The organism is Aristaeella lactis, assembly GCF_018118585.1.
GTDB lineage: Bacteria > Bacillota > Clostridia > Christensenellales > Aristaeellaceae > Aristaeella > Aristaeella lactis.
The window spans coordinates 1,955,417-2,012,289 of sequence record NZ_CP069421.1 but is presented as its reverse complement, the minus strand read 5'-3'; the positions used below and the strand labels follow the sequence as shown (position 1 = coordinate 2,012,289).

The window sequence follows — 56,873 nt, the reverse complement described above, 5'->3', positions numbered from 1 at the left end:
ATGTCCGCACCCTGCCCGGAGCGGATGTCGGCCTGGTCAACAACCGGCTGAACGGAAAGATCCGGAAGGCGACCGCCGTCAGGACCACCGGCATGCTCACGGAAGTATCGGACAGCCTGGGCGGCGTGTCCAGGACAGTGGCTGTGCTGATCGCGGCGGTATGGATCCTGGCGCTGGTGATCCTGTTTATCGCTTTTGCCATGATGGTGAACGAGCGGCGACGGGAGCTGGCGGTATACCGCCTGGTGGGCATGAGCCGGAACATGCTGTCCGGCATGATTCTGAAAGAAACAGCCCTGTGCAGCCTGGCAGGGGCAGTCTGCGGCGTGCTGCTGGGGGCGCTGGCGGTTTTCCCTTTCACAACCCTGATTGAAACAAGCCTGAAGCTGCCCTACCTGGCACCGGGCGCGGGAACGGTGGCGGCCTGTGCGGCGCTCGCGATCGCGGTAACGGTGGCTGCCGGATGCGCGGCAAGCCTGCATACAGCTTCAAAGCTGAGCCGGGTGGATCCGGGCAGCACGCTGAGGGAGGGCGCCTGAGATGGAACTGAGAGCGGAAAACATCTCCCGCCGGTATTTCCGGAAACGGGGAGAAGCAAACTTTTTTGAGGCGGTACGCCCGGTGTCCCTGATTCTCCGGGGAGGAGAAATGACCGTGCTGAAGGGCAGGAGCGGATCGGGTAAAACCACGCTGCTGCACATGCTGGCGGGCCTGCTGAATCCCTCAGAGGGAAAGGTGTACCTGGGGGAAACGGACCTGTACGCACTGGAGGACAAAGAACTGTCCCGGCTGCGCAATAAAAAAATCGGCGTGATACCCCAGGGACGCAGCGCTGTGGATACGCTGACGGTTTATGAAAATATCCTGCTGCCGGGTATGCTGTATACCGGTACACCCCGGACGAAAACGGCGGAGTGCTGGATGGAAGCGCTGGGAATTGCCGAACTGCGGGATGCGATGCCGGCAGAGCTTTCCGGGGGCGAACTGCGCCGGATGGCCATCGCGCGGACACTGACCACTGATCCTGACGTGATCCTGGCGGACGAACCTACCGGGGACCTGGACAACGAGAATACGGAGATTGTGCTGAACGCGCTGAAACAGGCGGCAAAAGCAGGGAAAGCGGTGCTGGTCGTCAGCCATGAAGATGACGTGGAGGACTATGCGGATCATGTGATCCGCATGGACGCGGGCTGCTTCATCGGGGACGACTCCAAAATGCAGCAGACAGCGGGAGCGGACGAGTGATTTGTCTGTTTCTGACGCTTCATAAAAAGTTGTTGACAGAAGGAATGTTCTCTGTTATTTTGTATTAGACATGACTAACCTCTTCAAGCTGCTCCCTGGTTTTGGGATGTGCCGGGGAGCAGCTACTTTAATGAATTGAGGTTAGATAAGTCTAACAAAGGAGATGGCGATGTCCGACGAAACCCTGATACGCTACGGTGCCCCGACGCTGGCTGCCATTAAAACAGGCAGTCTTTTCAACTGCCCGTTCAGCAGCAGGGAAGAGATGAACGCGAGCCTGCGGGCGGTGAACAAATGCCTCCTGCAGAAGGGCGTGTGCGTGCTTCCCCTGCGATACAAGGACGGAAAAGCACTGGTTTATCTTTACCGTCCCCTTATGCTGGAACAGGACCTGCGGGATCCGGTGGCCCTGGATATCCTGCGGGAAGCAGGTTATCCGGGAGAAAAGCCCGGGGCCTGCATCGGCTGGCTGATCCGGCGGCTGAAGGAATATGATACTTTTCCGCACGAAATCGGGTTGTTCCTGGGCTATCCCGCTGTAGACGTGCGGGGATTTATCCGGCAGGGAGAATGCAAGTGTACCGGCCTCTGGAAGGTTTATGAAAGCGATGAGGTCCAGGCACAGCGGATTTTCGCCCGGTGCAGGCACTGCACAAAGACATACCTGCAGCGCAAAAAGGAAGGATGGGACCTGTCGAGGCTGGCAATCCAGCCGGGACAGTTTTCATACAGTGAAGCCGAAAGGCTGGAAAGGAAGGAAACTGCATGAGTAAAATCGCGGTGATCTATTGGAGCGGCACCGGCAACACGCAGGCCATGGCTGAAGCGGTTGCGGCTGGCGCAAAGGAAGCCGGCGCGGAAGCGGATCTGCTGACCTGCGCGGATGTGAGCGACATCTCCGCCTACGACGCGGCGGCACTGGGATGCCCGGCTATGGGTGCGGAAGAGCTGGAAGACAGCGAATTCCTGCCGATGCTGGAAAGCATTGAGCCGGCACTGGCCGGAAAGAAAGTCGCACTGTTCGGCTCCTACGGCTGGGGCGACGGTGAATGGATGCGCTCCTGGGAAGCCCGCTGCGCGGACAAAGGCATTACCCTGGCTGTAACCAGCGTAATGGCGAATGAGGCTCCGGATGACGCGGCTGTGACAGCCTGCAAGGAGCTTGGTAAAGCACTGGCATAAATTGAAAGGACAGAAAAACAATGAAAAAAGCAATTTCCCTCGTACTGACACTTTGCCTGCTGATGATGACCGCCGCCTTCGGCGTGGCGGAAACCGCGGACGATTCCGCGGAAGCCCTGGAACTGCTGGAGAACATCAAGGGTACCTACGAACCCCTGTTCCCGGTGATTACTGCCGCTGAATATGATTCCATCTGGCTGGATTCCTGCGTGAAGGCCCTGGGCGAAGAAGCCGGAGCCGAAATGGCCGGGATGATGAAGACCTACTGCGCCGGCACGATCTATGGCCAGGAAGCCGTTGATGCCTTCGGCGATGGTTCCAACGGCGCGCAGTTTGCCTGCGGATTCATCAACGGTGTGGCTACAATCACCTTTGACGGCAAGACCATCAGCGGCGCGGACGAGAGCGGCAAGACTGTGTTCAGCCATGAATACGCCTACGTCAGCAAGCTGTCCCTGTCCGGTGCGATGGAAGGCTATCTGTTCGAGACTGCGGATGAGGACGCGGGCGAATTCAAATACTTCTACATGATGCCCGATACTCCTGCCACCACCTATCATCTTGAGTTCCGCTACGGCAGCAACGTTGATGACCTGGCGAAAATCATGGAAGGCCCCTACGCCTACTGGCTGGCTGCCGGCTTCCCGGTGGATGCGGACGCGGAGCTGATCAACAAAGTGATCACCCTGTATTGCGAAGAAAACCTGGCGGAAGAAGAGAGCGAAAACGCGGCCTGATCCCTGCACAACAAAACACAGGACGCGGTCCGAAAGGATCGCGTCCCTTTTGCTTGACAGGCTGAAATCAACGTGCTATAACAAGTTAGACATAACTAACTAAGGAGGATGTCAAGCAATGAGTGGATGGACTGCTGACGTGATATCCGGTCTGCTGATTCCCTTTGCGGGAACCGCGGCTGGTTCCGCCTGTGTGTTTTTCATGAAGAAAAACTTGAAGCAGAATGTGCAGCGCGCGCTGACCGGATTTGCTGGCGGCGTTATGGTCGCGGCTTCCATATGGAGCCTGCTGATTCCGGCGATGCAGCAGGCTGAAGGAATGGGAAAGTGGGCGTTCCTTCCTGCCGCAGGCGGTTTCTGGATCGGCATTCTGTTTCTCCTTCTGCTGGATAAGGTGATCCCGCACCTGCACATGTTCGCGGAAAAGGCGGAAGGACCGAAAACCCGACTGGCCAGAACCAGCATGATGGTGCTGGCTGTGACGCTGCATAACATTCCGGAAGGAATGGCAGTGGGCGTTGTTTATGCCGGAATGCTTTCCGGTTCCGCGGAAATCACCGCGGGCGGGGCGCTGGCCCTGGCCCTGGGGATCGCAATCCAGAATTTCCCTGAAGGCGCCATCATCTCCATGCCGCTTCGGGCGGAAGGCAAGAGCAAGGGGAAGGCTTTCCTGGACGGGGTGCTGTCCGGCGCTGTGGAACCCATAGGCGCTGTGCTGACGATCCTGGCCGCTTCATTAATCGTGCCGGCTATGCCTTATCTGCTCAGCTTCGCGGCGGGCGCCATGATCTATGTGGTGGTGGAGGAACTGATCCCGGAAATGTCCGCAGGAGAACACTCCAATATCGGTGTACTGATGTTTTCCTTCGGCTTTACGCTGATGATGGCGCTGGACGTGGCGCTCGGATAATGAAAAATGAAAGTGAAAGGAAACCGAAGATGAAACCTGATTATAAGAACTGGATGCCTAAAGGGATGGTCCGGGGATTTAACATTACTTTCCTGGGGCTGTGCGCTGCGCTGGTGATTACGGCACTGCTGGCAGCAGGCACGGTCCGGACCGCGCTGCTGATTGTGTTTGGCGCAGCAACCCTGGCTTTCCTCGGGCTGTCAATCTGGTCGGTGATGATGTACCGGGCTTTTGACTACCACGGAAAGCGCCGGATGTCCCGCCAGATCATTGAGGGAACGGCGGAATACGTCAAGGTGCCAAAGGGCGGAAAATGCCTGGATGTGGGCTGCGGAAGCGGCGCCCTGTCCATTGCCGTGGCCAGGCGGAATCCTGAAGCGTCTGTAATCGGCGTTGACCGCTGGGGAAAGGAATACGCCTCTTTCAGCAAAAAGCTGTGCGAGGACAACGCCCGGGCGGAAGGCGTAAAGAATGTGACCTTCCGGCAGGGTGACGCGACCCGGCTGGAATTCCCGAATGAAACTTTTGACGCTGTCATCAGCAATTATGTTTATCACAACATTCCGGGCGACCGGCAGGCGATCCTGATGGAGACGCTGCGGACGCTGAAGAAGGGCGGAACTTTTGTGATCCATGACATCATGTCCGTTTCCAAATACGGCGACATGAACGCTTTTGTGAAAAAGCTGAAAGACCTTGGATATGAGAAAGCGGAGCTGATTGGCACGACGAACGGCAAATTCATGAAAAAAAGTGAAGCCGGCTGGATGGGCCTGGGCGGATCGGCACTGCTGATCGGGAAAAAGTAAACCATACTCCCGGAAAGGGAAAAGGAGAGGGAATGATGAGCTCAAAACAAGGGAAAAAGCAGAATGATGTGGCGGCACTCCTGAAATACGCGGGCAGCTACCGGAAGCTGACCTGGCTGGGTATGGGGCTTTCCGGTGCGGCCATGGTGCTGGGAATGGTTCCGTATTTCTGTATCTGGCTGGGAATGCGGGACCTGATTGCCGTGGCGCCGGAGTGGACGAGGGCTGCCGGCATTTCCCGGTACGGCTGGCTGGCGTTTGCCGCCATGGTGGGCGGCATTCTGGTGTATTTCGCGGCGCTGATGTGCACCCACCTGGCGGCCTTCCGCACGGCAAGCAATATCCGGAAACAGGGCATGGCGCACCTGATGAAGGCGCCGCTGGGCTTTTTTGATTCCAACGCGTCCGGCCTGCTCCGGAACCGCCTGGACGGGGCGGCTGCGGAGACAGAGACGCTGCTGGCCCACAACCTGGCGGATATCGTCGGCACGATAGCCATGTTTGTTTCCATGCTGGTGCTGATGTTTGTTTTCGACTGGCGCATGGGCGGCGCGTGCCTGCTGGCGGCAGTGATTTCCATCGCGGCCATGTCCCGCATGATGGGCGGAAAGAACGCGAAGATGATCGCGGATTACCAGAAAGCTCAGGATTACATCAGCAAGGCCGGTACGGAGTACGTGCGGGGTATTCCCGTGGTGAAGATTTTCCAGCAGACGGTTTATTCCTTCAGGGCCTTCCGGCAGGCCATCGAGGATTACAGCAAAAAGGCGGAGGATTTTTCCTGCGGCGCGTGCAGCAAGCCCCAGGCCGCGAACCTGACCTTTACGGAGGCGGCGTTCGCCTTCCTGGTTCCCGCGGCACTGCTGATTGCCCCTTCCGCCCTGAAAAGCGGAAACTTCGCGGACTTTGTGACGAACTTTGCCTTTTATGCGGTTTTCTCCGCCATTATCTCCACGGCGCTTGCGCGGATCATGTTCATGGCCAGCGGTATGATGCAGGCCACCAACGCGCTTGCGCGGATCAATGAGGTGATGGGCGCTCCTGTACTGACCGTTCCGGCCAGCCCGAAGAACCCGAAGGATAATACCGTGGAATTCAAAGACGTTTCCTTTACCTATGACGGGGCGGAACTGCCGGCACTGTCCCACGTTTCCTTTCGGGTGGAACCCGGACAGACGGTGGCGCTGGTAGGCCCGTCCGGCGGCGGTAAAACCACAGCCGCCAGCCTTATTCCCCGCTTCTGGGACGTAACCGGCGGCGCGGTGGAGGTCGGCGGCGTGGACGTGCGGAAGATGGATCCCCACGTGCTGATGGACCAGGTGGCATTTGTGTTCCAGAACAACCGGCTGTTCAAGACCTCCATCCTGGAGAACGTCCGGGCTTCCCGGCCGGAGGCTACCCGTGAAGAAGCCATGGCTGCGCTGAAAGCTGCCCAGTGTGATGATATCATTGCCAAACTGCCGCAGGGTGTGGATACGATGATCGGTTCGGAAGGCACCTATCTTTCCGGCGGAGAACAGCAGCGCGTGGCGCTGGCCCGGGCGATCCTCAAGGATGCGCCGATTGTGGTGCTGGATGAGGCGACAGCCTTTGCCGATCCGGAGAATGAGGTGCTGATCCAGAAGGCGTTTGCCACCCTGACCAAAGGACGGACGGTGATTATGATCGCCCACAGGCTTTCCACGGTAGTGAACGCGGACAGGATCATCGTACTGAACGAAGGACAGGCTGTGGAAAGCGGTACCCATGCCGAACTGGTCAAAGCCGGCGGCCTGTATGCCCGGATGTGGGCGGACTACAACCAGGCGGCCGCGTGGCGGATTACGACCGAAGGGGAGGCGAAATGAACATGTTCTGGAAGAATGTACAGCGGAAATACGCACTGACGGACAACGGTATCAGGAATATCAAAAAAGGAACGGCCTGGACGGTGGTTGTGAACCTGATCGTGATCTCCGGCATGAGCATTCTTTACCTGCTGATGACCGGCTTTATGAATACGCTGACAAAAGAAACTCCGCTTCCGAACGCGCTGCTGTTTACCGGCGTTACGGCGGTTTTCCTGCTGATTTCCTACCTGGCGCACCTGCAGCAGTACAAAGCAACCTACGGCCTGGTATACGGCGAGGTGAAAAGCGCGCGGATCGGCCTGGCGGAACGCCTGCGCCGGCTGCCTTTGGGATATTTCGGAAAGAGGGATCTGGCGGACCTGACGGAGACCCTGATGGGGGATGTGAACCGGCTGGAGCACGTGTGGTCCCACTGCCTGAGCTACCTTTACGGCTCCTGGATTTCCACAACGGTGATCGCAGTGGGGATGCTGATCTACAACTGGAAAATGGCGCTTGCCTGCCTGTGGGGTGTGCCGGTCGCCTTCCTCCTGCTCTTCGGCAGCCGGAAGGTACACAAAGCCCAGTCTGCAAACCATAAGAAGGCCGCTGTGCAGGTGGCTGACGGTATCCAGGAAACTCTGGAGAACATCCGGGAAATCCGGGCAACCAACCGGGAAGAGCGTTTTCTGGAGGAACTGAACGGAAAGATCGACCGGAGCGAAAAGGTCCAGATCAAGGGCGAACTGACCATCGGGATCTTTGTTAACCTGGCCGGTGTCATTATGCGTCTGGGCGTGGCGACCACCATCCTGACCGGTACGGGGATGATCCTTTCCGGACAGATTGACTTCATGCAGCTGTTCATGTTCCTGCTGGCCATTACCCGGATTTACGCGCCTTTTGACCAGGCACTGGCGCTGATTGCTGAGATGTTTGTGTCCCAGGTGTCCGCGAACAGGCTGCAGGAGGTGCACGATACCCCGACAGCGGAAGGTACGGAAGTGTTCATGCCCGGGGGTCACGATATCGAATTCCGCAACGTCAGCTTCGCCTATGACAACCAGGAGGTGCTCAGCGGCGTCAGCTTTACCGCCAGGGAGGGAGAGGTTACGGCGCTGGTCGGTCCTTCCGGCTCCGGCAAGAGCACCTGCGCCCGGCTGGCGGCCCGGCTGTGGGATGCTGACAGGGGAGAAATCCTGGTGGGCGGCGTTGACATTGGAGGCATTGATCCGGAAGTGCTGCTGAGCGATTATTCCATGGTGTTCCAGGATGTAGTGCTGTTTGACGACACCGTGATGGAAAACATCCGGCTGGGCAAATACGGCGCCACGGACGAAGAAGTACTGGCAGCGGCGAAGGCGGCCAACTGTGACGAGTTTGTGGACAAACTGCCCAACGGCTATGCCACGCCGATCGGTGAAAACGGCGCCAAGCTTTCCGGCGGTGAACGCCAGCGGATCTCCATTGCCCGGGCACTGCTGAAGAACGCGCCCATCGTCCTGCTGGACGAGGCGACAGCCTCCCTGGACGTGGAGAATGAAACAAAGGTGCAGGGTGCCCTGTCCCGCCTGCTGATGGGAAAGACGGTACTGGTGATCGCCCACCGGATGCGCACGGTAGAAGCTGCGGATAAAATTGTGGTGCTTTCTGACGGCAGGGTGGCCGAGGAAGGCAGCCCCGCAGAACTGCTGAAGAAGGAAGACGGCCTGTTCCGCCGTATGACCCGGCTGCAGACAGCCGGTGCGGAATGGAGCATCTGACCGGACCGGCAAGGAGGGAATAGAGAATGAACTGGCCCCGGATTATCCTGGACGGGCTTACGATGGCCGCGGTTTTCAACGCGGTGGCGCTGCTGGGCTTCCTGGTGGTTCCCCAGGCTTACAGCACCATGTTTCCCAAAGACATTAAAGAAGCAGCCGCGCCCTATGTGGAAAAGAAGGACGTGCGGATTATGAAATGGATCCTGCACCCGCTGTATATCCTGCTGGTGCTCTTCTGGGGGATCAGCGCGCGGATGGCGGGCATGACCGGTTTCTGGCCGCTGTTCTGGGCGGGGTATGTGGAGATGACCCTGGTGAGCGTTACCGACTTCATCATCCTGGACTGCATCCTGCCGCCGAGGATCACCCATATGATCAAAGGCGCGGAGGGCTGCAGGGGCTGGGAACGGAAGGAATGGCTGAAAACGCTGGCCATTCCGGAACACGGACTGATGTGGACCCTGGTGATGTGTCCCCTGGCGGGACTGTTCGTAGCGGGTATCGGCCTTCTGACCGGGCTGCTCTGCTGAAGATATTTAAGCAAAAGGAGAGAATATTCTGATGAAAAAACTGTTGAGTCTGATGACCGCCCTGGCCTTGGCCCTGAGCCTGGCCGCAGGTGGCGCGGCGGAAGCCGCTGAAAAAACGGCAGTCAAAGAGATTGCCACAGCTGAAGACCTGATCGCGGTGAACAACGACCTGGCGGGCAGCTACGTACTGACCGCGGATATCGATCTATCCGGCTATGAAAACTTCCCCATGATCGGCGTTTATATGATGGACGAAAAGAGCGAGGAAGGCGAGGATCCGGTAGCGGAATATGCCTTTACAGGAAGCTTTGACGGAAACGGCCATACAATTTCCAACCTGACGATTGACGCCACCGAAGACGGGGCGCACTTCTTCGGCGTCGGCTTGTTCCCCTGCGTGGGCGAAGGCGGCACGGTGAAGAACCTGACGGTGAAGGATATCCGGGTGAAGGGCAACATGCTGGTCGGCGGCGTGATCGGATACGCATTCCGCTGCACAATTGACAACGTGCACCTGACCGCGGCGGACCGCAACAACGTGGAAAGCACCATGGTGATGGCCGGCGGACTGATCGGCGGCCTGACCTGCTCCGCCTGTGTGAACTGCAGCGTGGAAAACACCGACATCACAGCAGCACCCGGCGGCAACTCCGGCATTTTCGGCGGCGGATTCTCCAAGCCTGCGCTGGAGAACTGCACAGTCCGTAATTCCACGATCACCGCGGTGCTTGGTGAGGTTCCGGCTTTCGATATGACGGAAGGCGCCTGGATCGGCGGCCTGTCCGGCTGCGTCAATCTGGATGATTACAATCCCGATGAATGGTATGTGAAGAACTGCGCTGTGACCGACAGCAAAATCACCGTCAGCGGCAAGGGATCATATGTCGGCGGCCTGACCGGCGCCTGCGGCAACGTGCTGGCCGAACCGGACGCGAAACGGATGCAGATCTGCGGCTGCGCAGTGGAAAATGTGGAAATCAGCATTATGGACGGCATTCCTTTTGTCGGCGGCTTCGTCGGCGGCGGATTCTCCGAGGGAGGTACACCCCAGAGTTTCCTGATTGACGGCTGCAAGGCTGTGAATGTGAAGATTAACACAGACGCGGAAAACCCGGCTGAAAAAGCTACGGGTCTCCTGATCGGCCAGGCAGTCGGCAGCCAGTTCATAGGCGCCGACGGCAAAATCCTGGATATTACGGAATCCGGAATCGCAGCGGACTGCATCAACAGTACCGCGGATGTGAAGATTTACCTGGCAGACGGCTCCGAATACGCCGACGCGAAAACCGTGGCCCAGGTTCCTGAAATGAAGTAAGCAAAATCCTGCATGACCGGGAGGAGTGCCGCCTGTGACGGGCGGCACTCTTTCTTTTTCCTGAAATTCTCCTTTTTCTGTGCGGAAGCCCCTTCCTTTTCCGCGGAAAGAGTGCTATACTCCTATGACGTTAGCAAGAACTAACAAACAAAAGGTAAAGATTGCCAGAAACTGACAATAAAGCAGGAACCGGTTACGAAAGACGGATATAGACTTATATAACAAACAAGACCGGAAAAAGAGCGGAACAGAAAGAGGCGCGGGGAAAATGAGATACGCGGGGATGCCGGCAGGCATGTGGATGCTGTTCAGGAATTCCTTCCGGAAAAACCTGGGCGATGTGCTGGGGTATGACCGGGAGAGTGCCGGAGAAATAACGGAAAAGGCAAAAAAGGATTACCGGATGCTGATCCGGAAACTGCCGGAATTTGAAAAGGGCGACCGGTTCAAAATGAACATTGTGAACTGCGCTGTGTTTTCAGCTTTCTGCCTGCACATCAGGCCCAGGCCTTCGGTGGAACAGATGACGGAGTTTTACAACCGGTCCATGATGATTCCCGCCATGCGCTTTTTCTGCCGGCTTACCGGCAAAAAAAAGTTCAGCACGAAGGATATTGAGGAAATGAAGAAAACGGAAGCACTGCGGGCGGCGGACCGGAATCCCTATTCCTGGAACATGATGTACATTCCGTATAAAGACGGCTCCGGGTACGAGGCCAGGTTCTTCCGGTGCGGGATCTGCCGGCTGATGAAGGAACTGAACCTTTATGAATACGTTCCGGCCATGTGCAGGCTGGACTACACCATGGCAGAAGCGAGCGGAGCAAGCCGGTTTGTGCGGGAATACACCCTGGCGTCCGGAGGGCCGTACTGCGACTGCGGATATAAGAAACTGAACTGAGGACGTGCTGCAATGAAGAAAAAGATTTGGGACCTGTACGCGCCGATTTATAAGCAGGCGATGAAGGCGGACCAGAAGATATACAACTTTATGTACGAGCGCATCCCGCAGAAGATCCGGGATATGGAGGTGCTGGAAATCGCCACCGGCCCCGGGCTGCTGGCCAGGCACGTGGCTCCGGCGGCAAAGCGGATGGTCGCCACGGACTATTCCGACGGCATGATCGCCGAGGCAAAGAAAGGGCCGCGGCCTGCCAACCTGGAATTTGAGGTGGCGGACGCCATGAATCTGCCCTACGCGGACAGCAGCTTTGACGCGGTGCTGATTGCCAATGCCTTGCACATTGTGCCGGATCCGCAGAAGGCGCTGCGGGAGATCAGCCGCGTGCTGCGGCCGGGCGGACTGCTGATTGCTCCGACGTTTGTGGAGCATAATGGGACCCTGGGCAGCCGCATCTGGTCCCGGATCCTGCGGATCGCGGGGATCCGGTTTGAACACCAGTGGTCCGCGCAGGAATACCTGAAGTTCCTGGAGGACAACGGCTGGAAGGTGGAATTCAGCAGGGAGATGGCGGCGCGGATCGCCCTGATGTACACGGAATGCCGGGAGGCGGAGAAGAAATGAAGATCACCGAGACGGGAAACAGGTCAGGAAAGACCCTGGTGCTGCTGCCGGGAACGGGCTGCACCTGGGAAATCAATTTCCGTGAGGTACTGGAGGACCTAAAGGAACAGTACCATCTGATCTGTGTCAACTATGACGGTTTCGACGGGGACAGCAGCAAGCCGTTTACCGATATGCTGACCGTGACGGGGAAGATTGAGGATTACATCCTGGAGAATCACGGCGGCCGGGTGGACGGCGCCTACGGCTCCTCCCTGGGCGGAAGCTTCGCGGGGCTGCTGCTGGAGAGGGGAAGGATCCACATGGACCATGTGTTCATCGGCGGGTCTGACCTGGACCAGGGAAGTCCCCTGACGGGCAGGATCATGACAGGGCTTGTGGGCAGGCTGATCGGAAATGCCGGAAAGAACGAAAAAAAGAAGGAAAAGCTGAAGAAGCTGCTGGTGAAAGCCTTCGGCGTGGACAACGACGCGGAGACGAACGAATTCATGGAACAGTTCGCCCGGAGCATCGCCTCGCTGCACCCGAAGACGGTGGGCCGGGAATATTACTCCGATTATGTGACGCCCCTGGGGAATGACCTTCACGCGGAAGGCACAAGGGTGCACGTGATCTATGCCCTGAAGATGGGACCGAAATACGAAAAGCGGTACCTGCAGCATTTCCGGGATCCGGAGCTGCTGCGGTTCGACATGCAGCATGAGGCCTGGCTGTTCCAGAAACAGTGGCGGCAGCCGGTGCTGGACGCCATTGCGGAATGCATGCGGTAAACCGAAACGGAATTCATAATTCAGAATTCATAATTCAGAATTCAGAGTGCTGGAGGACGCATGAAGACCTATACACCGGAGAACCTGGTGAAGATCAGCCGGTACAGAAAGCTGTTCCCGACGCTGCCGGAGGAAGTGCGGCAGGATGTGTACAGCCGGATGCTGGTGCTGCTGAAGGAAGAGGAAAAGTGGTGCGACAGGGGCAACTACAAGCATATTGCCCAGATCCTGACCACCATCGCCCTGTACGAGGTGCTGCAGATGCACGGGGAAAGCGAGCCGGAGGCCTACCGGATCATTTCCGAAGCCATGTGGGGCGCTTTGACGCCGGAATCCTACCAGAAGATGGCCCGGCGGTCCTTCTTTCTTCCGATGATGAAGAAGATCCTGCCCTTCGGGTTCCGCCACGGCAGCGGCGCCGGCTGGAAATACACCTGGCATCTGAAGGAGGATCCGAAGGACCGGTTTCACTTTGAGTGCCGGGAATGTGTGTACTGGCACATTTTCAGCGAGCAGAACCTGATGAAGCTGGGTGCGATGTTCTGCCATTCGGACGTGATCAACTTCGGAAAGCTGCCCTATACGGATTTCAGGAGGACGAAAACCCTCTGCCAGGGCGGCGATTGCTGCGACTTTGACTTTGTCCGCCACAAAACGGACGCCGGGGACGGCTGGGAGCGGTTTGAAAGCATCTGACCGGACAGGAAAACAAAAGAAAAATACCGGCACGATCGGGAGAGAATCGTGCCGGTATGTCTTTTGATCCGGGATTACCGGGGATCTTTGATTTTGTCGGGAACAACCCAGTAATCGCACATGCTTCCGCCGGAAGCAAGGGTCTGTTCCCTGTGCAGGACCGCGTGGTTGGCTTCGGTGATCAGGTAGTCCAGCTCGCAGCAAACGGGCAGGATCTCCATGAAACCGTATTTCCGTGCGTAATTGTTCAGCGGGCAGTTGGTGAAATAATAGAAAACGCCGTCCCGGTGCTTTGTTTCATCAATATTGTAATCCCAGGTCTTATCCCGGTACTGCGGACGGCTGTCTGCCCATTCTTTCTTTTCGTAAAGCCCTTTCAGGGATTCCCGGATATCCTCGGGCCGGTTCATATCCCTTTTGCCAAGTATTTTGGTGACCATGGGGCTTTTGACCATGTCCCGGATCACGGGGCGGAAGCTGTCGGGAGAGATGGCTCCTTCCGCGCCTTTCCAGACGGCCATGAGGACAAAACACATATAGATATTGCTGGCCATGGGATTGTCCGAACCAATATCATCCACCTGGGTGAGCATTTCCCGGTAAATGCCAGGCGCGTTTTTCAGCGCCCGGCGGGTGACCTCCTTACCATAGGCTTTTTTCAGATGCTTCCGAAGCAGCATGGAAAAGAGCCGCAGGTAGGAGCCTTTGTATTTCATCATGACATGATACCTCTTTCTGCTTGCGGGGGTTAAGCGGCGTCATCCGCGGCTTCTTCCCCGCCCTGATCAGCACTTTCATACATCACGGCGGTTTCACCGGTTTCTGCAGTCAGTGCTTCACCATCCAGCGTTGCGTCTGTTACGCAGCTTTCAATGACGCTGTTGACGGAACGGCCGGCAACGGCTCCGGGAGTTACAGCTCCGGTAATGTCTGCTTTTACGGTACAGTTAACGACCTTGAAAGCAGTTTCTTCACCGTAGAAATACAGGCCGGTGCCGAACAGGCCGCCCACATGGGTGGCTCCGGGAGCGTTGATCACAGCTGTTACGCTGCAGTTGATGATCTCAGAAGGATACTTTGTTGTTACGACTCCTTCCGCTTCCGCGATGATACTGCCGTTGGAGTGAGAACCGCCGAAACCGCACAGGCCGCCGATGGCATGGCCGCCGTTGACGGTGGTAATGGTAACGTCCGCAGTACAGTTGGAAACGGTATCCATCATTTCCAGGCATCCGGCGATACCGCCCAGGGCGATGGGTTCATTGCCTTCAGCGGTGACGGTGCCCTTTGCGGTGCAATTGTCAATGCTGCCTCCGAAGCTGCCGCCGATGACCAGGCCGCCGCACTCCGCGACGTCCGCCTGGACGATACGGCCTTCGGGGAAATCATTGTCTCCCAGTACGTGAATGGCTGTTCCATCCACGGAGCAGTTGTAAACAGCGCCGTTATTACCGCCGGTAATACCGCCGACACAGTTGACACCGGTAACGCTGTTTTCCCCGGACAGGGTTACATCGTGAACCATGCCCATGTTATAGCCCACCACGGCGCCGATAGCATTGGAGAAGCCGTTCGTGCAGGTGACGGTGATGTTCTTCGCGTTCAGGTTTTTCACTTCACCCAGGCTCATGCCGAAGATTCCGCCGCCAACGATGGGATCTCCGGAGGTGAAGGTAACATTGGAAATGGTATGGCCCTGTCCGTCAAAGACACCCATGAACATGAAGTTCACATTGCTCTGGTCGGTCATATCCATCCGTCCGATGGGCTGCCATTCCATGCCGGCCAGGTCGATGTCCTCTGTGAGGGCAAAGAAGGCGCCGTAGTATCCGCCCGCACTGCCGTCATTCACAGCGTTCGCCATGGCCAGCAGCTGGTCCGCTGTGGCGATCTGCCAGGGATCCGTTTCAGTTCCGCTTCCGCCCGCAAAGGGAGTTGTTTCAGCGGAAGCCGCGCAAAGGCCAAGGGCCAGCGCAAGGGCTAAAAGAGTTGAAAGTAACCTTCTCATAAGAGGTACCTCCTTGAAAATTGTTTTGTATGTCATCGCTTTCGCGGGGACACCGGGAATCAGGCAATTTTCCAGGATGCGGCTTCCTGACGGCCTTCCACGAAGGTTTTGTAGATGCCGTTCTTCCGGATCAGCTCGTCATGGGTGCCGTGCTGGGCAATCTTACCGTTGTCGATCACGAAGATCTGGTCCGCGTTCCGGACAGTCTTCAGCCGGTGGGCGATCATGATGATCGTCTTTTCCTTTGTCAGTTCCTCAATAGCCGCGGTCAGCTCGGTCTCGCTTTCCGGGTCAACGTTGGCTGTGGCTTCATCCAGGATGATGACCGGAGCGTTCTTCATGATCGCACGGGCAATGGAAATGCGCTGTTTTTCACCGCCGGAGAGGCTGGCACCGCCTTCGCCGATGACGGTCTGATAACCTTCCGGAAGCGCCATGATGAAGTCATGGCAGCGGGCTTTCTTTGCCGCTTCAATGACCCGGTCCATGGAGGCACCCGGCTCACCGAAACGGATATTATTGGCAATGGTATCCTCAAACAGATAGACGTTCTGGAACACGAAACTGAAGTTTTTCATCAGGGAGTCGAAACTGTAATCCTTCACGTTTCGGCCGCCCAGGAGCACCTGGCCGCCCTGCACGTCCCAGAACCGGGCCATGAGGTGGCACAGGGTGGTTTTGCCGCCGCCGGAGGGACCTACGAAGGCGGTGGTGGTCTTTTCCGGAATGGTCAGGGACACATTGTCGATGATCTTTTTCCGGTCGTAGGAGAAGTCCACGTTCTTCAGCTCAATATCCCGTCTGGCGGGAGTGATGTCCGCTCCGTCAATATCCATGGGCGGCATATCCATGATTTCCTTTGTCTTTGTCACAGCTACATGGACGGTTCGCAGCAGGGCGGAGAAGGAACCCATGGCCTCCAGGCTTTCAAAGACCATGAAGGCGGAGATCATCATCATGATGCAGTAGAGCAGCGGCATGGTGCCGTCAAAATAGAATTTCAGGGCAAGAATACTCATCACCATGCCGGTCAGCTTGGTGGTGATGTTCTGGATGGTGACCCAGGGCATGACGGTGAATTCCACGGCGGTATCCGTATCCCGCTTTTCATTGATGGCGGCGTCCAGCTTCTTCGCCCGGCTGTCGGTCATGGAATAGTTCTTGACTTCGGCAATGCCCTGGACATATTCGATCACCTGGGAAACCAGGTCTTCATCCGCGTTGTGCTTCCGGGAAGCCAGGGGAACGGTGGCTTTCTGCATCCGGGAGTTGAACAGCAGGAAGAGAAGAATGCCGGCCACCAGGACCAGGCCGATGCGCCAGTCAAAGGCCAGCACAAAGACGGCAATGACGGAAGTGGTCAGAATGCCCTGGGTGGTGACCATGACGATGCGGGCAGCTACGTCCGCCAGGGATTCCATGGTGTTGGTGGTCACGTTGGTGATGGCACCCAGGGAATTGCGGTTGAAGAAACCCATGGGCAGGTAACGCAGATGCTCGGCAATCTCAATGCGCTTGTTGCAGCAGGAATGATAGCCGGCTTCACACTGGAGCATGGTGGTTTTCAGGGTGACCATGATCTGGCCCAGAACGGAAACTGCCATAATGCCAAAGGAGAGCCACAGGTGGCGGGAGGTCAGCTGACCCTCAATGAGCCCCTGGACCACGACCGCGACGGCGGTAATGCGCAGGGCGGAGAACATGGCGCGGAACACACCGAGAATGACGGCCAGGTGGAATTTGTGACGGTCTTCCCGGTTGCAGAAATCAAAATATTCCTTCAGAATCTTAAGCAACGTCTTCAGCCTCCTTCGCGGCAATATGCGCCTGCCACATGCTCCGGTACAGGTCACTGCTGTCCAGCAGCTCCTGCTGGGTTCCGGCGGCTTCGACCTGTCCCTTGTTGATCAGGATGATCTGATCGGCGGAGGCAATGGTGGACAGACGGTGGGCGATAACCAGCAGCGTGCGGCCTTTGACCAGTTTTGCGACGCTGTGCTGGACCAGCGCTTCGTTCTCCGGATCGGTATAAGCGGTGGCTTCGTCCAGGATGATGACAGGCGCGTTTTTCAGCATGGCGCGGGCAATGGAAATCCGCTGGCGTTCACCGCCGGACAGATGTCCGCCTGCGCCGCCGCAGACCGTCTGATATCCGTTTTCAAGATTCATGATGAAATCATGGCAGCCGCAGGCTTTGGCCGCTTCAATCACCTGTTCATCCGTCGCCCTGGGATTGCCCAGACGGATGTTTTCCATGACGCTCATATCAAACAGGTAATTATCCTGGGAAACAAAGGCAATCTCTTTCTGATAGTCATCCAGCGGGATCTTCCGGATGTCAGTGCCGCCGAAAGTGATCTCACCGCTGTCCACATCCCAGAAGGAGGCAATCAGCTTGGCGATAGTGCTTTTGCCTGAACCGGATGGACCGACCAGGGCATTCACAGTACCTTCCTCAATGGTCAGGTTTACACCGTGGAGGACTTCTTCTTTTTTATAGGCAAAATGCACATCCTTCAGGCAGATGGTGGTGCCGACGGGGGCCTGGGCCAGCCGTTCCGGACGTTCCAGCTCCGGCTTGGTCAGGATGTTTGTGACTTCCCCGATGATGGTGCCGCACTTGCTCAGGTCATCCATGTAGTTGGAGGCCATGATGAAGGGCGTGATCAGGCCCATGGCAAGGATGATCAGCATCACCAGGTCCGGCGCGGTAACGGCTCCGTTCATGAAGTAGCTGACGCCAAAGGGCAGCAGGGGCAGCAGCGTAGCCGGCAGGACTGCCATGGCGGTATTCTGGTACACATTGCAGCGGCGCATCCATTCAATGAAGCAGTCAGCGCCCTCCTTCGCGGCGTTTACGAACTTGTCGTAGCTGGTTTTTGCCTTGCCGAAGGCCTTGATCACCTCGATGCCGTTGATGTATTCCACGGCGGTGTCATTCAGCGCCTTGGTCTTGACGATGGTGTTGGTGAAGTCAGCTTTCATGCCGCGCATCATCAGGCCGAAGCAGGTAAAGCCGACCGGCACCGTCAGGAGGGACAGCAGCGCCAGGCGCCAGTCGATGCTGACCATATAACCGAAGATGACAAAGGGGATCAGGAGGTTGGACGTCACTTCGGGGATCATGTGGGCCAGGGTGGTTTCCATGGAATCCACGCGCTCGACGATGATGTTTTTATAGGAACCGGAGGATTCGTCCAGCACGTCGCCCAGGGGCATCCGGGCCAGCTTTCGGGTTAACTGCCGGCGGATCCCGGCCAGCACTTCAAAGGTGGCCTTATGGGACATGGTGGTGGAGAAAGTGTGGAACAGCCGGCTCAGCACCCAGAACAACCCCATATACAGGATCTGGTTCAGGCAGTAGGAAAAATCCGCTGTGCCTTCAAGCAGCCTCCGGACAATGTTCGCAAGGTAAAGGAAGGGAATAAAACCGCAGACTACGTTGGCGACTGCCAGCAGCACGCTGATAACGTAGCTGCTCCTGCGGGCGCCCGCAAACTCCATCACCCAGCTGAAGGTGCTGCGTTTACGGGCTTTTGCCTGTTTTGACATGGGAAGATCGACCTCCTAAGTTAGAATTGGCTAACAACAGGGGCAAAAAAAAGCGCCCCGATGTTACGAAAAATAAAGGGGCTCAGTAACCGAAAAGCGCCTGCCAGCCCCGGGCAAAGAACGCATCCAGGGTATCGGCGTAATGCATGGCCTGTTCCCGGGAGAAATCATGGATGACCGCCTGGAAGACAGCATCGATATTGGCGGTGACGAGCAGGTGAAATTCCTCCGGATCCACTTCCCTGATCGGCATCCCCTGTTCCCGCAGGAGAGACATCATATCCAGGGTGATTTTTTCCTCTGCCTCCGACAGATCATGCAGGAAGGATTCATACCGGGTGCCCCGGGATTTGCAGATCAGCAGGCGAAAGGCGTCCAGATGTTCATAGATAAAGATCATGGCCATTTTCGCGTCCCCGCCCTGGCTCCACTTATCCCCCAGGGATTCGGTCTGCAGGGCTGCCTGTTCTTCAGCTTCCTCCAGCCGGTAGAGGCTGATCAGCCCCTGGCAGGCAGGTTCCACAAGGGCGGCGAACATTTCCTCCTTGGAGGTAAAATGCTTGTACAGGCCGGCAACGCTCATACCCGCGGCGGCGGCAATCCGCCGCATGGAGGCGTCCGTAAAACCGTAAGTCATGAACTCCTCCCGGGCTGCTGCGATGATCTTTTCATGATGAGCGGATTTGTCGCGTGCCATAAGGCGCCTCCTTCCATCCATTTAAGTGAACACTGTTCGCTTCCGACGGATAGAATAACCGGATTGAAGAAGCTTGTCAAGAACAAATTAGATCCATCTAAAACAAACGTTTGCACTTGACAATCATAGTCTTTCATGGTATACAATATCAGGCATGTGAAAAGTCATGCATCGGCTGCTTCTGAGACGGGAGCAGCTTCCTTTGGGGTTCAAAGTTAGATGCAACTAATAAAAGAAGACAAAATCAGACAAACAACTGACGTCGGCCCGGAGGAAAGAGAGCAAACAGGAGGAGAAAAACAAAGATGGGTATTGTGGAACTGAAGGATGTATCGAGGGTTTACCGCAACGGCGATCACGAGCAGCGGGCGCTGGACCACGTGGATCTTTCCCTTGAAGAAGGAAAGTTTATCGTAGTGCTCGGTCCCAGCGGCGCAGGCAAAAGCACGCTGCTGAACCTGCTGGGCGGACTGGACAGCCCGACAGAGGGAACCATCACCGTGGACGGAAGGGATATTTCCACCCTGACGGAAAACGAGCTGGCGGATTACCGGGCGGAAACCGTGGGTTTTGTGTTTCAGAGCTACAACCTGATTCCCACCCTGACCGTGATTGAAAATGTCGCGCTGGTCAAGGAAATCGCAAAAAATCCCCTGAGCAGTCATGACATGCTACGGGAAGTCGGCCTGGCGGATCACATCCATCAGTTTCCTTCCGAACTGTCCGGCGGTGAACAGCAGCGGGTTTCCATTGCCCGGGCGCTGGCGAAAAACCCCCGGATCCTGCTGTGCGACGAGCCTACCGGCGCGCTGGACTCCGAAACCGGCGTGATGGTGCTGAAGCTGCTGCTTTCCATGGCCAGGGATATGAACAAGACGATCATCATTGTGACGCATAACCAGAACATCGCGAAGATGGCGGACGTGGTGATACGGGTGAAGAACGGGAAAATTAAGTCCTGCGAAGAGCAGGAGAAGCCGATGACAGTCGAAGAAGTGGACTGGTGAGCAGAAGATGAATGTGACATTCATCTTCTGCAATGCAGAATGCAGGATGCAGAATGAAAATGTTTTACTGATTCAGAATGAAATATTGAATTCTGAGGATTCGTTTATAAGGTCAGAATGAAAAGGATTGAGTTTTTATGCTGATAAAGAAGTTATTCAGGACGCTGTGGCATTACAAGGCACAGTTTATTTCCATGGTGCTGATGATCGCCCTGGGTGTCGGGGTGTTCCTGGGATTCAACATTGAATGGTACAGCCTGGAAAAGAACCTGACAGAGATTTATGAAGCGACCGGTTATTCGGATTACCGGGTTTATGCCGAAAAGGCCTTCAGCGAGGAGGACCTGCAGAAAGTACTGGAAATAGACGGCGTGGAGGATGCCACACGGTACCTGTCCGTGGTGACGGCGGTAAAAGGAACCGAAGACACCCTGGCCATGACCGTGGTGGAGAATCCGAAAGTTTCCGGCCTGCTGGTAACCTCCGGGGAAGCCTATGACCCGGAAAGCGAGGACGGGATCTGGCTTTCAGACCGGTATGCCGCGGCAAACGGGATTCAGCTGGGTGACAGCATGAGCCTGACCTACAAGATGATCGAGGTGACTGGTACCGTAAAGGGCCTCGTCAAATCCAGCGAATACCTGATCTGCCTGCCGGATGAGACCCAGATGATGCCGGACTATAACTCCCACGGCTTCGGATTTATCTCTCCGAAGATGATGGATAACGCGATCCCTGCCATGGCCCGGATGTTTACGGGCGGATCGCTGTATATGCAGCTGAACGTGAAGAGCAGCCTGGAGAAGGCGGATTTTGTGGAAAAGCTGGACAAGGCGCTGGGACGGACACTGCTGGTGCTGTCCAGGGATGAAAGCTTTACCTGGTCGGAAGCCCAGGGCGAGGTGGATGAAGGCAAAACCATGGGATCTATCCTGCCGGTGCTGTTCCTGGCTATTGCCATCCTGACCATGGTGACTACCATGCACCGGATCACGGCCAGCGAGAAACGACAGATCGGCACCATGAAGGCACTGGGATTCAGGAACAGACGGATCCTGATTCACTATACTTCATACGCGCTGATCATCGGACTGATCGGATCGCTACTGGGTATGGCGATCGGTTATGGGCTGGGCCTGTTCATCCTGAATCCGGACAGCGCCATGGCCACCTACCTGGATATGCTCCACTGGACGCTGTACGCGCCGCCCTTCAGCTGGCTGGTAATCATACTGATCAACGTATTCCTGACCCTGATCGGTTTTCTTTCCGTGCGGAAGATGCTGCAGGGTACGGCGGCGGACGCGCTTCGGCCTTATACACCCAAACGGATGAAGCACCTGGCTGTGGAGGAGACAAAACGCTTCAAAGCCCTGGGCTTCGGGATCAAATGGAACCTGCGGGATCTGCTGCGGCATAAATCCCGGTCCTGGATGACACTGTTCGGCGTGGTAGGATGCATGGTGCTGCTGGTAGGCGGCATGGGCATGAAGGACACATTGAATTCCTTTATGGACGTGTTCTTTGACCAGGCAAACAATTATACGACCAAAATCAACCTGGACGCGGAAAACATTACCAATGAGGAAGCCCTGGCCCTGGCAGAGAAATATAACGGAGACTGGGTAGCGCAGCGGAGCGTGCAGATCGGAGACAAAGGATACACCCTGGAAGTCTATGAGATTACCCATGACCGGATCCGGTTCGCGGACCAGGATATGAACGTGATTGCCCTGACGGACGACGGGGCGTACATCGGCGAGCGGGTGGCGCAGACGCACGGCCTGGCAGCGGGGGACAGCCTGACCTTTTCCCCCTACGGGACGGATGAAAGCTATACGGTCCGGGTGGCCGGAATCTGCAAGTGCCTGAGCGAGAGCGTGATGATGACCCGGGCCTGCGCGGAATCGGCGGGGATCTCCTACACGGTCAACGCGGTCTTCACGGACGAAACGGAAGTGGAGACGGACAAGCATATCCTGAACACCCAGAGCAAGCAGTCCATTATGGATTCCTTCGGGACCTTCATTGACCTGATGGACAAGATGATCTGGCTGCTGGTGATCGCGGCGGTGGCGCTGGGAATTGTGGTCCTGTACAACCTGGGCGTCATGAGCTATACGGAGCGGTACCGGGAGATGGCGACGCTGAAGGTGGTCGGGTTCAAAAACAGCAAGATCGGCCGGCTCCTGATCAGCCAGAACCTGTGGCTGACCGTGATCGGAATCCTAATCGGCCTGCCTGCCGGCGTCGGCGTGCTGCAGTACCTGCTGACCGCCCTGGCTTCGGAATATGAGATGAAGCTGACGCTGGGTCCGGCAACCTACCTGCTCTCCATCCTGCTGACCTTCGGGGTTTCCCTGATCGTCGGACTGATGGTCGCCCGGAAGAACCGGTCGATTGATATGGTGGCCGCGCTGAAAACGGAAGAATAAAGAGGACAGAACAAGGCCCGGATCCATGACGGATCCGGGCCTTGTTATACGGTTTGGATTATCCCTGCACAGGCAGGATATCCAGGCTGCGCATGAGTTCCATACAATTGGTGATCTGTTCTTCGGTCAGGGCCAGGCCGGGGGCTTCATCCCCGGCGACCAGTGTCAGTTCGATCTCATGGCCCTGGCAGACGGTATAGAAGTCCAGGAAGTCCTGGTCTTCACCGGTTTCCCGGACCAGCAGCAGGCTGACGCCGGAAGCGGTTTCAAACATGTCAAAGGTGACGGTATTCTCTTCGCTGAAGCCGGATTTAATCCATTCCAGGGTTTCCGCATCCAGGTCACCCAGACGCTGTGCACTGGCGTAGCTTTCGTTGAAGGAAATAAAGATGTTCAGGCGGGGAGCCGCGGGATTGTCACTGATTACAGCGCATTCCATGGTCAGGTCACTTTGGGAGAGAATGGTGCACTTGTATCCATCGGGCAGCGTGCCGCGAAGCTGCAGGCGGTCCTGGAAATCGATTGAAGCGTCACTGCCGGCAAAAGCGGAAACGCTGGCCAGCAGCAGTGCGGCGCAAAGAAACAGGGATAAAAGCTTTTTCATGGGGTATTACCTCCTTATCTACGGGTCTGATCAGTTCAGACGGGTCACGTAGTTTTTCATAATGAAACCGGTGGCTTCCGTGTTGGGATCGGTTACCTGGTACCAGCTCTGGGTTTCGGCAATCACCGTCAGCTGGGCACCGCTGCGGTAGGTGGCGAGAACTTCAGTATCCTTGCTGGGAGCCCAGCGCATGTTAACCCATCCGCTGGCACGGGAGGGGCGGACACTGACCACAAAGGGAGCTACCAGACGGGCGGTCCGGAATTCCGCGTTCAGCACCGCAATCGTATCAGTGTAGGCCGGAACGGGAACGTAAGGCGCCGCGGTGGGAACAGCGGTCGGAATGACTGTGGGACGCGGGGAAGGAGCGGCGGTATACAGGGGAGCCGGCTCATCCCACTGCAGGAATCTGCTCTGGACATAAGCCTCGCCGAAACGATCCCAGACAACGCTGGCCCAGCCGTTTTCCAGGAAACGGAGCACCTGCATTCTGGAACCATAGGGAGCAACGGCAATGATGTTGTTTGCTACGCGGGGCGCGCTTCGGACATTCAGGCCCTGGCCGTTGTCTGTATAGACATACATGACCATAGCCGATGCTTCCAGATAGGGATAAACATTACTGCTGTTGCTGGCGGCGGACTGGCCGATGCCGTTATCGGCAAAGGCGGCGGCAAGTCCCAGGACCAGCGTCAGCGCGAGCAGCAGGGAAAGCAGCTTTTTGTTCATTGAAATACCCTCCTTATGCGGAACGGACGTCAATATATCCGGCAGATCATGTATTGTTTCGATCATACCGATTATACCAAAAAAACGGAACGGATGCGCATTTTATTCCCAAAGCGGAAAAAAACTGAAAGGATACAGGAAACGGGGATGATATTGACTGAAAACTACATTGACAAACGGGCCTGGTTCATGATAGGATCCGAATGTTAGTTCTGACTAATAGGAAGGATGCCGTGCGGTGAACGTGAAGACGATACCACATGGCTTTTCTTGAAAACGAGAGTTAGAAATAACTAATTATATTGATTTGAGGAGGATCTCTCATGAAAACACTCCGTTCGGTTCTTTCCCTGATCCTGGTTCTCTGCCTGGCAGCGTGCGCAGGCGCCGCCCTGGCGGACAAAACCCTGGAAGGTGACGCCAACGTGGACCAGCGCAACTATCCGTCCACGGCTCCCTTTATCCATCCGCCCTTCTACAATGTGAAGCTGACGGTGGAGGTTGACGACAGCGGCGTGATCACCGCCGTGAAGGACAACGGCACAGGTGCAGCCGGTTCCGTGCAGGAAGGGAACGAGGAATTCTGGGCCAATAAAAACAAGCCCTTCTTTGACGCGGCGGTGAACGGCGGCCTGCTGGAAAAGTTCGTCGGCAAGACCCTGGAAGAAGTCAAAGCCATGGATATGAGCGCGGGCGTGGATGCCGTTTCCGGCGCCACCATGGTCAGCGCCGCCGCCCAGGAGGCGGTAATCAACGCCTTTGAAGGCAAGGCGGGCAAAACCTTCCTGGCTGTGGAAGGCTCCGCCCTCCCGCTGGATCAGATCGACGGAAACACCGTGATCCTGACCAATGCCCTGCCGGAGGATTTTGATCTGCAGGTGCTGGACATCCGCCGGGGCGTGCGCAATGAGGAAATCATTCCTGCCGACAGTTACACCGTGGAAGCGGCCGGCGGAAAGGTGAAGATTGCCTTCAATGATATCGCCGCCCTGAAAGCCGGTTACTACTATGTGAACGTCATTGACAACAGCGGAAAGTACCGTTCTCCCTCCTTCGAAGGCGGTCCCGCGGCAGCGCAGGCGCCTTACTTCATCATTGACAGCGGACTGAAAGCGGATGACCTTTCCTTTGACGGGGAGAAGATCGTCCTGGCCTCCGGCTCCATGGCGGACTACCTGGAAAATCTGCAGCATGTGCAGATTCTGGCGGAAGGCGCGGAGAAGCCTGTGGAACAGGAAATCGTCGGCCATCACGGTACGGTGGGCAACTTTATTGCCCTGGATGAGAACGGTGTGCTGAACGCCGACGGCGTGGTGAAGGCCCGCAACGGCGATGAAAACCCGCTGTTCGAAGCCGGAAAAAACTATACCGTGACGGTTGCGGCCTTCGGTTATCCGGAGCTTTCCTTTTCCTACACCAAGGCGGCGGAATGACGCTGACGGAGTAAGGATTTGCCTGATATTTCCCAATTAAGCAAATAGTTTGACAAGACTAACTATCGGATGATAGTATTCTATCCGGAAGACGACCTCTTCCACCAAATATCAGGTATTCGCCGACTCCTTGAATACCTGGGCCGGGCATCCGGGTCTGTTTCCGCTTCTTCCCGGGCGCCCGGCTTTTTTCCATGATTAAACCAGCAGGAAAGGATGAAAGAACATGAACAGCTTTGCCATTACCAAGGTTACAGGACGTGAAATTATCGACTCCCGCGGCAATCCCACCGTGGAGGCGGAGGTGACCCTTGCCAGCGGGATTGTCGGACGCGGCGCGGCTCCTTCCGGCGCTTCCACCGGTGAGTTTGAAGCGCTGGAGCTGCGGGACGGCGACAAGAGCCGTTTCGGCGGCAAGGGCGTTTCCAAGGCTGTGAACAATGTGAATACTGTGATCAACGATGTGCTCCAGGGCATCGACGTCCGGGACACCTACGCCGTGGATGGCGCCATGCTGAAGGCGGACGGAACGAAGGATAAGTCCAAACTGGGCGCTAACGCGATCCTGGCGGTTTCCATCGCTGCCGCGAAGGCGGCGGCGGAAGGCCTGGGCGTAACGCTGCACCAGTTCCTGGGCGGCGTGCAGGGCAACAACCTGCCGGTTCCCATGATGAACATCCTCAACGGCGGTGCGCATGCCTCCAACTCTGTGGATACGCAGGAATTCATGATTATGCCCGCGGGCGCTTCTTCTTTCCGTGAAGGTCTGCGGATGTGCACGGAGGTTTTCCATGCCCTGCAGAAGTTGCTGAAGGCGGAAGGCGAAACCACCGCCGTCGGCGATGAAGGCGGCTTTGCCCCCAACCTGAAGAGCGACGAGGATACGATTGAACATATCCTGCAGGCTGTGAAGGACGCCGGATACGAACCCGGAAAGGATTTCGTGCTGGCCATGGACGCCGCTTCCTCCGAGTGGAAGAGCGAGAAGGGCAAGGGATACTACCATCAGCCCAAGTCCGGCAAGGACTTCACTTCCGATGAGCTGATCGCCCATTGGGAATCCCTGATCGACAAGTACCCGATTATCTCCATCGAGGACGGCCTGGATGAGGAAGACTGGGAAGGCTGGCAGAAGATGACCGCGAAGCTGGGCGACCGGGTGCAGCTGGTGGGCGACGACCTGTTTGTGACCAACACGGAGCGCCTGGCCAAGGGCATCAAACTGGGCTGCGCCAACTCCATCCTGATCAAGCTGAATCAGATCGGTTCCGTTTCCGAGACGCTGGAAGCCATCAAGATGGCCCACAAGGCCGGATACACCGCCGTGACTTCCCACCGCAGCGGCGAGACGGAGGACACCACCATCGCGGACCTGGCCGTGGCCCTGAACACCCGGCAGATCAAGACGGGCGCACCGAGCCGCTCCGAGCGCGTGGCGAAGTACAACCAGCTGCTGCGCATTGAGGAAAGCCTGGGTGAAAACGCTGTTTATCCCGGATTCGACGCCTTTGGGGTGAAGAAGTAATCATTCTGAAACCGGTTATCGGACAGTCCGCCGGCAGACACCGGCGGACTTTTCACTTTCAGATGAGTGAACGACCGCCGCGGATGAAAACGGTTCAGGAACGGGGGTGAAATCATGCGGCGAAGAAAAAATCAGCTTGATCAGTCCTTTGTGTATAAGAAGCTAAAGAAAGAACTGGTTCGCAGGTACGGGAAAGAAAAGGCCTCCGCCATATGGGAGGAGGCCGGAGGGAAACTCCGGACATTTGAAACGGCGGAACCGGAGGCGGATAAGACAAGCAGAATGTTTACTTTTCCGGCGGCGGCCATATACCAGGCTGTTGAGCAGTACGCGCCGGGAGACGCGCTCGGGGTTACCCGCGCTTACGGAAAACAATTCGGGCAGCGGGTCAGGAAGATCTTCAGAAGAATCACGGCCTTGCCGGGAGTGCCGGCGCTCATGTGGAAGCATATGGATAAGCTTGCCGGGAAGATGAGCGACGGGTACGGGACAAAGAATATGGTTGTTACCACGGAAGAGTGCCGCCTTGACGTGATCAGCTGCCCGATCTGCGACAAGGCAAAAGTACTGGGAGTGCCTGAGGCGGCACAGATGATCTGCTGCATGGACAAAGAATATATGACCGGTATCCGCGGCATGGATTACAGGAGAACAAAATCCCTGGCAGAAGGGGATGACTGCTGCGACTACCGGATGAGAAGGACAGGAAAGAAATCCGGCGGATTCTGATAATGCATGAGGAAAGAAAAGCCAGATGAGTAAAGCACAGATGGATGACGAACTGCTCCGGCTATACCGGCAGATCCGGGAAACGCCGGCCCTGGCCGTCGATTTCCCCGCGGAAACGGGGAAGGGACGCATCACGCGGCTGGACACGCGCAGGTATTCCCTTTCAGCCTGGAATATGGAATTCCACCGGGACACATTTGTTCAGGGACGCGGCGGAGATGAGATGCGGCTCCTGTTCTGTACGGGAAACGGGGTGGAATGGACTTCGGACCGGGGAACGATGCGCCTGGATCATAATGAAGCGTGTTTCTGCGCCGCAGACGGTTCCACAGAAAGAATGTGTTACCAGGGCAATTTGCCGTTCTCCTTCCTGTCGGTGGCTGTTCCGGCGGAACAATTTACCGGGATGATCGGCTGCCATTTCCGGGAACCGCAGAAGATGACGCAGATCCTGCAGGGCAGGTCTTTTCCCATCAATGCGGCTATCCGGCGAAGCCTGCATGAGATCGGATCGCTGGAATCGGTTCATAACGGGTTTGAAATGATGCGCCTGGAAGCGCATTTGCTGGAAAGCCTGTCATACTGCCTTGAATCAGCCCTGGGGGAACCGGCTGCATCCCGCGGGCTGCATCACGACGACCTGACAATCATTGACGCAATCAGGGAGAGAATAGACGGGGATCCTGCCGCGGTACCGGACATAGCGTCGCTTGCGCGGGAGTACTGTATGAGCGCGTCCAAACTGACAAGGGCGTTCAAACAGGTCTGCGGGACTTCGCTGCACGCCTATGTGATCGAAGCACGGATGCAGAAGGGGATAGAACTGCTGCACGAGGCCGGCGTTCCGGTCTGCGAGATTGCCGAAAGGGTCGGATACGCGAAACCGAGCCAGTTTTCCGCCGATTTCCGGAAGCGCTTCGGCATTCTTCCCAGGGAATACAGGACGAGCTGAAACTGCCTGTTTTTGGGCAGAAAGAGGCGGAATTTGGGGTTTGATAAGGCTAACACCGGGGATACACTTATGGCACAAAATGACAAGGAGGGTTCCTTTGGTGAAAAAGATCCTTTGTTTGACCCTGGCGCTGCTGATGGCGCTGACAATGACTGCGTTCGCGGATAACGGCTTTGCCGGCGGAAGCGGAACGGCGGAAGATCCCTGGCAGATTGCCGACGCGGAGCAGCTGAACCTGATCCGGGAGAACCTGGGCGGCCACTATATCCTGACGGCGGATATTGACCTGGCCGGATATGAAAACTGGGAACCGATCGGCGCTTTCCGGTCCCTCTCCGACGCGCCGGAAGACGCGGAGGTTCCGCATCCTGACTATGCCTTTACCGGGACGTTTGACGGTGCCGGACATACCATTTCCAACCTGAAGGTGACGGCTGCCGCGCCTATGGGCGCGGGACTGTTCGGCTGCGTGTCCGGAACGGAAAACGGAAGCGCCTTTATCGGCAATTTCACGCTGGAGAATATTGACGTTTCCGGCTTCTACCTTGTGGGCGGCGCGGTTGGCCTGCAGTTCATGAACTGTAAGGTTTCCGGCATTACACTGAAGGGCGAAAACAAACTGAGCGGCGCCCAGGGCATCGGCGGCATTGTGGGAACAGGTTTCGACCTGATCTCTGACTGCACAGCCACCGCCGATATTACCGTTACGGGTGATGACGGCGCCTGCGCCGGACTCATCGCCGGCGGTACGACCATGAGCCCGATTGCCGGCTGCCAGGCAGCGGGCGGCAGCATCACGGCGGAAGGAAACGCGATCTGGGGCATCGGCTCCATCTGCGGCGCACCCTGGGGCGCTCCTGAAATCAAAAACTGCAAGGTAAGCGGCACAGCCATTACCGTTACCGGCGAAGGGAACCGCCTGGTGGGCGGCCTGCTGGGCTTCGGCGGCACCTATGATCCGTCCGCGCCCGCGCAGATTACCGGATGCACTGTGGAAAATGTATCGATTACCGTTTCCGGCACAACGAAAGCGGTCGGCGGACTGATCGGCGGCGGCAAGGAAATGATGGAGGGAAGCGACATGATGTCTTCCTTTGAAATCAAGGATTGTTCCGTTTCCGGCACCATTGCCGGCGGCGGCGAAAACACGGACACGGTTGTCGGCGATCCTGCCTGCGCGGTTTCCGTGGAATGCAGGGATGAAATGACTGTTTCCGGGGAGAATGCTGACGTTGCATAACCGGAAGACAGCAGAATGAACAGCGAAGGCTGCCGCATTTGCGCGGCAGCCTTTTTGCGTGCTATTGACTATATCGGCGGAAGCTTTGCATTCCGCGGAGGCTTGCATATAATGAATCAGGTAAGTTATGACTAACTTATCGAAACGAAAAGGGAAAAGGACAATCCGGCATCCCGGCGGACATTCCGATTCCAGGAAACAGACAAGGAGAAACGCTGCTATGGCATCCTACAATGATATTGGCATTGATCATAAACCGGACTGGATACGGATCAGGAAACTGATGATCATCGGCCTGCTGGCAGGGTTTATAGTGCTGGCCGGTGACATGCTGCTGGGATGGGGCGTGCACGATCCGGAAAAAGCAGGGCTGGAGGGATTCCTGTCCTCCTACCTGACGCTTTCCGACAGCCGGATGTTCTGGTCCGCGTTCCTGGGCCTGATCGGTATTCCGCTGGAGGGACTGTGCTATTTTGCCATCTACCGGCTGATCGCCTCCCGGTCCATGCATTACGCGCACCTTTACCGGACCGGCATATTCGGCTACCTGATCTTCGGCGGGTGCGGCGTGCATGTGCCGTGCCTGGCTGCTGTGTTTGTTTACCGGCACCTTCATGAGACCAGCCTGGAAAACGCTCTGGAGCTGAGCATCCGCTTCGGCCTGTATTTCCTGCTGCCGGCCACGATCCTGTTCCTCCTCTTCTGGCTGATTCATTCCTGGGCGCATATTGCGGCCTTTGCCAAAGGACTGACGCCCTATCCCCGCTGGTGCTGGGTTTTCTGTCTGCCGGTCGGACAGGCGCTGACGATGCTGCTGAAGTTTGCCCCGGATTCCGCACTTCGCAACGCGCTGACCGCCGGATGGATCAGCGTCGGGAATATCTGGATGATGGGCGGACTGCTGCTGACGATGAAGTATGCCAGGAAGGAGCAGGGGAAATGAATGATCTGTATGAGACCGGGATTTCTGAAGCCCGCTGGTGGACTTACGATATTCCAGGCAATACCGGATGGATTATCTGGCTGATCTGTACCTGGAAATGCCTGGCGCAGGGGATCAGCCTGTTTTCCGCCCTGGCCCTGCTGCCGGCTGTCCTGATGGTGCTTGGGGTGGCTGAAATTATCAGCGAACGGATCGCAAAGCTGGACAGGATTCTTCCGCGGAAACGGCTGCTCCGCGGCTTCGGAGCGTTAACCGCCGCCGGAATCATCGGCGTTCCCGTTTCGGTAACCGGAATCTGCCTGAAGGCAAACGGAAACCTTCCCCTGTGGATGCTGGGAGGAGCGGCGCTTTGCGGGCTTTTTGCCGGACTGATCTATCAAGGATTTCGAAAGAAGGAAGCATGAGATGAAAGTGCTTGTATACGGTTCCGGCGTGATCGGAAGTTATCTGGCTCATGTGCTGTGTTCCGCCGGAAATGACGTGACCATGCTGGCCCGGGGAGAATGGAAGGAACAGCTGCAGCGGAACGGACTTCGGATCCGGCATCACCTGCAGCACAGGGAAACGCTGGATCATCCTGAAGTGATCGGGGAGATCACTCCCGAACAGGCATACGACGTTGTTTTCGCAGTGATGCCTTACCACCGGATCGGCGCCATTCTGGAGCCGCTGGCAGCGGTGAACGCGCCGCTGGTTGTGATGGTTGGCAACAACATGAACGCAGCCGGAATGCAGGAGACCATCCTGGCAAAAACAACCTGTCCGAAGCAAATCCTGTTTGCGTTCCAGGCAACGGCCGGGAAACGGGACCGGGAAAACGGGCTGCTGGTCTGTGAACGCCTCGGCACCGGCAATATGGACATCGGCGGACTGCACGCAACGCCGGATGAAAAGACCCGGAAACAGCTGGAAGCCGTATTCGCCGGAAGCGGCTATACCCTCCGGTGGCAGCCGGACATGGAGGCTTACCTGACCTGCCATCTGGCGGCGATCCTGCCGATCGGCTACGCGACCTACGCCTGCGGAGGAAATCTTCGCACGGCCACAGGGAAACAGCGCAGGCAGATGCGCCTTGCATCCCGGGAAGCATTCGGGATGCTGAAGGCACAGGGAATCCCGATTCTCCCGTCCGGGGACGAAAAATACTACGGGCAGGGCGTGAAGGGCAGACTGATGCAGTTTGTCTATTTCCTGATGTCCAAAACCGAAATGGGCGACCTGATTGCCTGCGCCCACTGCCGGAACGCCTGGGAAGAGATGGAACTGCTGGATAAAGCCTTTGAGGGGATTATCGCAAAGGCGCCGGATGAACCGATGACCAACTGGAAAGAACTGAAAAAAGCCGCACCATCCTGGGAGAAAATCCGGGAGCAGTATGAAAGAAAGTAAGGCCGGGCAGGGAAAGGAAGAAACGGCAGAATGATTGTACGGAAAACATCCGTTTTTCCCGCGGGACAGGAGCTGGTGTACAGCAAACTGCAGGAACTGAAGACACTGCAGTATATTGCAGCCCCTTACGCGGCTTTTGAGCCTGTGGGCGCGGTGACACCGGTATGGAATGCCGGCGGTGTCTCGTCATACAGATTCAGGCTCTTTTGCCTGATTCCCTTCGGAATCCATACAATCCGGGTGATCCGGGTTGATCCGCAGGGGATCAGCAGCCGGGAAAGCAATGCGCATGTGCCGGTCTGGAATCATGATATTGTGCTGAAAAAGCTGGATGAACAGCATACGGAATATACGGACCGGGTGGAAATCCGGGCAGGATGGAAAACGTTTTTTATCTGGCTTTGGGCAAATGCTTTTTACCGTCACCGGCAGAGGAAATGGATCCGGCTGCTGGCCGGTGTGAAAAAATAAAACCGGAGGGATAATGATGCTGCTGACAATATTCCTGGCAATTGTGTTCTGCACGGCGATTACGCTGATGCTGCTGTCCGCCGTGGCGTTTGTCCAGAAGAAGGAGTTTTTTTCGTCTGCACCCAGGGAAGCGAGGGAGGCGGTGCTTCCCCGCGAAAAAGAACTGTTTTACGGCGCCAGAAAAATCGGCTGGACGCTCATAATCTTCAGCATTCTCATGATCCTGGGCACAGGGGTTGTTTCCATCTGGGACGGCTTCAGGAGCGGATTCGGCTTTTGGCAGTTTTTTACAAGGTTTGTGCTGATTTTTACCATCTACAAAGTTTACGACATGGTCTGCTTTGATTACTTCCTGCTGATGAAGTTCCGTTTCTTCCAGCACTACTATCCGGAGACGGAAAGCGTGTATCCCCCGAAAAAGTACGGCTATAATCTGAAAAGCCAGCTGCTGAAGCTGCTGGTCATATTCCCGGCGGCTTCGGCCATCGCGGCCTGGATCTGCAGCTTATTGGGATAAGAGGAGGCGCCTAGCATGAAACTGAGCCTGAAAGAATACGACGCCATGCAGACCGGCTGGCGCAAATGGATCAACGAGCATATGGAAATCGGCGGTTTTAAGGCCTGGGGCATGGATTTTACCGGGAAAGATGTTCTGGAGGTCGGATGCGGATCCGGCTATTCCGCGTCCCTGATCGTCAAGGACCATCCGAAAAGCTATACCGGTATGGATATCATGCCGGAACAGCTGGAAAAGGCGGAGGCGCTTGCCCTGCCGGACGCGCGGTTCGTCCTGGGAGACGCAGCCGATCTGAGCCGGTTTGAGGATGAAAGCTTCGACATGATCGTGGACTTTATGATCCTGCACCATGTGGAGGGGTGGCGGCGCTTCCTGGATGAAGCCTTCCGGGTCCTGCGGCCCGGCGGCGAGATGTACATCAACGATCTGACGAGGAAAGGGGTTCATCTGACGGACTTCTTCCTGCAATGGAATCACGCGGAGGAGCCGCTGTTCACGATGAAGGAGTTTGAACAGCAGGCAGGCAGGAGCGGCTTTACAACGGTCAGAAGGTGCAACTACGCAGGACTCGATTTCTGCTTCAAATTTCAGAAACCGGAGGAATGATTGTACCGGCTGATCGGAAAATTGATGTAAGCAGATTCGGGAATGGAGGAGGTCTGCCGCATGATCACAACGCTGGCCGCCCTGGCGGCTGTTTGCCTTCTTTCGCTGGCGTTGATTCTTATCATCCCGCATTTCGCAGCCACAAAGATTCTCATGGGTTTCCTGCCGCAGGACATCCGGGAGGCGGCAAAGGGGCATCCTGATCCGTCTTTCGGCAGACTGATGATCGGTTACCTGCTTACAGCCCTGGCAGTGGCGGGATTCGCAGGGGTTGTCTTTTTTCTCGGCGCGGACGGTATCCGGCGCGGATACGGGTTCTGGCTGCAGTTTGGGCGGTACATGCTGTTTATGTACGGCTACAAGCTGTTCGATATTCTGGTGCAGGACCAGTACATCGTGATTACGAAGAAGTATTATGTGAAATTCTACCCGGAGACCAAGGACTGCAAAAGCTGGGATGACCGCAGCTTCAACACAAAAAACCAGATAATCCGTTTGATTGCGTTCCCGTTTGTGTGCGCGCTGACGGCGTGGATTACGCTGATCATCGGGAGGTAAAAGCGCTGATGGAAAAAAACATCCGGAAAACCGGCAGAGTATACCGTAAAGCATTGTCTTCCCGGCATTGCCGGGATATCGAAGCAAAAGACGCTGCTTATGAATCACGGCTGGGGGACGGATATTCTGTTATGAGGAGGATGGGAAAATGAACACGATGAAAATCATGTTTCTGATCGCTGCCGCCGGACATCTGCTGTGCGGCGCGTGCGACTGCCTGCTGACTTACATGCCCGGCGGACGGTTCCGCATTGAGGACATGAAGGATAATGACAGGCTGTCCGCCGCGTTCCGGAACATGCCGCTTCGAAACCCGTTGCTGTCCATGCTGCTTGGCTGCCTGGCAATGTTTCTTTTTGCCTTCGGCTATCTGGCGCTGGCAGACTGGATGCGCGCCTGCTCGGAAACCTGCGCGACGCTGATGCTGATCAGCACGGTCATGGTGCTGACCTTTGGTATGGCGCACCATGTGTTCTGCGGTGTGCCGGAGTGGCTGTATGTAAAGATGGGCAGGACAGAGGAAGCCAGGCAGCTGATCACGGAGTTTTTCAAAAAGACATCTGTCACCATGATCGTCTGCTATCTCGGATTCCTGATCTTCGGCGTGTCTCTGTTTGTGCCGGTTGTCAGCGGATGGACGCCGCTGCCCCGCTGGGCATGCGTGATCAACATCCTGCCGATTATGCTTGTGCTGTTTCCGACAAGGATTGGCGGAGCCGGAAACTGGGCCGGGGCAATCATGTTCATCAGCCTGCTGTTCCTGATCTGAAACCGGGCAGGGAAGTCCGCCATGCGCACAACGCCGGCTGTACTGGCGTGGCTCTGTACCTTACCCGGACCTGCCCGGTCAGCCCAGAATATCCTTCAGGGTGCTCCAGCCAAGCAAGGCGCACTTTACCCGGGCAGGCATGCGGGCAATATCCTTCAGGCAGGCTGCGTCATTAAGCGCCTCCAGCTCCCGGTCATCAGTAATGTCTCCGTCGATCATCCCAAAGAATTTCCGGATCAGGTTCCGCGCCTGATCCGTTTTCAGTCCGATCACATTATCCAGCATCATATCCGCAGAAGCTGTCGAAATGGCGCAGCTGCTTCCGGTGAAAGATCCTTCCGTGACCGTATCGTCCATGATCTTCAGCATCAGGGTGATATCGTCGCCGCAGGTCGGATTGACGCCGCGCAGGACAATATCGGGATTTTCCATTTCATACTTGTGGGCAGGATGAAGATTGTGATCGTTCACAATCTCCCGATACAGGTTTTTCAGATCCATTTTCAATACCCCATTACTTTCCGGACGCGCGACAGGCAGTCAATGAACCGGCTGACTTCCCGATGCGTATTATAGGCATACAGGGAACAGCGCACACAGGAGCCGATTCCCAGAAACTGCATGAGGGGCTGGGCACAGTGATGCCCAGCCCTTACACATATATGATCTTCGTTAAGGATGGAGGCTACGTCATGCGGATGACAGCCTGCGATGCTGAAAGAGACAATTCCGTTGTGCTCGGACGGATTCCGCGAGCCGTAAACCGTGATGCCTTCCATTTCACGCATGCCGTTCATGACTTCCGCAGTGAGGGTATTCACCTGGCTTTTGATATAGTCAAAACCGATTTTATCGATATAGTCACAGGCGGCGGCCAGGCCTGCGGCTCCGGCCGCATTGACGGTGCCTGCCTCGAATTTGTGCGGAATCGGAGCATAGGTGGCGCTTTCCCGTGTTACATATTCAATCATTTCTCCGCCGGAAAGGAAGGGATCCAGCTGTTCCAGCAGGTCGGCCCGGCCGAAAAGGACGCCTATGCCCATGGGCCCCAGCATTTTATGCCCTGAAAAGGCATAGAAATCACAGCCTGTGTTCCGGACGTCCACTTTCATGTGCGCGACAGCCTGCGCGCCGTCTATGACCGTCAGGGCTCCGACGGATCTTGCTCTGAGGATGATTTTATCGATGGGGTTGACACGTCCCCATACATTGCTGACGTGGGCTGCGGCGACCAGCTTTGTACGATCTGTGATCCTGGATTCGATTTCCGCATCCGTGATCAGGCCGGTGCTGTCCGGCTCCATGAAAACAAGACGCGCACCGGTGATCCGGGCCAGGCGCTGCCAGGGAAGGAGATTGCTGTGATGTTCGGAGACCGTGACGACAATCCGGTCGCCGGGGTCAATCCGGAACCGGGAATGGTTTGTCCTTAAAATACACTCCGCCACAAGGTTGATTGACTCCGTGGTGTTGCGCGTGAATACGATCTGGCGGGGATCGGAAATATTCAGGAAAGCCGCCACCTTTTTCCTGGCGGCTTCATAGACAGCCGTTGCTTCGCCGGAGAGGTCATACAGGCCGCGAAAGGGATTGGCGTTGGTATACCGGCTGAAATTGATGACAGCCCTTATGACCTCATCCGGCTGCTGGGTTGTCGCCGAATTGTCGAAGTAGACCGGCGGCCTTTCCTGGCGAAAAAACGAGATGTTATGCCGGATATCATGTACAGTCATGCAAGCACCTCATCAACGGTTTTCTCCAGCTCATCACGCAGATCTGCATCGGGGACACAGGCTATGGTAGCGTTCATCCTGGAGCGGACGATCATTTTATAGGCTTTTTCCTCGTCAAAACCCCTGCTCGCCAGATAATACAGGGCGTCGTCCGATACCCTGCCCACGGTGGCACCGTGGTTTCCTTCCACGTCTTCCTCACCGCAAAGGATGATCGGCATGGACTGGTTATCCGCCCCGTCGGAGAGCAGCATGACATCTTCGTTTTCCGATCCTTTCGCACCTTTACAGCCGCTCTTAAAATCCAGCGATCCCCGGAAAATCTTTGAAGCACGGTCCAGCAGTACGCCGTCGGAACGCATATCGCTGACCGTATTCGGTGCGATATGTTCGGCAATCATATTGATATCCAGGCGCTGATCCCCATTGAGGAGGAAATTGCCGTGGGCAGCATAGTCCGCGCTTTTCCCCTCCAGCAGGACTTTGGAGGACTGATAGGAAACGGCGCTGCCCAGATCAAGCCGTGTGATCTTCAGCTGCGCGTTTTCAGCCAGCCTGGCGCGCAGGTCGTCGATATAAAGGGTGCGCTTGTCCAACTGCTGGATCTGGACCAGGGTGAGGGAAGCACCTTCCTCCAGCAGGTACAGGGTGCTTCTGATCGCGGAATAATCTCCGCCGCCCCTCGTGATCTCGACAATTCTTGCGCTTGTTCCCCGGGCAATCCTGACGATCATGCCGCAGGATCCCGGACCGATAAAGACGTTATTCACATGAATATCGCCTTCCGCGGTCAGGACCCGCCGGTCGAAGGAAAGAATACGATCCAGGTCTTCGCCGCCGGCACCGGCCGGGATCGGTTCATCATAAAGTGTATCGCTGCGGGAATGCCTGCCGGTAACTGTGACGATCACGTTCTGTTTTTTCAGAATGCCTGTATTCAGAAAGATCCGGTCTCCGTTCATTTTCAGTTTCGCAAAAGTCAGCGCCGGCGAGGGATTGATTGTGATCATTTCATTCATATTCGGAATGCCTCCTCAGGCCTTATGTCCGCTCATCTCTATTTTGATGAGGTTGTTCATTTCAACGGCGTATTCCAGCGGCAGATCCCGGGACACGGAATCAGCGAAGCCGCTTACGATCAGGGTTTTCGCATCCTCCTCAGACAAGCCCCTGCTCATCAGATAAAAAACGGATTCATCGCTGATCCGCCCGATCTTCGCTTCATGTCCGACGTCAGCGTCATAAGCCCTGATATCCATAGCGGGGATGGTGTCGGCCCGCGATACGGAATCGAGCATCAGGGAGTCACAGGACACAGAGCATTTCGCGCTTTTCGCCTGTTTTTCGATCGTGACGGCACTCCGGAAGGTTCCGATACCGCCGCTCTTGGAGATCGACTTCGAGGTGATGACGGAGGAGGTGTGCTTCCCGACATGGACGACCTTGCAGCCGGTATCCAGATTCTGGCCTTCACCGGAGAAAGTGATTCCGTTATAGGTCATCCGGGAATTATCCCCCTGGAGGATTGTCATCGGATACAGATATGATACGCGGGAGCCGAAGGAACCCGATACCCACTCGATCGTTCCGCCGTCCTCCACAAGCGCCCTTTTTGTGTTCAGGTTGAACATGTTCCGGGACCAGTTCTCAATAGTGGAATAACGAAGCCTGGCATTTTTGCGGACGTAAAGTTCAACACACCCTGCGTGAAGGTTGGCAACATAATACTTGGGGGCGGAGCAGCCTTCGATAAAGTGGAGATCAGCTCCTTCATCCACAATGATGATGGTATGTTCAAACTGGCCGGCGCCTGCGGCGTTCAGCCGGAAATAGGACTGGAGCGGAATATCCACTTTTACTCCCGGGGGGACATAAACAAACGAGCCGCCTGACCAAACCGCACCGTGAAGCGCCGCGTATTTATGGTCCGTGGGGGGAACAAGCTTCATAAAGTGTTCCCGGACGACGTCCTCATAGCCCGTACGGATCGCGGTTTCGATGTCGGTGTAGATTACGCCGGATTTCGCAACCTCTTCCCTGAGGTGGTGGTAGACAATTTCGGAATCATACTGGGCGCCAACGCCGGCCAGGGACAGGCGCTCGGCCTGCGGGATGCCAAGCCGCTCAAAGGTTTCCTTGATATCAGCCGGGACATCATTCCAGCTGCTCTTCATTTCTGATTTATGCCTGACATAGGAGGCGATCCGGTCCATATCAAGTTCATTGATGGGCGGCCCCCAGCAGGGCATGTCCATTTTGTTGTACAGATCAAGACATTTCAGCCTGAAGAGCCTCATCCAGTCAGGATCGCCTTTTTCATCGGAAATCCTGCGGACGATATCTTCTGTAAAACCGTCCTTTTCCCGGTAATAATCCGGAGAGGATTCATCATACCTGAAATCGTACCGGGAGTGATCTATCTCCGGAATTATGATTTTTCCGTCAGCCATATGTGTATCCCTCAAATCCGTTTTTATTGATTTCATCTGTGAGATCGCCGTCGCCGGTGAAGACGATCCTGCCATGCACCAGGACGTGCGTCCTGTTTACATCCAGGGACTCAGTGATCGCCGCGTTATGGGTAATGATGATCAGCGTGCCGCCGCAGGATTCCATATAGGCGCGAATGCCGGAGGATACGGTCCTGACAGCATCCACGTCCAGGCCTGAATCCGTTTCATCCAGGATCGCGAGCCGGGGCTTCAGCATCAGCAGCTGAAGGATTTCCGCTTTTTTCTTTTCTCCGCCTGAGAAACCGACGTTGATATCACGGTCGGCGTAGGCGGGATTCATATGAATCAGTTCCATGGCTGCTTCAAGTTCCTTGTTAAAGGCGGTGAAGCTTACATGTTCCCCGGTGATTTCCTGGATTGAATTCCGCAGGAAGTTCCGCATGGAGATTCCCGGGATTTCAATCGGGTTCTGGAAGGTGAGGAAAATTCTTTGTCTGGCGCGCTTGTCCGCGGCCATATCGGTAATATCCACACCGTCAAAAAAGATACGTCCTGAGGAGACTGTGTAGGCCGGGTTTCCCATGACGGCAAAACCGAGCGTGGACTTTCCGGCTCCATTCGGCCCCATGATGACGTGTATTTCACCCTGGCGGACTGTAAGATCCACGTTGTCCAATATTTGTGTTTCCTCCTCGCCGACAGTCGCACTGAGGCCTTTTATTTCGAGTAAACAATTATCCTGCATCGTATCATCCTTTCGTCATTTCAGGGATTTTTTACTGTGCACGGGACAGATGCTACACTGAATTGCCTATCAAATCAATAGGTGATAGCGAACCGGTCAATATCTTGCAGCTCCAAAAAACAAACGGAAAAGACAAAACTACTTATAGAATATGTAACGCGGAAAAACACCGGATGCCTGAGAGATGTGAGAGTGTTGATTTTCTTTGATCCGAGGGTTGCTGTTTGCCTGAAATTAGCCAAAAACATGCGGGAGCAGTATTGCCGGACAAAAAGAACATACTGACAAACACAGAAAAGGAGATGACTCGATGAACCGGATGTGTACCGGAGGCGGTACAGAATCCATGCTTTCAATGCCGGATGTCCGGACTCCGGACGCTGTTCTGACGCGTGAAAGGAAGACGGAAGCGCAGGATGAAGAATACCAGGAAATAAAAAACGCCGCGCGGACGGCGGCGGTAAGAAATCCCTGGTTCCTGAATATGATCTCCATCAGGAAAAACATACAGCTTCCGGCAGAATCCGGGACGATGAAGGGGCGGGCAGTGCCTGCCCCGTTTTTATTTTTCTGCGATCACAGCGATCCAGGGCTTCCCGGGATGGTGAAAGCTCTCCGCCCTGGAGAAACCGGCGGCATGCAGGGCGCTGACAAGCTCTTCAGGTGTATATGTCCGCATCCCGTCAATGATTTTCGCGAATTTTGTGCCCGCGGCGTCCGTGCCGTCCGACTCGTTGCAAATCAGGAAACGCCCGCCGTTTTTCAGGATGTTGTGAACCTGCGCAAAACACTTTTCCAGCCCCGGCCAGAAATAGACTGTTTCAAAGGCGGTGACCAGATCGAAGCTGTCCGCGGGCAGATCCAGGGCGGAAACGTCCCCCTGCCTTACGGTGCAGCGGCCGGAGATGATCATCGCCCGGTTATATTCTTTCGCTTTGGCGACGGACAATTCAGAGTAATCAACAGCCGTTACGGCAGCCTGCGGATAACGGCGCAGCAGCTCGCCGGCATTCCGGCCGGCGCCGCATCCCAGATCCGCGACGAGGGAAGGGGAAACGGACGGCAGGTGCGAAAGCCCCCAGTCCGCCATGACGGCGTGTCCTGAGTTCATGCTTTTCAGCATCATTTTTCCCAGAAACCCTTCCGGTTTTCTTGTCTGGCTTACAAAGCTTTTAAACAATCCCATGAAACGCATCCTTCCTTCTTACATCTGAGGTTAATATCAGCTAACAATTATAGTATATATTTCGCGTTTTCCAATATCAATATGTAAGAAAATATATGAAAATACAGTTATTATACTGATTATGATCAATATTAGACATATATAATAATACGGGTTGACAACAGAACGGAAACGTGATAAAAATATCACCGATAACCGGATTATCAGTAAACGAATTATCAGTGGGGGATGTGAATGTCGGTACGGGATACAAGCATTGATCCCAGGCTGCTGGAGAGCGCCCGGAGAGAGTTCATGGAGCACGGTTTTTTAAAGGCTGAATTAAAAACCATCTGCGAGAACGCAGGCGTGACCACAGGCGCTGTATATAAGCGCTACAGGGGCAAGGAAGAACTCTTCCGCGCGGTGGTACAGGAAACGGCGGATATGCTGGACGGCTTTATTGCCCTGCGTCGGGGAATCGATTTCGCCCGGATGACGGATGAAGAGGTGCGCACGACCTGGATCATGAACGAGGAGTCTATCCTGGAGATGTTCAGGATGCTGTGGGACATCCGGGAAGGGTTTGTCCTGCTGCTGGAAAAAGCCGCAGGGACAGTCTATGAAAACTATGGGCATGACTTTGCCCTCCGGATGACAGAAGCCTATATGCAGTATTACCGGGAAACGAAGAAAAGGGGACTGGCGGAAGCGGAAATCTCCGAAACCGAAATGCATATGCTTTGCTCCTCCTTCTGGATGGCGGTGTATGAACCCTTTATTCACGGGATGACCTGGCAGGAGATACAAGAGCACTGCCGGGTGCTGTGCCGGTGCTTTGACTGGGCGGGGGCTATCCTGCTGAAAAAATAAGCCGTCGGAAGACGGCTTAAATCAAGATGCGGAGTTAGATATGACTAATGCATGGAGGCGAAAAAGGCAGGCAAAAGCGAAACGGGGAATCCAACGACGGAAAACGTCCCAGGTGCAGCAGCACCGCGGGCGAACAGGAGGAGTAAATGTTTAAAAAGGTTTCTGCGTATATCGGCGAATACAGGAAATATACAGTCTGGGCGGCCGTGCTGATGTCGCTGGGGATTGTGGCCCATGTGATTCCGTACTATTTCCTTTATCAGATTATTGCGCCGCTCACCAGGGGAGAACAGATTGACCTGGCCTATATCCTGATCCGGGTGGCCGGGGTGGCGGTGTGTGAAATCCTGTTCTCCTATCTTTATGTACAGGGTCTGACATTTTCCCATATGAGCGCCTATAACACACTGAAAAACCTGCGCGTTTCCCTGCAGGGGAAACTGGAAAAACAGCCGCTGGGCAACATCCAGGGACTTGGCACCGGAAGGATCAAAAAGATTTTTACGGACGATATCGACCAGATTGAGCTGCTGCTGGCGCACGCGATTCCGGAAGGAATTGCCAATCTCTGCATTCCGGCGGTGATCATCGTGCTGATGTTCGTTGTCAGCTGGCAGCTGGGACTTTTGTCCCTGGTTCCGCTGATTGTGGGCGTGATCGCCATGAGCATGATGATGAAGGCCGGCATGTCCAAAATGAACGCCTACTACGAATCCGCAGCCAGGATGAACAACACGATTGTTGAGTATGTAAACGGCATGGAGGTTGTGAAGGTATTCAACAAGGACGGGGAATCCTACCGCAAATTCGGTGATGTGGTCCGCAACTACCGGGACTTCACGATTGCGTGGTACAAGGTTTGCTGGCCGTGGATGGCTGCCTATTCCAGCGTCCTGCCCTGCCTGGCCCTGCTGATCCTTCCTGTGGGCGCGTTGATGGTGCTGTCGGGAACCATCGCGCTGGACAAGCTGGTGCTGGTGCTCTGCATGTCCTTCGCCGTGGGTCCGTCTCTCCTGAAGGCAATGAGCTTCGGAGGGAAAATCCCGCAGCTGGAATACAAGATATCGGAACTGGAGAAGCTGATGGATCATCCTCCGGTGAAGGAAGGTACAGCCGGATTCACAGGAAAAAACCGGGATATCTCCTTTGAGAACGTGCGGTTCAGCTATGAGGACGCGGAGGTGCTGCACGGTGTCAGCCTGTCTCTGAAGCAGGGCACAACGACGGCGCTTGTCGGGGAATCCGGCAGCGGCAAATCGACCCTGGCGAAGCTGCTGGTGCACTATTACGACCTGGACAGCGGAAAAATCCGGATCGGCGGACAGGATATCACGGAGATGTCCCTGGACGCGCTGAACAACCAGATCGCCTACGTATCACAGGAACAGTTCCTGTTCAACACCACCCTGTATGAAAACATCCTGATAGGCAAACCGGACGCGACCCGGGAACAGGTGCTGGAGGCAGCGCACAAGGCACAGTGTGACGAATTCCTGCAGCGGCTGCCCCAGGGTATCGAAACGCAGGCAGGGGACGGCGGAAAGCAGCTTTCCGGCGGCGAACGGCAGCGGATCTCCCTGGCCCGCGCGATCCTGAAGGACGCGCCGATCATTGTGCTGGATGAGGCTACGGCCTTTATGGATCCGGAGAACGAAGAGAAGCTGAATCAGGCGATTGACGAAATTGTCCGGAACAAGACGGTGCTGGTGATCGCGCACAGGCTGTCAACGGTTCAGAACGCGGACCGGATCTGCGTGATGAAGGACGGAAACTGCATTGCGGCAGATACGCATGAAAAGCTCTTGTCCGGCTGTGCTGAATATAAAAAGTTCTGGGATGCCTCCGTCAGCGCGAGCGCCTGGAAGATCAAGGAGGCCTGAGACCATGCTGAAAATACTGCGCAGAATAGTCAGAATTACCGGAAAGTATAAAACCAGGATACGGCTGTCTTATATACCGGCTTTCCTGAAGGGCATTATGCTGAAGGCTCCTCTGTTCCTGAGCTTTTTTGTCATCAGTCTTTTCATGCAGGGGCAGATGGACGCGCAGAAATGCCTGTACTTTGGCATCGCAATCGTGGCCAGTGTGATCCTGGCAGCGGCTTTTGAACATGTCAGCAATGTGCTGCAGTCAGCGACGGGATATATGGTCTTTGCCGATCTGCGGATGAAACTGGGCGATCACCTGCGGAAGCTGCCTATGGGCTATTTCACGGAGGGCAATATCGGCAAGATCAGCTCGGTGCTGGGCACGGATATGGTTTTTATTGAGGAAAACTGTATGGGCGTGCTGTCCGAACTCGCGTCTTTTATCATTGCCCAGGGACTGATGACGGTTTCCATGTTTGCAATGAATACCTGGCTCGGCCTGCTGTCGCTGGCGGTTGTGGCCGCGTTCATGATCGTGGGTAACCTGATGATGAAAACTTCGCTGAAACACTCCGTGATCAAGCAGGAGGGAAGTGAGTCCCTGACGGAAGAAGTGCTTGATTTTGCGGAAGGAATCGGCATCATCAAATCCTATAACCTGCTGGGGGAAAAGTCGAAAAAGCTGTCGGATGAATTCGGGAAAAGCTGCAGGGAAAGCATTGCGTTTGAAGTTGCCTACGGCCCCTGGGCCAGGGCGCTGTATCTGACCTTCGGCATCGGAACAGCCCTGATGCTGGCGCTGTCCGGCTTCCTTTTTGCCAGGGGAATGATCCCGGATACCTATATGGTGGGTATGGCGCTGTTCCTTTATGACCTGTTTGCGGCCGTGAAGAGTTATTACAGCCAGATGGCCAGGCTGACCGTGACATCCGCCAGCCTGGACCGGATTGAAGAAGTGTTTGATGCGGAAGAAATGAAGGATGAAGGCAGGGAAATGTTCGCAGAGGCAGACGGAAAAACGGCTGCCATTGAATATGACGGCGTCAGTTTCGGCTATACCGGCAAGGATGTGCTGAAGGGCGTATCGTTTACCGTAAAGCCGGGAGAAATGACGGCACTGGTCGGTCCGTCCGGCAGCGGAAAATCCACGATCGCCTCGCTGCTGGCACGGTTCTGGGATGTGGGAAGCGGACAGATCCGCGTGAATGGCAAAGACATCCGGAAGGTACCCCTGGGGAGACTGATGGACCAGATCAGCATGGTGTTCCAGCGGGTATACCTGTTCCAGGATACGGTTTACAACAATATTGCCATCGGCCGTCCGGACGCGACCCGGGAGGAAGTGGAAGAGGCAGCGCGGAAGGCGAGATGCTATGACTTTATCATGCAGCTGCCGGACGGGTTTGATACCGTGATCGGAGAAGGCGGCGCGTCTCTTTCCGGCGGTGAAAAACAGCGGATCTCCATTGCCCGGTGCATCCTGAAGGATGCCCCCATCGTCATCCTGGATGAGGCAACGGCCAGCGTGGACGCGGATAATGAGCGGGCGATCCAGGAAGCAATTTCCGAACTCTGCCGGAACAAGACGCTGCTGGTGATCGCCCACCGGCTGAAGACGATCCGGGACGCAGATCAGATCCTGGTGATATCGGACGGAAAGATTGTTGAAAAGGGTGATCATGAAAACCTGATAAGCAGGCAGGGAGTGTATGCCCGTATGGTCACGCTGCAGGCCTCGTAATCCGCCGAAACGAAAAAAACAGAAAGAATGAATTTTCCTGTTGACGAACGATCCGGGATCTGGTATTATGTCGGTGGTTAGATAAAGCTAACCATTTGGGACGATATCAGTCAGGCTAAGCCATCCTGAATGATATACCACGATTTACCTCCAAAGAGACGGGGTGCCTACGGGATTGGGCATCCCGTTTTCTTCAGCGTATAGTTAGTTAAACCTAATAAATGAAAGGGGATATTCATATGATGAAACTGGTGCTGGTCCGGCACGGAGAGAGCGAATGGAACAAACTGAATCTTTTTACAGGCTGGACAGATGTGGACCTGAGTGAAAAGGGCCATGAGGAAGCAAAAAGCGCGGGGCGTCTGCTGAAAGAGGAGGGATACGATTTTGACGTGTGCTATACGTCCTACCTTAAACGGGCGATTCATACCCTGTATCATATCCTGGACGAGATGGACCGGGCATGGCTGCCGGTGAACAAAAGCTGGAAGCTGAACGAGCGCCACTACGGCGCACTGCAGGGACTGAACAAATCTGAAACAGCAGAGAAGTACGGCGAGGAGCAGGTAAAGATCTGGCGGCGCTCCTTCAGCATCAAGCCCCCGGCCCTGGAGGCAGACGACGAGCGGTCCGCGCTGAAACAGCCGATGTACCGCAATGTGGACAAGGCACTGCTTCCCGCAAACGAAAGCCTGGAGACCACAATTGAACGTGTGGTGCCGTATTTCAATGAAGTGATTAAACCCGATATGCAGGCGGGGAAAAGGGTGATCATCGCTGCTCACGGCAACAGCCTGCGGGCACTGGTGAAATACTTCGATCATATTTCCGACGAGGAGATTGTCGGAGTCAACATTCCCACAGGCACGCCGCTGGTGTACGAATTTGACGATGATTTCAAGGTGCTGCGATCCTATTACCTGGGTGACCAGGAAGCCCTGAAGGCCAGGATGGAAGCGGTAGCCAACCAGGGAAAGAAACAGCAGTAAAGACTGAATTGCAGAACGGAGCATTCGCTGCAAAACGGAGTGGACGGACGAACCCGGGTTCATTATACTTCCTACAGTTAGCCAAAGCTAACAGAGAAAGGAAGTAGAAAACTTATGGCGGACAAACAGGATTCCAGGTCACAACTACTGAACGGCAATGTCTTTAAAACCATGCTGTCGCTGAGCGTTCCGGCGATTCTCGGTATGGTGGTCATTGGCCTGTACAACTTCATGGACGCGGTGTTTGTTGGACGGATGGTGGGACCGGAAGCCATGACGGCTGTGAAAGTCTCCTATCCCTTTACGCTGATGAACAGCGGTATCGCCACCCTGATCGGTACAGGATCCGCCTCCGTGCTGTCCCGGGCTGTCGGCCGGAAGGACCAGGGAACCATCAACCAGATCATGGGCAACCTGATCGCCCTGGTCGTACTGCTGTCCCTGATTATTACGGCGGTGGGCGAGATCTTCACCACCGGGCTGCTCTCCCTTTCCGGAGCGAAGGGTGAGATCCTGACCCAGGCCGAAAGATATCTGAAGGTTGTGTTCATCGGTTCCCTGTTTGTGAACTTTGCTCAATCCGCCAACATGGTGATGCGCGGCGAAGGCAAGCTGAAGACTGCCATGGGCATTATGGCGGCGGGCGCCCTGCTGAACATCGCGCTGGATCCGCTGCTCATCTCCCTGATGGGAAAGGAAAACGGCGTGCTGGGCGCCGCATGGGCAACCGTGATTTCCCAGGTGCTGCAGGCCTGTTTCACCCTGTGGTACTTCCGGAAAAAAAGTGAAAACGTTAAAATCCACAAGATTAAGATTCACGGCAACCTGGTTGGACCGGTGCTCGGTGTGGGCGTTTCCGCCATGCTGATGCAGGTGATGACCATGGTACAGCAGACCATCATGTACAACACGGTGGAACGGTGGGGCGGCGGAAGCTGGCAGACCGTGTTAGGCGCGTGCCTGAGCCTGCAGTCCTTTGCGTTCATCCCGCTGTGGGGCATCAGCCAGGGTTTCCAGCCGGCCATCGGCACCAACTACGGCGCGAAGCAGTTTGACCGGGTGCGGTCCTTCACGAAGGTGTTTATGGTTGCGGCGACGGTACTGGCACTGGTGTTCTACCTGCCGATCATGCTGGCGCCTAAGGGCATGCTGGGCATGTTCATTACGGATGAAGCGATCTGTGCCCAGGGCGCGCCGATGCTGCGGGTGCTTTTCTCCACCTATATCTGCTACGGTGTGCTGATCCTGGCCATCACCTTCTTCCAGGCAATCGGCAAGGCCGGCGCGGCTTCCGCCATGGCGCTGCTGCGTCAGGTGCTGCTGTTCCTGCCCCTGGTGGTGCTGCTGCCTACCGTGTTTGCGGTTCCGGTGCAGGGCGTGTTCTACGCGCAGATGTTTACTGACCTTACAGTGCTGCTGATCGGCATTGTTCTGCTGATCAAAGCGTTCAGGAATATCCGAAAGGAAGAAAGATCGTTAGCCTGATGAATATGGATAAACGGGACGTGAACGGAAGCGGTTCCGATGAGCTGTTTACCCGGTACATGGCTCTGATCAGCCGGAAAGATACCGAGAGAACCTGCCGCCTGAAGAGCGACATGGGTGAAGGTATTATGCGCTGCCATCATGTAGCCAGGGGTGTGGAACTGATTTATTCAGAAATCGAAGCTTATACGCCGGTGTTCCAGGAAATGAAAAAGCTTGTCCGGAGTCTGGAACTGATGTACATGGTGGAAGGACATGCCGATTTTGAGATGGAAAACAGGCGCTTTGCCAGTGCCGACAAGGGCGATGTGATGCTGTTCAACAGCCGCGTCGGCGCCCGGTCATGCCGCATCGGAAAGGGAGGCATGTGCTGCATCAGCATCGTGGTTTTCCTGGATGACCTGGCAGACACCCTGAACCGCTTTTTCAACACCCGGGATTTTGACAGGGAAACACTGTTTGCTGAAATAGAGCATTCTGAATCATGCGTCAGTTTTCCCGCAAACGATCTGCTGGCAAACATCTTTACAGGGCTGATGCAGGTACCGGAAAAATATGGGGAGTATCACCGGAAACTGATGACGCTGCAGGCGATTGTCGCCCTGCTGGATGCCAGGGACGGCCGGATGACCGGACAAAGGTATTTCAGCGGCGACACCGCCCGCAAGGTGCATGAAGCCCGTAAGCTGCTGGGAGAAAATCTGAGCGCTGACTATTCTGTCGAAACCCTGTCGGCAAGGGTAAAGCTGAACCGCACCACTCTGCAACAGGTATTCCGGCAGGTGTACGGAATGACCATTTATGAGTACCGGACCCAGGTACGCATGCAGGAAGCCCGGAACCTTCTCCTCCGGGATGACCTGACCGTGACCGAAGCGGCGGGACTCTGCGGCTATACCAACGCAAGCAAGTTTGCATCGGTATTCCGGAAAGTGACCGGAATGAACCCGGGAGAGTGGAAAAGGAATAGTTTTCATTCAGAACAGATGTGTTCTGAATGAAAAATGAATTATGGCTGAAGGCGGAATGCCTTCAGCCATATGAATTATTGAGCCGCAAACGGCTCAATATGAATGATCGCCTGCGGTGATATGAATTATTCGCCAAAGGCGAATGTGATATTTGCTGATAATACGCCTGGTGAATGTATTATGGCCAAAGGCGAATGTGACGGTGGCTGAAACAGATGCGTGAAGGACTATAATTTGCTGTACAAAGGGACAAATATTGCAAATTTGACAAAATGAGACGGTTCGGCTACAGTAGACTCAACGCATTGCTGTACGTGCTTTTTCGGACAGCAGGAGAGTCAACAGAAAAGAACCAGGAGGGATATTTTATGCAGCAGAAATGGCCGCTGGACGTAACGGTTTCATTCGATCCGTATTTCGGTGAACCCGGCCGGGACGGCATTCAGGGGGCGGAGGTCCTGCCGGACGGAAAGGTGCACTTCAGGGTAATCGCGAAGGACGCGAAAGAGGTCGTGATTGACCGGTTCGGAACCATTTTCCCGCTTTCCCCGGTGGAAGACGGTGCCTGGGAAGGCACTTTTGATATGGGAACCGGTTTCCTGTATTTCTTCCTGAAAGTGGATGGCGCGGACGTTCTGTGCCCCTATATGCCGATCGGATACGGCTGCTGCCGTCCGATGAACTTTGTGGACGTGCCCGTGGCCGACATGGAAGGCTGGGACGACCTGGAGGGTGTGGAGCACGGCGCGGTGACCCGCCGGTATTTCTACTCCACTGTGACCGGAAAGACGGAGATCTGCCTGGTGTGGACGCCGCCGGCCTATGATCCGGCGAAGGCCTATCCGGTGCTGTACCTGCAGCACGGCTACGGCGAGAATGAGACCGGCTGGATCTACCAGGGTCACGCGGGCCGCATCGCCGACAGGCTGCTGGCGGAAGGAAAGATGGAAGAAATGATCATCGTCATGGGTAACGGCATGGCCAAGCCCAAAGACGAAAGCCAGCCCCGGGATTTTGCCCTGTTCCCGAATATCGTGGTGAAGGATCTGATCCCCTACATCGAAAAGAACTATAAGGTGCTGACGGACAAATGGCACCGGGCTATGGCCGGCCTGAGCATGGGCAGCTTCCATACCAGCGTGACGACGCTGACAAATCCGGACCTGTTCGGCTATGCCGGACTGTTCAGCGGCTTCCTCCGGGCTCCCTGGAATCCGGATGAGGAAATGCCCCATATGAAGCTGCTGCATGAGGCGGATAAGTTCAACGAGAGCTTTAAGGTATTTTACCGTGCTATGGGTACGGAGGATACCTACTGGGAAGCCTTTGACAAGGATGACGCCTACCTGGAAGGCAAGCAGCTGAATATCACCCGGGAAACCTTCCCCGGCGGACATGACTGGACGGTGTGGCGCCGCTGCATCCGTTCCTTCCTGCCCAGGATCTTCAAATAAGGACTACATCAAAAGACGCGAAACCAATTTGGTTTCGCGCCTTTTTGTTTCGTTTGGTTCAGCCGTCATCCCTGCCGGGGTTAACGTAGATTACCTGGGGTGTGTTTTCGGGATACGCAGCTGGCGGTTCGGGCGTCATATAAACCACGATCGGGGTAGGAGTCGGCTGGTCCGAGGGCTCGGTTACGATGTAGATGACCTGCGGAGTCGGAGCGGGAACAGCTGCCGGTGAAGCGATATTGATCGCTTCAGATGCCGATTCGGAAGCGGCAGCGGTGCGGGTGCTGACATCCGCTTCATAGGCATAGGGATCGCCCAGGAGAATGACGTGATCCGTATTGAGCAGGTCGGAACGGATATAGCCCAGGGTGCCGTTAGCCAGCTGGACAGCGTACCAGATCTCTCCGGAGCTGTTTTTGACCCGGGCGGTTACAAAGAACTCTGTTCCCGCAGAGCGGATGGAAGTTACCCGGGTAGCGTAGATGCTGGGCTGGGAACGGACATTGACCTTCTTGATGGCGGTGTAGCACCAGCCTTCCGCGGGGGTAGATTCCACCAGGGTTTCAGCCTGGCGGACAACGACACGCGTTTTCGTAACCACCGGCGGGTTGATCTCCCACCAGGGATAGCTGCAGCTTGCGGGATCGGGAAGGGTATAGTCCATCGAATCGGCGGAGGCAGGCAGGACAGCCGCGGCGATCAGCAGGACAGCCAGGATAAGACACGTACGGAACAGAAGCGATTTCATGTTCACCGTCTCCAATTCGATATATTCATGATGTACAGGCTCATCCTCTATTTTAAAATGCGGCGGTGACTTCTGTCAACCGCCACATGTTGTAGGATAAGGGCTTGAGGGCTACACGACCATGAAAAACCTGGAAAAAACGGAATCAGAAGGTTACGGTGCGGGGAGCTGCGGTGAAGGAGGAGAAGGTGGCAGCGGCGTCCTCGAAATACAGGACTTCCGTGTTGTCATCCTCTGCGGAATACATGGCCTGCAGGGAAGGATACTGGTCCAGCATGTACTTCTTCGCTTCGATCCGGTCATCCCGGATCAGCTTGCCGGCGACGCGCAGCCAGGTGCCGTCCGCAAAGGCGCAGATTTCAGCTTTCGGATTGGCCTGCAGCTGTTTGGAAACGGGCTTGATTTTGCCGGTCTGGATATAAAGCTTTCCCTCGAAGACAGCCACGGTGCCGAAGGGGCGGACGCGGGGCTGATCGCCTTCGACGGTCGCCAGGTAATAGGTGCCGCACTTTTTCAGGAATTCGTATACTTCATTCATGGAACAGAACCTCCTTTTTTGGTGTATTTGTATTATAGCGTGGGGCAGAGGGGAAAGGCAATGAATAATTGAATTAACAATTCATAATTCATAATGGCGGAGAAAACCCTTTCCGGATGGAAAGGGTTTCTTCTGAATGAAATGGGCTGGACAGTGGAGGCTGAGGAGAGCAGGAATGTGACAGGTCATCGCTAAAGCGAAGATAATGCAGAATTCAGAATGCAGAATTATTCGTCCTTCGGATGTAGGAACGTGACAAAGGGACAGACCAAACTGTCATCATTCCAAAGGAACGTGACAGTTGGTCTGTCCCTGTTGTCACATTCCGCCAGACTGGATGGTTTTTGCTCGGAACGTGACAGATAAAACAATTATGGATTATTCCTCAATCCGGATGTTACCGGAGGTGGTTTCGATCCGGAGACAGGCGCTGCCGTCGCCATAGGTGTATTTGCTGCCATTCTTTTCCAGGGCCAGGGCGCTGTTGAGATGGCTGGGCCTGGAATCAAGATCCAGGGTGAAGCCCGGGGCCTTGGGCAGCTTCAGGGTGATGTCTCCGGAGGTGGCGTCCAGATCCAGGTCACTGAAGGACTGCAGGGTCACGTTCATATTGCCGCTTGTGGAATCGAACTCCGCCTTGTCTGCGGACGCCAGGTCCGCAAGAATAGCGCCGGAGGTGGAATCCAGGTGTAGTTTTTTCACATCCCCGGAAAGGGTGAGGCTAAGGTTGCCGGAAGTGGATTTCATGTCAATGTTTTCTGCGGAGACGGCGCTGAGGGTGATGTTGCCGGAGGTGGAACCGAGAATCGCACTGCGGATATCACTGTCCTGCAGGATCTCCATATCACCGGAGGTGGAGGAGGCGTTCAGGTTCTTCGCGGTAATGACAGCATTCACATCACCGGAAGTGGTATCAAACCGAAGCTCATCCGCGGTCATGGCCGGGACGCTTATATCGCCGGAAGTTGTTTCGATATTGACGCTTTTGAAGACAATACCCTCGGGCAGGGATACGGTCAGGGTTTTCTGCAGGTTGTTGAAAGAGAACAGCTTTGGTGCGGCAAATTGGATTCGCAGGGTTTTACCATCCAGCCACCAGCGGAATTTCTCATCCTCGGAGACGTTCCTGTTGGCGGTTTCGGACAGGCTGATGCCGGAACCGGCATGGTATTGAATATTGACTTTGCCGGAGATCCAGTCGATCTCCAGGTTTTCCACGGCGGAGGAAATGTCGGCATCGCCGACAGTATATTTATCCGCATTGGCGTAGGCTGCCAGGCCGAGGCTGTCCCCGAAGATCAGGAAACAGCCGCCGGCAAGCAGAAGCAGGACAACGAGCAGGGCACCGGTTGTGAGTTTAGACTTATTCATGGATATTACTCCTCGCTTTTATCGGATTTAATCGCGGAATACAGCAGCCAGGCACCGCCGATGCACAGCGCGCCCATGGAAATGGTTGTAAAGATGCTCTTGGAATACAGGGTGATCATATTCATCATATTGGCAAACAGGATCAGATCCACGGCACCGACGATGATCCAGCGGTTAAAGCCGCCGATAAAGGCGCGCACAGGTTCGGCTCGGAGCGCAAAGGGCAGACCGATCAACGCGGAAGCAAACAGGAACGCGGAGGCTGCCAGGTAGAACCAGTTGCCATGGGAATAGAAGCAGGCGACTGCCAGGGTGAACAGGATACTGAGAACGAAAGCACAGAAGGACCAGAAGAGCTTGTTTCTCGGTACCATGATGGGGACCAGGGTCCAGGAAGCAACAATGGCCAGGCCGCCGAGCACCAGGTAGAACCAGCTCAATGAGCTGCCGGTGGCCATGTTGACGATGAAGCAGATAAGGATCGGAACCATAAACAGGCCGGAGACCACGGAACCGACGGTGGCGCTGCGGCGCTTGAAACGTTTTGCCTGATATTCAATCACTTGATCTTTCTCCTCTCTCAGATTGTTTTCTATTTCATTTTTCCGGAGTTTTTCCAGGACGGCAGAGCACTCCGGACAATTGTGAAGATGCTCCTCGATGAGCTCACGGCTTCTTTCGCTGCAGACGTCATCAGCGTACAGCGGAAGCAGATCGCGGATCACTTCGCACTCTTTATTCATGTTCATCCATCCTTTCCATTAGTTTCAGTTTGGCGCGATGATATGTGACCCGGGCCCAGTTTTCTGTCTTGCCGAAGATGGTACCAATCTGGCTGAAGGACAGTTCACCGAAGACCCGAAGCTCGAAGACTTCCCGGTAGGGTTCGTCCAGGGCGTGGAGCGCGGTATGAATCCGAAAGGAGGAATCCTTATCCGTGATCTGTTGCTCAATGCTCTTTCCCGCGGCGGGAAGCTCTTCCGGGATCGAAGTGGTTTTGCTCCTGCGGCGCGTCTCATCCACGAAGCAGTTCTTCGCGATGGCGCACAGCCAGGTGACTTCGTCCGATTCATTCCGGAAGGAGGAAGACTTGGAGAAGGCTTTGAAGAACGCTTCCTGGGTGATCTCCTCGGCGGTATGCCGGTCGCCGGCCATCGTCATAATATAGGAGAATACCCGCATGTAGTATGTGTTATAAAGCCGCTCACAGGTTTCACTGTTCACACATCATCACCTCCTTCCCGGGTTTATACATAGGTTTGACGGACAAATCCGGATTTCGTTACAAAAAAATATAAAAAAATTGTCATCCGATTTTACCGCTTGTTCCGCACGGTGTCCAGAAGCAGGAAACAGTTTGCGTTCAGGGCGCTGTATGGTATGATAAATGAAACTGTTTTTTCTTTTTCGAAAGGAGCCCGTATCATGGAACGTCTTCATGCCGCTTTCCGCCGCTTCTGCTTTCCGGTGCTGCTGGTTATCCTGCTTCTGCTGGCCGGCGCGGCGCTGGCAGACGGCCCGCATACGATCGTGCTGAAGTGCGGCGGAGACGGCTTTGTGGGAACAGACAAAAAAGGAAACCAGAAGACAGTCACTCTGGAACCCGCGGTGAGCATTGAGACCGATGATGGAGAAACCTGGACGCTGGACGAACTGACAAAATTGCCGGATTTTGAAGTAGTCGGCGCGGCACTCCGGTTTTCCGTGAGTAGTTTTTCAGGAGAGGAACTGTACTATACCCTGATCTGCGGCAAAACGATCGCGGTTCCCCAGGCGGTGCGGACGGGACGGAACCTGTGGGACGTCACCTCGGTGGTATCCACGTGGCTGAAGGACCGGAAGACGGAAATGAAGCTGACGCCGGTGTACAAACAGCATCCCTGGGGGATGCGGATCCAGCAGGATTCCGTGTCCCTGCAGCTGACCTTTACCACATCGGCAAAGCTGTCGGATTCCCCGTGGGACAAGGTGAGCTATAACATGCTGTATGAAGCCAGCCTGTCCATGCTGGAGGCCGGAAACACCTTTGTGGATCACTATGATGAAACCGCGTGCAGCCTGATGGACGTCAGCCTGCCGAACGGCGTTCCGTACTACTATGCCGGCGGCAGCGAGGACAAATTCCTCAGACGGTTTTTCCCGAGCACCACTACCCGCTATTACCGGGAAGATCATATGTACCTGTGCGGACTGGACTGCGTGGGAATGACCCACCTGGTATATGAAAAATGCGGCCTGGAACGGCATCCGTCCATTTCGGACCTGCTGTTCTACGGCATCGGCAGCAGCCTGCTGAAGAATAATGATCCCATGCGCTGGCCCGCTTTCCTGAAGCCAGGTGACCTGATCGCCGTGAAGCACGGGACCTTCCATATTATGATGTACCTGGGAACGCTCCGGCAGTTCGGCTGGACGGAAAGAGACGCGGGAGAGGCGGTAAACCTGCTGGATGCCCCGCTGGTGATCCACTGCGGCGGCAGTCCGTTCTATTATGAGCGCTACCAGAAATATATCGAAGAAATGGGATATAAGAACACCCTGCCTCCGGACGGCGGTGTGACGGTATCCGTGATCATGGAAACAAACCAGGACGCGCCCCACAGCACAGACACTTCCTGGGGAAAGCATTTCGGCTGGTATATGATCGACAACCAGCCCCTGCTGGTTTTCCCGCTGGATGACTGCACCGACATGGCCTGGTACGGGCCGGAGAAATAAAAGCCTTCCGGAAATAAAAACCCGGCCTGCGCGAACAGACCGGGAAAAGGAGGCTGCACAGCGGACCTGTGCAGGGACCAACGGAAGGGATATTACCGCGTGAACTGGGAGATGAACTTCCAGGCGTTCTCGCAGCTGTGGTGACGGCACTCATGGATCTGTCCGCTGACGCTGGCGAAAGCGGTGCGGATCACACCATCTTCGCTTTCATAGTAGTGGACGGTCAGGGTGCTGCCCCGGGAAGGATCGTAGATCTTTTCCACGCGGTCTCCGGGAATACCCCAGATGGGCTGTTCCCAGGAATCTTTCTTTTCGAAGGAAACGCCGCTGAAGTCTTTTTTCACTTTATTGACTTCCGCCACATACTGCACCCGCTCCAGGGCGGTATCAGAGTGGAAGGGAAGCTCCGGCAGGTGGGATTCCTCGCCGCCGGAATAGAAGACCGGAACAGGAACGGTTTTGTTCAGGCGATCTGTGGCGGGGCCGCCCCAGAAGGTCTTGTAGACCGGGAAGAGGGCGCTGGCGGGCATGATGCCGGCGAAC

At 55.6% G+C, this 56,873-nt stretch carries 57 protein-coding genes (2 of these 57 running past the window's edge); 38 read left to right on the top strand and 19 right to left on the bottom strand.

The window, feature by feature from the left end; genetic code table 11:
- From JYE50_RS09380 to JYE50_RS09310, 15 genes are all read left to right on the top strand, one after another.
- Window positions 1–539: the 3' portion of an ABC transporter permease gene (locus JYE50_RS09380; protein ID WP_084095277.1), read on the top strand. It extends 667 nt beyond the left edge of the window; only the last 539 of its 1,206 coding nucleotides appear in the window; its start codon lies beyond the left edge, outside the window; it ends in the stop codon at window positions 537–539.
- Between the two features lies 1 nt (window position 540).
- A complete protein-coding gene (locus tag JYE50_RS09375) occupies window positions 541–1,248 on the top strand; it encodes an ABC transporter ATP-binding protein (protein ID WP_084095276.1) in 708 nt (235 codons plus the stop codon).
- Between the two features lie 169 nt (window positions 1,249–1,417).
- Window positions 1,418–2,017: a DUF3793 family protein gene (locus tag JYE50_RS09370; RefSeq protein WP_084095275.1), complete on the top strand. Its 600-nt coding sequence runs from the start codon at window positions 1,418–1,420 to the stop codon at window positions 2,015–2,017.
- Window positions 2,014–2,430 carry a flavodoxin gene (locus JYE50_RS09365; protein WP_084095274.1) on the top strand — a complete coding sequence of 139 codons (417 nt, stop codon included), beginning with the start codon at window positions 2,014–2,016 and terminating at the stop codon, window positions 2,428–2,430. The genes JYE50_RS09370 and JYE50_RS09365 overlap by 4 nt, the downstream gene beginning before the upstream one ends.
- A gap of 20 nt (window positions 2,431–2,450) precedes the next feature.
- Window positions 2,451–3,167 carry a hypothetical protein gene (locus tag JYE50_RS09360; protein ID WP_084095273.1) on the top strand — a complete coding sequence of 239 codons (717 nt, stop codon included), beginning with the start codon at window positions 2,451–2,453 and terminating at the stop codon, window positions 3,165–3,167.
- A gap of 118 nt (window positions 3,168–3,285) precedes the next feature.
- The gene (locus JYE50_RS09355; RefSeq protein WP_084095272.1) at window positions 3,286–4,077 is read left to right on the top strand and encodes a ZIP family metal transporter; all 792 of its coding nucleotides are present in this window, start codon (window positions 3,286–3,288) and stop codon (window positions 4,075–4,077) included.
- Between the two features lie 29 nt (window positions 4,078–4,106).
- On the top strand, window positions 4,107–4,886 hold the full coding sequence (locus JYE50_RS09350; protein WP_084095591.1) for a class I SAM-dependent methyltransferase: 780 nt from the start codon (window positions 4,107–4,109) through the stop codon (window positions 4,884–4,886).
- Window positions 4,887–4,921: 35 nt separating this feature from the next.
- The gene (locus tag JYE50_RS09345) at window positions 4,922–6,733 is read left to right on the top strand and encodes an ABC transporter ATP-binding protein (RefSeq protein WP_084095271.1); all 1,812 of its coding nucleotides are present in this window, start codon (window positions 4,922–4,924) and stop codon (window positions 6,731–6,733) included.
- 2 nt (window positions 6,734–6,735) lie between these two features.
- Window positions 6,736–8,478, top strand: coding sequence for an ABC transporter ATP-binding protein (locus JYE50_RS09340; RefSeq protein ID WP_084095270.1), 1,743 nt, complete (start codon window positions 6,736–6,738; stop codon window positions 8,476–8,478).
- 26 nt (window positions 8,479–8,504) lie between these two features.
- The gene (locus tag JYE50_RS09335) at window positions 8,505–9,008 is read left to right on the top strand and encodes a hypothetical protein (RefSeq protein WP_084095269.1); all 504 of its coding nucleotides are present in this window, start codon (window positions 8,505–8,507) and stop codon (window positions 9,006–9,008) included.
- A gap of 31 nt (window positions 9,009–9,039) precedes the next feature.
- Window positions 9,040–10,323: a M26 family metallopeptidase gene (locus JYE50_RS09330; protein WP_084095268.1), complete on the top strand. Its 1,284-nt coding sequence runs from the start codon at window positions 9,040–9,042 to the stop codon at window positions 10,321–10,323.
- A gap of 268 nt (window positions 10,324–10,591) precedes the next feature.
- Complete coding sequence (locus JYE50_RS09325) at window positions 10,592–11,224, top strand: L-2-amino-thiazoline-4-carboxylic acid hydrolase (RefSeq protein ID WP_084095267.1); 633 nt, start codon at window positions 10,592–10,594, stop codon at window positions 11,222–11,224.
- Between the two features lie 12 nt (window positions 11,225–11,236).
- A complete protein-coding gene (locus JYE50_RS09320) occupies window positions 11,237–11,848 on the top strand; it encodes a class I SAM-dependent methyltransferase (RefSeq protein ID WP_084095266.1) in 612 nt (203 codons plus the stop codon).
- A complete protein-coding gene (locus tag JYE50_RS09315) occupies window positions 11,845–12,618 on the top strand; it encodes an alpha/beta fold hydrolase (RefSeq protein WP_084095265.1) in 774 nt (257 codons plus the stop codon). Before JYE50_RS09320 ends, JYE50_RS09315 begins: the two co-directional genes overlap by 4 nt.
- 60 nt (window positions 12,619–12,678) lie before the next feature.
- Window positions 12,679–13,314 (top strand): L-2-amino-thiazoline-4-carboxylic acid hydrolase, encoded by a 636-nt coding sequence (locus JYE50_RS09310; protein WP_084095264.1) that lies wholly within the window; start codon window positions 12,679–12,681, stop codon window positions 13,312–13,314.
- 74 nt (window positions 13,315–13,388) lie between these two features.
- Here JYE50_RS09310 and JYE50_RS09305 read toward each other — a convergent pair whose 3' ends face one another.
- From JYE50_RS09305 to JYE50_RS09285, 5 genes are all read right to left on the bottom strand, one after another.
- Window positions 13,389–14,033: an L-2-amino-thiazoline-4-carboxylic acid hydrolase gene (locus tag JYE50_RS09305; protein ID WP_084095263.1), complete on the bottom strand. Its 645-nt coding sequence runs from the start codon at window positions 14,031–14,033 to the stop codon at window positions 13,389–13,391.
- A 29-nt stretch (window positions 14,034–14,062) separates the two neighbouring features.
- Window positions 14,063–15,322: a GLUG motif-containing protein gene (locus JYE50_RS09300; protein ID WP_179138268.1), complete on the bottom strand. Its 1,260-nt coding sequence runs from the start codon at window positions 15,320–15,322 to the stop codon at window positions 14,063–14,065.
- 59 nt (window positions 15,323–15,381) lie between these two features.
- Window positions 15,382–17,118 (bottom strand): ABC transporter ATP-binding protein, encoded by a 1,737-nt coding sequence (locus JYE50_RS09295; RefSeq protein WP_143763572.1) that lies wholly within the window; start codon window positions 17,116–17,118, stop codon window positions 15,382–15,384.
- On the bottom strand, window positions 17,111–18,874 hold the full coding sequence (locus JYE50_RS09290; RefSeq protein WP_084095261.1) for an ABC transporter ATP-binding protein: 1,764 nt from the start codon (window positions 18,872–18,874) through the stop codon (window positions 17,111–17,113). The genes JYE50_RS09295 and JYE50_RS09290 overlap by 8 nt, the downstream gene beginning before the upstream one ends.
- An 82-nt stretch (window positions 18,875–18,956) precedes the next feature.
- Window positions 18,957–19,571 (bottom strand): TetR/AcrR family transcriptional regulator, encoded by a 615-nt coding sequence (locus JYE50_RS09285; protein WP_084095260.1) that lies wholly within the window; start codon window positions 19,569–19,571, stop codon window positions 18,957–18,959.
- Window positions 19,572–19,876: 305 nt separating this feature from the next.
- Between JYE50_RS09285 and JYE50_RS09280 the strand changes: the two genes are divergently transcribed.
- Together JYE50_RS09280 and JYE50_RS09275 are read left to right on the top strand one after the other, a co-directional pair.
- Window positions 19,877–20,578 (top strand): ABC transporter ATP-binding protein, encoded by a 702-nt coding sequence (locus JYE50_RS09280; RefSeq protein WP_084095259.1) that lies wholly within the window; start codon window positions 19,877–19,879, stop codon window positions 20,576–20,578.
- 137 nt (window positions 20,579–20,715) lie between these two features.
- Entirely contained in the window at window positions 20,716–23,013 is a 2,298-nt protein-coding gene (locus JYE50_RS09275; protein WP_084095258.1) for an ABC transporter permease, read from the top strand.
- Between the two features lie 58 nt (window positions 23,014–23,071).
- Here JYE50_RS09275 and JYE50_RS09270 read toward each other — a convergent pair whose 3' ends face one another.
- Together JYE50_RS09270 and JYE50_RS09265 are read right to left on the bottom strand one after the other, a co-directional pair.
- Window positions 23,072–23,617: a hypothetical protein gene (locus JYE50_RS09270; protein WP_084095257.1), complete on the bottom strand. Its 546-nt coding sequence runs from the start codon at window positions 23,615–23,617 to the stop codon at window positions 23,072–23,074.
- A gap of 30 nt (window positions 23,618–23,647) precedes the next feature.
- The gene (locus tag JYE50_RS09265) at window positions 23,648–24,346 is read right to left on the bottom strand and encodes an SH3 domain-containing protein (RefSeq protein ID WP_179138267.1); all 699 of its coding nucleotides are present in this window, start codon (window positions 24,344–24,346) and stop codon (window positions 23,648–23,650) included.
- A 323-nt stretch (window positions 24,347–24,669) separates the two neighbouring features.
- Here JYE50_RS09265 and JYE50_RS09260 point away from each other — a divergent pair, with 323 nt between their 5' ends.
- From JYE50_RS09260 to JYE50_RS09200, 13 genes are all read left to right on the top strand, one after another.
- On the top strand, window positions 24,670–25,779 hold the full coding sequence (locus JYE50_RS09260; protein ID WP_084095255.1) for an FMN-binding protein: 1,110 nt from the start codon (window positions 24,670–24,672) through the stop codon (window positions 25,777–25,779).
- 226 nt (window positions 25,780–26,005) lie between these two features.
- Window positions 26,006–27,304, top strand: coding sequence for a phosphopyruvate hydratase (eno, locus tag JYE50_RS09255; RefSeq protein ID WP_084095254.1), 1,299 nt, complete (start codon window positions 26,006–26,008; stop codon window positions 27,302–27,304).
- A 114-nt stretch (window positions 27,305–27,418) separates the two neighbouring features.
- A complete protein-coding gene (locus JYE50_RS09250) occupies window positions 27,419–28,033 on the top strand; it encodes an L-2-amino-thiazoline-4-carboxylic acid hydrolase (protein WP_084095253.1) in 615 nt (204 codons plus the stop codon).
- Between the two features lie 25 nt (window positions 28,034–28,058).
- Entirely contained in the window at window positions 28,059–28,985 is a 927-nt protein-coding gene (locus JYE50_RS09245; protein WP_084095252.1) for a helix-turn-helix transcriptional regulator, read from the top strand.
- Between the two features lie 100 nt (window positions 28,986–29,085).
- Window positions 29,086–30,225 carry a GLUG motif-containing protein gene (locus JYE50_RS09240; RefSeq protein ID WP_179138266.1) on the top strand — a complete coding sequence of 380 codons (1,140 nt, stop codon included), beginning with the start codon at window positions 29,086–29,088 and terminating at the stop codon, window positions 30,223–30,225.
- Window positions 30,226–30,445: 220 nt separating this feature from the next.
- A complete protein-coding gene (locus JYE50_RS09235; protein ID WP_084095250.1) occupies window positions 30,446–31,168 on the top strand; it encodes a DUF6796 family protein in 723 nt (240 codons plus the stop codon).
- Entirely contained in the window at window positions 31,165–31,572 is a 408-nt protein-coding gene (locus tag JYE50_RS09230) for a hypothetical protein (protein ID WP_084095249.1), read from the top strand. Before JYE50_RS09235 ends, JYE50_RS09230 begins: the two co-directional genes overlap by 4 nt.
- A gap of 1 nt (window position 31,573) precedes the next feature.
- Window positions 31,574–32,557 (top strand): ketopantoate reductase family protein, encoded by a 984-nt coding sequence (locus tag JYE50_RS09225; RefSeq protein ID WP_084095248.1) that lies wholly within the window; start codon window positions 31,574–31,576, stop codon window positions 32,555–32,557.
- A 30-nt stretch (window positions 32,558–32,587) separates the two neighbouring features.
- Window positions 32,588–33,028 (top strand): Rv1443c family protein, encoded by a 441-nt coding sequence (locus JYE50_RS09220; RefSeq protein WP_084095247.1) that lies wholly within the window; start codon window positions 32,588–32,590, stop codon window positions 33,026–33,028.
- A 13-nt stretch (window positions 33,029–33,041) separates the two neighbouring features.
- Window positions 33,042–33,545 (top strand): hypothetical protein, encoded by a 504-nt coding sequence (locus tag JYE50_RS09215; RefSeq protein WP_304588083.1) that lies wholly within the window; start codon window positions 33,042–33,044, stop codon window positions 33,543–33,545.
- Window positions 33,546–33,560: 15 nt separating this feature from the next.
- Window positions 33,561–34,151 (top strand): class I SAM-dependent methyltransferase, encoded by a 591-nt coding sequence (locus JYE50_RS09210; protein ID WP_084095245.1) that lies wholly within the window; start codon window positions 33,561–33,563, stop codon window positions 34,149–34,151.
- 60 nt (window positions 34,152–34,211) lie between these two features.
- Window positions 34,212–34,709 carry a hypothetical protein gene (locus JYE50_RS09205; protein ID WP_084095244.1) on the top strand — a complete coding sequence of 166 codons (498 nt, stop codon included), beginning with the start codon at window positions 34,212–34,214 and terminating at the stop codon, window positions 34,707–34,709.
- Between the two features lie 148 nt (window positions 34,710–34,857).
- A complete protein-coding gene (locus JYE50_RS09200; protein WP_084095243.1) occupies window positions 34,858–35,478 on the top strand; it encodes a DUF6796 family protein in 621 nt (206 codons plus the stop codon).
- Between the two features lie 78 nt (window positions 35,479–35,556).
- Here JYE50_RS09200 and sufU read toward each other — a convergent pair whose 3' ends face one another.
- The 6 genes from sufU to JYE50_RS09170 all read right to left on the bottom strand — a co-directional run bounded on the left by sufU (window position 35,557) and on the right by JYE50_RS09170 (window position 41,595).
- Window positions 35,557–35,979: a Fe-S cluster assembly sulfur transfer protein SufU gene (gene sufU, locus JYE50_RS09195; protein WP_084095242.1), complete on the bottom strand. Its 423-nt coding sequence runs from the start codon at window positions 35,977–35,979 to the stop codon at window positions 35,557–35,559.
- Between the two features lie 2 nt (window positions 35,980–35,981).
- A complete protein-coding gene (locus tag JYE50_RS09190) occupies window positions 35,982–37,211 on the bottom strand; it encodes an aminotransferase class V-fold PLP-dependent enzyme (RefSeq protein ID WP_084095241.1) in 1,230 nt (409 codons plus the stop codon).
- Entirely contained in the window at window positions 37,208–38,230 is a 1,023-nt protein-coding gene (locus JYE50_RS09185; RefSeq protein ID WP_084095240.1) for a SufB/SufD family protein, read from the bottom strand. The genes JYE50_RS09190 and JYE50_RS09185 overlap by 4 nt, the downstream gene beginning before the upstream one ends.
- Window positions 38,231–38,245: 15 nt before the next feature.
- Window positions 38,246–39,661: a Fe-S cluster assembly protein SufB gene (sufB, locus tag JYE50_RS09180; protein ID WP_084095239.1), complete on the bottom strand. Its 1,416-nt coding sequence runs from the start codon at window positions 39,659–39,661 to the stop codon at window positions 38,246–38,248.
- A complete protein-coding gene (gene sufC, locus JYE50_RS09175; protein WP_084095238.1) occupies window positions 39,654–40,409 on the bottom strand; it encodes a Fe-S cluster assembly ATPase SufC in 756 nt (251 codons plus the stop codon). The genes sufB and sufC overlap by 8 nt, the downstream gene beginning before the upstream one ends.
- 562 nt (window positions 40,410–40,971) lie before the next feature.
- Window positions 40,972–41,595 (bottom strand): class I SAM-dependent methyltransferase, encoded by a 624-nt coding sequence (locus tag JYE50_RS09170; protein ID WP_084095236.1) that lies wholly within the window; start codon window positions 41,593–41,595, stop codon window positions 40,972–40,974.
- A gap of 234 nt (window positions 41,596–41,829) precedes the next feature.
- On the opposite strand from JYE50_RS09170, the gene JYE50_RS09165 reads away from it, so the two are divergent.
- The 7 genes from JYE50_RS09165 to JYE50_RS09135 all read left to right on the top strand — a co-directional run bounded on the left by JYE50_RS09165 (window position 41,830) and on the right by JYE50_RS09135 (window position 50,955).
- The gene (locus JYE50_RS09165; RefSeq protein ID WP_084095235.1) at window positions 41,830–42,447 is read left to right on the top strand and encodes a TetR family transcriptional regulator; all 618 of its coding nucleotides are present in this window, start codon (window positions 41,830–41,832) and stop codon (window positions 42,445–42,447) included.
- 146 nt (window positions 42,448–42,593) lie between these two features.
- The gene (locus JYE50_RS09160) at window positions 42,594–44,327 is read left to right on the top strand and encodes an ABC transporter ATP-binding protein (RefSeq protein WP_084095234.1); all 1,734 of its coding nucleotides are present in this window, start codon (window positions 42,594–42,596) and stop codon (window positions 44,325–44,327) included.
- A gap of 4 nt (window positions 44,328–44,331) precedes the next feature.
- A complete protein-coding gene (locus JYE50_RS09155; protein WP_084095233.1) occupies window positions 44,332–46,056 on the top strand; it encodes an ABC transporter ATP-binding protein in 1,725 nt (574 codons plus the stop codon).
- 242 nt (window positions 46,057–46,298) lie between these two features.
- Entirely contained in the window at window positions 46,299–47,045 is a 747-nt protein-coding gene (gene gpmA, locus JYE50_RS09150) for a 2,3-diphosphoglycerate-dependent phosphoglycerate mutase (protein WP_084095589.1), read from the top strand.
- 114 nt (window positions 47,046–47,159) lie between these two features.
- Entirely contained in the window at window positions 47,160–48,530 is a 1,371-nt protein-coding gene (locus tag JYE50_RS09145; protein ID WP_084095232.1) for an MATE family efflux transporter, read from the top strand.
- A complete protein-coding gene (locus JYE50_RS09140; protein WP_084095231.1) occupies window positions 48,530–49,531 on the top strand; it encodes a helix-turn-helix domain-containing protein in 1,002 nt (333 codons plus the stop codon). Before JYE50_RS09145 ends, JYE50_RS09140 begins: the two co-directional genes overlap by 1 nt.
- Before the next feature lie 338 nt (window positions 49,532–49,869).
- Window positions 49,870–50,955, top strand: a complete 1,086-nt coding sequence (locus JYE50_RS09135; RefSeq protein WP_179138265.1) for an alpha/beta hydrolase-fold protein — start codon at window positions 49,870–49,872, stop codon at window positions 50,953–50,955.
- A 58-nt stretch (window positions 50,956–51,013) separates the two neighbouring features.
- Here JYE50_RS09135 and JYE50_RS09130 read toward each other — a convergent pair whose 3' ends face one another.
- The 5 genes from JYE50_RS09130 to JYE50_RS09110 form a co-directional block, all read right to left on the bottom strand.
- Window positions 51,014–51,703 (bottom strand): SH3 domain-containing protein, encoded by a 690-nt coding sequence (locus JYE50_RS09130; protein WP_084095229.1) that lies wholly within the window; start codon window positions 51,701–51,703, stop codon window positions 51,014–51,016.
- 145 nt (window positions 51,704–51,848) lie between these two features.
- A complete protein-coding gene (locus JYE50_RS09125; protein ID WP_084095228.1) occupies window positions 51,849–52,241 on the bottom strand; it encodes a pyridoxamine 5'-phosphate oxidase family protein in 393 nt (130 codons plus the stop codon).
- A gap of 378 nt (window positions 52,242–52,619) precedes the next feature.
- Window positions 52,620–53,612 (bottom strand): DUF4097 family beta strand repeat-containing protein, encoded by a 993-nt coding sequence (locus JYE50_RS09120; RefSeq protein ID WP_084095227.1) that lies wholly within the window; start codon window positions 53,610–53,612, stop codon window positions 52,620–52,622.
- A gap of 5 nt (window positions 53,613–53,617) precedes the next feature.
- The gene (locus JYE50_RS09115; protein ID WP_143763569.1) at window positions 53,618–54,355 is read right to left on the bottom strand and encodes a zf-HC2 domain-containing protein; all 738 of its coding nucleotides are present in this window, start codon (window positions 54,353–54,355) and stop codon (window positions 53,618–53,620) included.
- Window positions 54,348–54,836 (bottom strand): RNA polymerase sigma factor, encoded by a 489-nt coding sequence (locus JYE50_RS09110; protein ID WP_283399172.1) that lies wholly within the window; start codon window positions 54,834–54,836, stop codon window positions 54,348–54,350. Before JYE50_RS09110 ends, JYE50_RS09115 begins: the two co-directional genes overlap by 8 nt.
- Before the next feature lie 201 nt (window positions 54,837–55,037).
- On the opposite strand from JYE50_RS09110, the gene JYE50_RS09105 reads away from it, so the two are divergent.
- Window positions 55,038–56,330: an NlpC/P60 family protein gene (locus JYE50_RS09105; RefSeq protein WP_084095225.1), complete on the top strand. Its 1,293-nt coding sequence runs from the start codon at window positions 55,038–55,040 to the stop codon at window positions 56,328–56,330.
- Window positions 56,331–56,422: 92 nt separating this feature from the next.
- On the opposite strand, the gene JYE50_RS09100 is transcribed toward JYE50_RS09105, so the two are convergent.
- A protein-coding gene (locus tag JYE50_RS09100) for an alpha/beta hydrolase family protein (RefSeq protein ID WP_084095224.1) crosses the window boundary here: on the bottom strand, window positions 56,423–56,873 show its 3' portion. 1,142 nt of this gene lie beyond the right edge of the window; only the last 451 of its 1,593 coding nucleotides appear in the window; the start codon falls outside the window, past its right edge; its stop codon occupies window positions 56,423–56,425.

Bases quoted from the DNA above. Each gene is read 5' to 3' on its own strand.
- JYE50_RS09170 (WP_084095236.1), bottom strand. From the start codon at position 41,595: ATGGGATTGTTTAAAAGCTTTGTAAGCCAGACAAGAAAACCGGAAGGG.
- JYE50_RS09260 (WP_084095255.1), top strand. From the start codon at position 24,670: ATGAAAACACTCCGTTCGGTTCTTTCCCTGATCCTGGTTCTCTGCCTG.
- JYE50_RS09335 (WP_084095269.1), top strand. From the start codon at position 8,505: ATGAACTGGCCCCGGATTATCCTGGACGGGCTTACGATGGCCGCGGTT.
- sufB (WP_084095239.1), bottom strand. From the start codon at position 39,661: ATGGCTGACGGAAAAATCATAATTCCGGAGATAGATCACTCCCGGTAC.
- sufC (WP_084095238.1), bottom strand. From the start codon at position 40,409: ATGCAGGATAATTGTTTACTCGAAATAAAAGGCCTCAGTGCGACTGTC.
- JYE50_RS09225 (WP_084095248.1), top strand. From the start codon at position 31,574: ATGAAAGTGCTTGTATACGGTTCCGGCGTGATCGGAAGTTATCTGGCT.
- JYE50_RS09270 (WP_084095257.1), bottom strand. From the start codon at position 23,617: ATGAAAAAGCTTTTATCCCTGTTTCTTTGCGCCGCACTGCTGCTGGCC.
- JYE50_RS09190 (WP_084095241.1), bottom strand. From the start codon at position 37,211: ATGACTGTACATGATATCCGGCATAACATCTCGTTTTTTCGCCAGGAA.
- JYE50_RS09200 (WP_084095243.1), top strand. From the start codon at position 34,858: ATGAACACGATGAAAATCATGTTTCTGATCGCTGCCGCCGGACATCTG.
- JYE50_RS09115 (WP_143763569.1), bottom strand. From the start codon at position 54,355: ATGAATAAAGAGTGCGAAGTGATCCGCGATCTGCTTCCGCTGTACGCT.
- JYE50_RS09375 (WP_084095276.1), top strand. From the start codon at position 541: ATGGAACTGAGAGCGGAAAACATCTCCCGCCGGTATTTCCGGAAACGG.
- JYE50_RS09245 (WP_084095252.1), top strand. From the start codon at position 28,059: ATGAGTAAAGCACAGATGGATGACGAACTGCTCCGGCTATACCGGCAG.
- JYE50_RS09310 (WP_084095264.1), top strand. From the start codon at position 12,679: ATGAAGACCTATACACCGGAGAACCTGGTGAAGATCAGCCGGTACAGA.
- JYE50_RS09290 (WP_084095261.1), bottom strand. From the start codon at position 18,874: ATGTCAAAACAGGCAAAAGCCCGTAAACGCAGCACCTTCAGCTGGGTG.
- JYE50_RS09235 (WP_084095250.1), top strand. From the start codon at position 30,446: ATGGCATCCTACAATGATATTGGCATTGATCATAAACCGGACTGGATA.
- JYE50_RS09105 (WP_084095225.1), top strand. From the start codon at position 55,038: ATGGAACGTCTTCATGCCGCTTTCCGCCGCTTCTGCTTTCCGGTGCTG.
- JYE50_RS09360 (WP_084095273.1), top strand. From the start codon at position 2,451: ATGAAAAAAGCAATTTCCCTCGTACTGACACTTTGCCTGCTGATGATG.
- JYE50_RS09140 (WP_084095231.1), top strand. From the start codon at position 48,530: ATGAATATGGATAAACGGGACGTGAACGGAAGCGGTTCCGATGAGCTG.
- JYE50_RS09300 (WP_179138268.1), bottom strand. From the start codon at position 15,322: ATGAGAAGGTTACTTTCAACTCTTTTAGCCCTTGCGCTGGCCCTTGGC.
- JYE50_RS09220 (WP_084095247.1), top strand. From the start codon at position 32,588: ATGATTGTACGGAAAACATCCGTTTTTCCCGCGGGACAGGAGCTGGTG.
- JYE50_RS09350 (WP_084095591.1), top strand. From the start codon at position 4,107: ATGAAACCTGATTATAAGAACTGGATGCCTAAAGGGATGGTCCGGGGA.
- JYE50_RS09285 (WP_084095260.1), bottom strand. From the start codon at position 19,571: ATGGCACGCGACAAATCCGCTCATCATGAAAAGATCATCGCAGCAGCC.
- JYE50_RS09205 (WP_084095244.1), top strand. From the start codon at position 34,212: ATGATCACAACGCTGGCCGCCCTGGCGGCTGTTTGCCTTCTTTCGCTG.
- JYE50_RS09340 (WP_084095270.1), top strand. From the start codon at position 6,736: ATGTTCTGGAAGAATGTACAGCGGAAATACGCACTGACGGACAACGGT.
- sufU (WP_084095242.1), bottom strand. From the start codon at position 35,979: ATGGATCTGAAAAACCTGTATCGGGAGATTGTGAACGATCACAATCTT.
- JYE50_RS09160 (WP_084095234.1), top strand. From the start codon at position 42,594: ATGTTTAAAAAGGTTTCTGCGTATATCGGCGAATACAGGAAATATACA.
- JYE50_RS09155 (WP_084095233.1), top strand. From the start codon at position 44,332: ATGCTGAAAATACTGCGCAGAATAGTCAGAATTACCGGAAAGTATAAA.
- JYE50_RS09365 (WP_084095274.1), top strand. From the start codon at position 2,014: ATGAGTAAAATCGCGGTGATCTATTGGAGCGGCACCGGCAACACGCAG.
- JYE50_RS09135 (WP_179138265.1), top strand. From the start codon at position 49,870: ATGCAGCAGAAATGGCCGCTGGACGTAACGGTTTCATTCGATCCGTAT.
- JYE50_RS09215 (WP_304588083.1), top strand. From the start codon at position 33,042: ATGATGCTGCTGACAATATTCCTGGCAATTGTGTTCTGCACGGCGATT.
- JYE50_RS09145 (WP_084095232.1), top strand. From the start codon at position 47,160: ATGGCGGACAAACAGGATTCCAGGTCACAACTACTGAACGGCAATGTC.
- JYE50_RS09120 (WP_084095227.1), bottom strand. From the start codon at position 53,612: ATGAATAAGTCTAAACTCACAACCGGTGCCCTGCTCGTTGTCCTGCTT.
- JYE50_RS09325 (WP_084095267.1), top strand. From the start codon at position 10,592: ATGAGATACGCGGGGATGCCGGCAGGCATGTGGATGCTGTTCAGGAAT.
- JYE50_RS09250 (WP_084095253.1), top strand. From the start codon at position 27,419: ATGCGGCGAAGAAAAAATCAGCTTGATCAGTCCTTTGTGTATAAGAAG.
- JYE50_RS09355 (WP_084095272.1), top strand. From the start codon at position 3,286: ATGAGTGGATGGACTGCTGACGTGATATCCGGTCTGCTGATTCCCTTT.
- gpmA (WP_084095589.1), top strand. From the start codon at position 46,299: ATGAAACTGGTGCTGGTCCGGCACGGAGAGAGCGAATGGAACAAACTG.
- JYE50_RS09265 (WP_179138267.1), bottom strand. From the start codon at position 24,346: ATGAACAAAAAGCTGCTTTCCCTGCTGCTCGCGCTGACGCTGGTCCTG.
- JYE50_RS09320 (WP_084095266.1), top strand. From the start codon at position 11,237: ATGAAGAAAAAGATTTGGGACCTGTACGCGCCGATTTATAAGCAGGCG.
- JYE50_RS09280 (WP_084095259.1), top strand. From the start codon at position 19,877: ATGGGTATTGTGGAACTGAAGGATGTATCGAGGGTTTACCGCAACGGC.
- JYE50_RS09230 (WP_084095249.1), top strand. From the start codon at position 31,165: ATGAATGATCTGTATGAGACCGGGATTTCTGAAGCCCGCTGGTGGACT.
- JYE50_RS09130 (WP_084095229.1), bottom strand. From the start codon at position 51,703: ATGAAATCGCTTCTGTTCCGTACGTGTCTTATCCTGGCTGTCCTGCTG.
- JYE50_RS09275 (WP_084095258.1), top strand. From the start codon at position 20,716: ATGCTGATAAAGAAGTTATTCAGGACGCTGTGGCATTACAAGGCACAG.
- JYE50_RS09305 (WP_084095263.1), bottom strand. From the start codon at position 14,033: ATGATGAAATACAAAGGCTCCTACCTGCGGCTCTTTTCCATGCTGCTT.
- JYE50_RS09330 (WP_084095268.1), top strand. From the start codon at position 9,040: ATGAAAAAACTGTTGAGTCTGATGACCGCCCTGGCCTTGGCCCTGAGC.
- JYE50_RS09210 (WP_084095245.1), top strand. From the start codon at position 33,561: ATGAAACTGAGCCTGAAAGAATACGACGCCATGCAGACCGGCTGGCGC.
- JYE50_RS09165 (WP_084095235.1), top strand. From the start codon at position 41,830: ATGTCGGTACGGGATACAAGCATTGATCCCAGGCTGCTGGAGAGCGCC.
- eno (WP_084095254.1), top strand. From the start codon at position 26,006: ATGAACAGCTTTGCCATTACCAAGGTTACAGGACGTGAAATTATCGAC.
- JYE50_RS09185 (WP_084095240.1), bottom strand. From the start codon at position 38,230: ATGAATGAAATGATCACAATCAATCCCTCGCCGGCGCTGACTTTTGCG.
- JYE50_RS09345 (WP_084095271.1), top strand. From the start codon at position 4,922: ATGAGCTCAAAACAAGGGAAAAAGCAGAATGATGTGGCGGCACTCCTG.
- JYE50_RS09370 (WP_084095275.1), top strand. From the start codon at position 1,418: ATGTCCGACGAAACCCTGATACGCTACGGTGCCCCGACGCTGGCTGCC.
- JYE50_RS09125 (WP_084095228.1), bottom strand. From the start codon at position 52,241: ATGAATGAAGTATACGAATTCCTGAAAAAGTGCGGCACCTATTACCTG.
- JYE50_RS09315 (WP_084095265.1), top strand. From the start codon at position 11,845: ATGAAGATCACCGAGACGGGAAACAGGTCAGGAAAGACCCTGGTGCTG.